We start from the raw sequence: 55333 nt of genomic DNA, 5'->3' as shown, positions 1-55333 counted from the left end.
CGCGGGCAGCTTCTGCTCGACGCCGTCGTAGCCGATCGATTGTCCCTGCACGAGCTGCGTTCGCACGTCTGCCAGCAGTGGCAACCCCTCGCCGCCGGCCATGCACGGCGGCACCACGAGGTCGATCACCTCACGCGGCGGCGGCCCGTCCCTCTTCCACACCAGCACCTCGGCGCCGGTGTCGGACAGTTTCGCGGCGAGGCTCTCGGACGGGACGCTGACGGTGAGGGTGGCCATGCACCGAGGCTATCGGCGCTCGCCGGAGGTCCGGACGGCAGTCGCGACCGCGGCGTTCCGGGTCGACGCGCCCCGTGCGCGGTACTGTCCCGGTATCGGCTGGAGGAGGCCCTGATGATTCCCGAGATCAATTCCTGGACCGTGCTGCTCGCGACGCTGTCGAGCATGATCGTCGGCTCGGTCTGGTACGCGCCGAAGGTGTTCGGGACGCGCTGGGCGCAGCTCGCGAAGGTCGACATGGACCGCCCCGCGGCATCCGCTGCGATGCCCATCATCGTGACGGTTCTCGTCAGCTTCGCGACCGCCTGGGTGCTCGCCGGCGCGACGACGATCGCGTGGCATTTCTACGAAGGCTCGTACCTGTGGGCCGCGATCGTGACCGGCGTGCTGCTGTGGGCGGGGTTCACCGCGGCGCGGTTCATCACTCACGATGCGTTCGAGGGTCGCCCGACGTCGCTGACCGTGATGAACATCGCGCACGAGCTCGTGACGATCGTCGTGATGGCCGTCATCATCGGCGTCTGGCCGCCGGCCGGGACGGTCTGAGCTCGCACCGAGAAACCACTCCGGCGCGAGAAACCACCCCTGCGGTGATGTCTCGCGCCGAATGTGGTTTCTCGCGACCGAGGATGCCGCGGGGCTGGCTCAGGCGGCGGATGCCACCACGGCGCTGACCGCGGCGGTGAAGAACTTCAGCCCGTCGACGCCGGAGCGCATCGCCGCGGCGGTGTCGGGCCCGAAGCCGGGCTCGATCGCGTGCTCGGGGTGCGGCATGAGGCCGACGACGTTGCCGCGCTCGTTGGTGAGGCCGGCGATGTCGTCGATCGAGCCGTTCGGGTTCACCCCCGCGTAGCGGAACGCGACGAGGCCCTCGCCGTTGATGCGCGCGAGGGTGTCCGCTGAGGCGATGTAGCCGCCGTCCGCGTTCTTCAGCGGGATGACGATCTCCTGGCCGACCTCGAACTCGCTCGTCCACGCCGTGTCGGCGTTCTCGACGACGAGACGCTGGTCGCGGCGGATGAACTGCTGGTGCGCGTTGCGGATGAGGCCGCCGGGCAGCAGGTGCGCCTCGACGAGCATCTGGAACCCGTTGCAGATGCCGAGGATCGGCATGCCCTTGGCTGCGGCGTCCTTCACCTCGGACATGATCGGCGCGAGCGCTGCGATCGCGCCGGCGCGCAGGTAGTCGCCGTAGCTGAAGCCGCCCGGCAGGACGAGCGCGTCGACACCGTCGAGGTCGTGCGAACCGTGCCAGAGCGCGACCGGCTCGGCTCCCGCCAGGCGGACGGCGCGCTGCGCGTCGCCGTCGTCGAGCGATCCCGGGAAGGTGATGACGCCGACGCGGACCGTCATTCGACGACCTCGATGCCCACGACGTCCTCGATGACCGCGTTCGAGAGGATCTCTTCGGCGATGGTCTTGACCGTCGCGAGCGTCTGCTCGTCGGCGGTGTCGACAGTCAGCTCGAAGCGCTTGCCGATCCGGACGCCGGAGAATTCTTCGTGGCCGAGGCGGGAGAGTGCGCCGGCGACGGCCTTCCCCTGCGGGTCCAGCAGCTCGGCCTTGGGCATGACGTCGACGACGATGGTGGGCATTCGAAAGCTCCGGGATGTCGCGGGCAGGGGTGGGACCAGTCTACGGCCAGGCGGCCCCGCGCCCAGGACAGGGCTGCAGCGTCGGAACGCGGGGGAGGGCACGCGCTTCGAACGGCCGTGACCGAACCGTGACCGATCGTATGGGAGCGCTCCCTTGACAGCCATGGGAGCGCTCCCGTACCGTCTAATTTCAGTTGAGAGCGCTCCCATGGGAGGGAGCACCGCACCCGTCTCTCTCCACACCACAAAGGAGTGTCCTGTGAACTCACGCGCCCTGCGCCGCGTCGGCGTCCTCGCCGCCGTCGCCTCGACGTCCGCTCTCGTCCTCGCCGGCTGCGCCGGCGGCGGCGATACGAATGGTGAGGAGGGTTCGGGCGACGAGCCCGTCACCCTCACCATCACCACATTCGGCACCTTCGGCTACGAGGAGCTGTACGAGGAGTACGAGAGCCTCCACGACAACGTCACCATCGAGGCCACGAACATCGACACCGGCGGCAACGCCCGCACCGACCTGTTCACCAAGATCGGCGCCGGAGGACTCTCCGACATCGTCGCAATCGAAGAGGGCTGGCTCGGCGCGATCATGGAGGAGGGCGTCGTCGAGAACTTCGCCGACCTGCGCGATTACGGCATCGAGGACCGCAAGGCCGACTGGGTCGATTGGAAGTACGAGACCGCCACCGCACCCGACGGCCGTGTCATCGGCTACGGCACCGACATCGGCCCGAGCGGCATCTGCTACAACGCCCCGGCGTTCGAGGCGGCCGGCCTCCCGACCGACCGCGAGAGCGTCGCCGAGCTGCTTGACGGTGACTGGGAGAACTACTTCGAGATCGGCCAGAAGTACACCGACGACACCGGCAAGGGGTGGTATGACCACTCCGGCTTCGTGTGGAACGCCATGGTGAATCAGCTCGACGAGGGCTACTACACCTCCGACGGGACGCTGAACGTCGACGGCAACGCCGAGCTGAAGGAGCGCTTCGAGCTCCTCGGCGCCGCCACGGAGGGCGGCCAGTCCGCCGCGCAGGCGGCGTGGGACTGGAACGGCAACAAGTCGTTCGTCGACGGCACGTTCGCGACCTTCGTCTGCCCGGGATGGATGCTGGGCATTGTCAAGGAGCGCGTCGAGAGCGCGGGCGGGGACGCCTCCACCGGGTGGGACTTCGCGGATGTCTTCCCCGGCGGCGCAGCCAACTGGGGCGGCGCGTGGCTGTCGGTCTCCGAGACCTCGGAGCACAAGGAAGCCGCGGCGAAGCTCGCCGACTGGCTGACGCAGCCCGAGCAGCAGGTCAAGCAGTCGGCGGCTGCGGGCAACTTCCCGTCGACCATCGAGGCGCAGGAGAGCCTCGCGAGCGACGCGACGCCCAACGAGTTCTTCAACGACGCCCCGACCGGCGCGATCCTCGCCGAGCGCGCGAAGGGTGTCGTCGCCCAGTACAAGGGACCGGACGACTCGGTGATCCAGGAGAACGTCTTCGGGCCCGCGCTGAGTGCGCTGGACCGGGGCGAGGTCGACACCGCCGGCGCGTGGGACAAGGCCCTCGCGGAGCTGGCCAAGCAGGTCGAGTCCGACTAGGACCTTCCGCACGGGTCACCGGCATCGCCGGTGACCCGTGCACCATCCCGGCGCACACGAGAGGACACCATGACCACCACCGCTTCGCCGCCACCTCGCGTGCGCCCGGAGGCGCATGCTGATGTCGCGGCTCGACCGCCGCGCCTCACCGCACGCCAGCGCCTGTCGCGATTCGCGTACCGCGGTTCGCCCTACGCCTACATCGCCCCGTTCTTCCTGCTCTTCGGACTCGTCGGTCTTTTCCCACTGCTGTACACGGTCAACGTCTCGTTGTTCGACTGGGATCTGCTGAGTGGTCAGGACGAGTTCGTCGGTGCGGGCAACTTCGTCAGCGTCCTCCAGGACGACTCGTTCTGGAAGTCCATCGGCAACACCCTGAGCATCTTCCTGCTCTCGGCCATCCCGCAGCTCTCCGTCGCGCTCCTGGTGGCCTACCTCCTCGATCGCGGCCTGCGTGCACCGACCTTCTGGCGCATGAGCGTCCTCATCCCCTTCGTGGTCACCCCTGTCGCCACCGCGCTGATCTTCTCCAGTGCTTTCAACGAGGCGGACGGCCTCGTCAACAACGTGCTGAACCTCGTCGGCATCCCCGACCAGGAGTGGAAACACGACACGTTCCTCAGCCACATCGCGATCGCGACGATGGTGAACTTCCGGTGGACGGGATACAACGCGCTCATCCTCCTCGCGGCCATGCAGGCCGTGCCGCGCGACCTGTACGAGTCCGCCGCCATCGACGGTGCCGGGCCCGCGCGCCGGTTCTTCTCGATCACGATCCCCTCGATCCGGCCGACGCTCATCTTCGTCGTCATCACCGCGACGATCGGCGGTCTGCAGATCTTCGCGGAGCCCCGGCTGTTCGACGTGTCGACCGCCGGCGGCACCGGTGGCAGCGACCGGCAGTTTCAGACGACCGTCCTCTACCTCTGGGAGCTGGCGTTCTTCCGCCGCGACCTCGGCGAAGGCTCGGCTGTCGCCATCCTCCTGTTCGTCCTCATCGTCGGGATCGGCCTCATCAACTTCCTCGTCTCGCGCGGCATCGCCGGCGGCGCGGAGCGTGCCGACCGCAAGGCGCGCCGCGCGCTTCGTTCCGACTCCACGAAAGGCACCCGATGACCACCGCGATCCCGGCACCGCTGCCCGTCCAGCAGGTCGACGTCGTCGAGCCCGAGCGTCCGCGCCGCGGCGGCCGCCGCCGTCCTCGCCAGAGCGGGCCGGCCGGCATCGGCAGCCGCCCCGGCTTCCTGACCTACGGCCTTCTGACCGCGTTCGTCATCGGCAGCGTGTACCCGATGTGGTGGTCGTTCGTCGTGGGCAGCGGCACAAACGCCACGCGGGCCGAGACTCTTCCGCTCATCCCGGGCGGCAACTTCCTGGCGAACGCCATGAAGGTCCTCGACGCCATCCCGTTCTGGGTCGCCCTGGGCAATTCGGTCCTCATCTCGTCGATCATCACGGTCTCGGTTGTGTCGTTCTCCACACTCGCGGGCTATGCGTTCGCGAAGCTGCGGTTCAAGGGCCGCGACGGCCTCATGGTCTTCGTCGTCGCGACGATGGCGATCCCCACCCAGCTCGGCATCATCCCGCTGTTCATGCTGATGCGCGAGCTGGGCTGGACCGGCAGCATCGGGGCCGTCATCATCCCGACCCTTGTCACCGCGTTCGGTGTCTTCTTCATGCGGCAATACCTCGTGGACGTGATCCCCGACGAACTCATCGAGGCCGCCCGCGTCGACGGCGCGGGCCAGTTCCGCACCTTCCTGACGGTGGGTGTGCCGGCGGCGCGCCCGGCCATGGCGATCCTCGGTCTGTTCACATTCATGACGGCGTGGACCGACTTCCTGTGGCCGCTGCTGGTACTCAAGCCGCAGAGTCCGACGCTCCAGACGGCGCTCAGCCAGCTGCAGTCGGGTTACTACGTCGACTACTCGATCGTCCTCACGGGCGCGATCCTGGCAACGTTGCCGCTTCTGGTGCTCTTCGTCGTGGCGGGTAAGCAGCTCATCAGCGGCATCATGGCCGGCGCGGTCAAGGGCTGACAGGATCACGACATGACGATCGTCGCCCGGGAGGGCTCTGCCCTGACCGCCTCCCGTCCCTTCCCGACCGGCTTCCTGTTCGGCGCGGCCACGGCGGCCTACCAGATCGAGGGGGCCGCGTTCGAGGACGGCCGCACCGCCTCGATCTGGGACACCTTCAGCCGGGTGCCCGGCGCCGTCATCCGCGGCGACAACGGCGACGTCGCGTGCGACCACTACCACCGGTATCGGGACGACGTCGCGCTGATGCGGGAGCTGGGGCTCGACACCTACCGGTTCTCGACGTCCTGGTCGCGGGTGCGTCCCGACGGCGGGCCCGTCAACCAGCGCGGGATCGACTTCTACAAGCGGCTCGTCGATGAGCTCCGCGACGCCGACATCATTCCCTGGCTCACGCTGTACCACTGGGACCTGCCGCAGGCGCTCGAGGAGCGCGGCGGCTGGACGGCCCGCGAGACGAGCGACCGGTTCGTGGACTACGCGCTGTCCGTGCACGATGCGCTCGGCGACCGTGTGGGCATCTGGACGACGCTGAACGAGCCGTGGTGCTCCTCGTTCCTCAGCTACACCGGCGGCATCCATGCCCCGGGACGGACCAGCATCGCCGACGGGCTGACGGCGTCGCACCACCTGCTCCTCGGCCACGGCCGCGTCGTGTCGGCCCTGCGCGAGCGCGACGCGACGCTGAATCTCGGCCTCACGCTCAACCTCACGGTCGCCGAGCCCGCCGACCCGACCCGACCCGAAGACGTCGACGCTGCACGCCGCATCGACGGTCAGTTCAACCGCTGGTTCCTCGACCCGGTGTTCGGCCGGGGATATCCGCAGGACATCGTGGCCGACGTGCGCGTGGTGGATGCCGCGGCGGTCGCCGCCTTCGAGGAGGCGGTCAGGCCCGGCGATCTCGAGGCGATCGCGCAGCCGCTCGACGCCCTCGGAGTGAACTACTACCACGGCGAGTTCGTCGGTGGCACGGCTCCTGCGCAGCCGCCGCTGCCGGGAGACGCGCCCACCGATCGCCCGGTCGGCTCGCCCTGGCCCGCGGGCCACGACATCCACTGGTACGAGCGCGGCCTGCCGCGCACGTCCATGCACTGGGAAGTGCAGCCGGAGGCGCTCACGACACTGCTCGAGCGGGTGTGGCGGGAGTATGCGGAGGCGGCGAGCACGCCGCTGTACGTGACCGAGAACGGCGCCGCGTACGACGACCGACCCGTCTTCGAGGACGGCGTCACCCGGGTCCACGATGACGAGCGGGTCGCGTTCCTGCGCGGTCACCTCGGCGCGATCGTGGATGCCGCTGACGCGGGCGTCGACGTGCGCGGCTACTTCTACTGGTCACTGCTCGACAACTTCGAATGGGCGTGGGGCTACGACAAGCGTTTCGGCATCGTGCGGGTGGACTACGACACCCAGGAGCGGGCATTGAAGGACAGCGCACTGGAGTATCGTCGGGTCATCGCCGCCCGTGCGATCGACGTCGCACCCTTCCCGAGGTAGCCCAGCCGTGACCGACACCATCCGCACCCCGGTGACCATCGAAGAGGTCGCGGCGGTGGCCGGGGTCTCGCGCTCCACGGTGTCGCGGGTCGTGAACGGCTCCACGGCCGTGAGTCCCGCCGCGCTCGAGTCGGTGCGACGTGCCATCGACGAGCTGAACTATGTCCCGAACCGCGCGGCGCGTTCGCTCGCCAGCCGGGCCACGATGGCGATCGCCCTCGTGGTGCCCGAGGACACCACCCGGTTCTTCGGCGACCCCTTCTTCGCGGCGATCGTCAGCGGCATCCATGCACGAGTCAGCAGGTCGGATTACGTGCTCAACCTGATCATCGCGAGCGACGACCCGCACGACAAAGCCACCGCCTACCTGCGCAGCGGCGCCGTCGACGGTGCGATCATCGTGTCGCACCACACCAGCGACTCCTTCATCGACCGCATCGCGGCGGCCATGCCCGTCGTCTACGGCGGGCGCCCGGTCCGCGAGCGCGAGCGCGACTACTACGTGGACGTCGACAACCGTGCCGGGTCGCGCCTGGCGACCGAGCACCTGCTGGCGCGGGGCCGTCGGAAGATCGCCACGATCGCCGGCCCTCTGACCATGCCCGGCGGCATCGACCGCCTCGAGGGCTTCCGGGCGGCGCTGGATGCCGCGGGCCTGGAACCGGCCGGCGTGGAGGACGGCGACTTCACCTCCGACGGTGCGGTCGCCGCCACGATGCGGCTGATCGAGTCGGGCACGCCGTTCGACGGACTCTTCATCGCGAGCGACCTGATGGCGCGGGGTGCACTCGTGGCGCTCGCGCGCGCCGGCATCCGTGTTCCCGAGGATGTCTCCATCGTCGGATACGACGACTCTCCGGTGGCGACCTCGGTCGTGCCGGCGCTCACGACGGTGCGTCAGCCGTCGCTGCAGCAGGGCGAGCAGATGGCCGACATCCTGCTGCAGCTGCTCGCCGGCGGCACCCCGCCGCGGGTGACGCTGCTCGAGACCACGCTCGTCGAGCGCGAGTCGGTCTGACGTCGAGACCGACCCGCGCTCACGCGCGAGGGTCTCAGCGGGGGTCGCCGCCGAGCTGACCGATCGGGACGATGGGTCCGCCGTCGTCCGCGCCGGTCTTGCGGGCTCGGGCGATCGCGTTTCCGCCGTGGTAGATCGCGAGCGCCGCGACCGTGCCGAGGACGATGCCGCCGAACTGCAGCTGGCCGAGGTCCATCGTGAAGTTCGCGATGGCGACGACGAACGCGACCGCGACCGTGTACTGATTCACCGGGCGCGAGAAGTCGACCTGGTTGTCGACCCAGATCTTGATGCCGATCACGCCGATGAGGCCGTACAGCACCGTCGTCACGCCGCCGATGACGCCGTTCGGGATCGTGAAGAGGATCGCGCCGACGATAGGCGAGAACGAGAGCAGTACGGCGATGATGCCGGCGACCCAGTAGGCGGCGGTCGAGTAGATGCGGGTGGCCGCCATGACGCCGATGTTCTCGCCGTAGGTGGTGGTGCCCGAGCCACCGAACGCGCCGGCGAGGGTCGTCGCGACACCGTCGGCGACGAGGGCGCGACCGGTGCGCGTGTTGATCGTCGGGTCGCCCGTCATCGTCGCGACACCGCGCACGTGGCCGACGTTCTCGGCGATGAGCACGAGCACGACCGGCAGGAACATCGGCACGAGGGCCCACGCCACCGGGTCGCCGAACGACGGCAGGTGGAAGGTCGGCAGCCCGATCCAGGCCTGCTGGTCGATCAGCGTCGCGACGCCGCTGAAGTCGACGCGACCCATCGCGACGGCGGCGAGGTAGCCGACGACGACGCCGAGGAAGATCGAGATCCGGCCCAGGAACCCGCGGAAGAGCACCGCGAAGAGGATGCAGGCGACGAGGGTGATCGTGCCGAGCAGGGCGTCCTGGGTGAAGTTCCTCCACGCGGCGGGCGCGAGGTTCAGGCCGATGAGCGCGACGATCGCACCCGAGACGACCGGCGGCATGAGCTTCTCGAGCCACCGGGTGCCGGTCGCCTGCACGAGGAAGCCGACACCGGCGAGGAGGACACCCGCCACGAAGACGCCGACGAGCGCCTGCCCGATCTGCTCGGGGGTCTCGAGCGGCTTTCCGCCACCCGGCCCGTACGCGAGGATCGGCGCGAGGAACGCGAACGACGAGCCCAGATAGCTGGGAAGGCGGTTGCGCGTCAGCAACAGGAAGAGCAGCGTGCCGACGCCCGAGAAGAAGAGGGTCGTCGTCACCGGGAAGCCGGTGATGATCGGTACGAGGAAGGTCGCGCCGAACATGGCGACGACGTGCTGACCGCCGATGGCGATCGTGCTGCCCCAGCCGAGGCGTTCTTCGGGCTTCACGACGGCGCCGGGTGCGATGCGACGTCCGTCGCCGTGCAAGGTCCAGATACCCATGGTGCTCCTCGGGTTCGGGGGTGGATCGGGTGGTGCGGGTGGATCAGGCGGTGAGGCGGTCGAGCAGCTCGCGGTACTTCGCGGCGGTCCGGGTCACGATGTCGGCGGGGAGTGCGGGCGGCGTGCCCTGCTTGTCCCAGTTCGCAGCGAGCCAGTCGCGGACGATCTGCTTGTCGAAGCTCGCCATGCGGGCAGCCGGGGTCTCGGCGGTGCGCCACGTCTCGGCATCCCAGTACCGGGACGAGTCGCTCGTGAGCACCTCGTCGGCGAGGGTGAGCGTGCCGTCGCCGTCGACGCCGAACTCGAACTTCGTGTCGGCGAGGATCAGGCCCTTCGCCTCGGCGAGGGCCGCGGCGCGGCGGTAGATCTCGAGCGACGTGTCGCGCAGTTCGGCGGCGCGCTCGGCGCCGACGAGCTCGACCGTGCGGTCGAACGAGATGTTCTCGTCGTGCTCGCCGAGCGGCGCCTTGTACGCGGGTGTGAAGATCGGCTCGGGCAGGCGGTCGCCGTTGCCGAGTCCTTCGGGCAGCGGGATGCCGCACACCGTGCCGTCCTGCTGGTACTCGACCCAGCCCGAACCGGTGAGGTATCCGCGGACGACGCACTCGACCGGCAGCATCTCGAGCGCCTGCACGACCATGCCGCGGCCGTCGGTCTCGGCGGGCGGCGTCGCGCCGGCGAGGAGGTGGTTGGGGATCGCGCGGCCGCCGTCGCCACCGGCCAGCTGGTCGAACCACCAGAGGCTCAGCGTCGTGAGCAGGGCGCCCTTGCCGGTGATGGCGGGCTCGAGCACGACGTCGAATGCGCTGACGCGGTCGCTCGCGACCACGAGCATGCGGTCGGTGCCATCCTCGGGGCGATACAGGTCGCGGACCTTGCCCGAGTAAGTGTGGGTCCATCCGGCAAGGGGGGTCGCGGCATCCGTCACCTGCTCATTATCGCGGGTGCTCGGTGATGTCCACGGATGGGCGTATAGTCCATGTGGACTATTTCCGGATCGACGAGAGAGGACGTGCCGTGGCGGATGCCGTCGGGCGGGTGACTCCGCTGGCCCTCGTCCTGCTCGCGCTCCTGCGCGAAGGAGAGATGCACACCTACGAGATGGTGCGACTGCTGCGGCAGCGCAAGGCGGATCGTCTCGTCGCGCTGACCCACGGGACGATCTACCACACGGTCGCCCGGCTCGAGCGGGGCGGACTCATCGCCGAGACCGGCACCGAGCGCGACGGCAACCGTCCGGAGCGCACAACCTACGCGCTGACGGATGCCGGTGCCGCCGCCGTGCCCGAATGGGTCAGGCGCGAGCTCCCCGCGATCGACCGCCCCGACCGCTTCCGGGTCGCGCTCGCCGAGGCGCACAACCTCGACCGCGACGAGGTGCTGCGTCTGCTGGGCGAACGCCGCGTCGCGCTCACCGCCTCGCTCGAGCAGCACCGTGCCGCCCGCGCGAGCGCTGCGGAACGCGGCATCCACCCCCAATTCCTCATCGAGGTGCACCGCCAGAGCGCGCTACTCCACGCTGACATCGCCTGGCTCGACGACGCGGTCGAGTTCGTCGGGAATCCCGACACCGTCTGGGGGGTCGCCGACCTCCCCGTCACCGATCGCTACTTGGTACAGAGAGCAGCCGCCCGAGCATGACCGCATCATCCACCACCGACGCACGCACTGCGACTCCGAACCCCTGGCCGGCACTCTGGGCCCTCGTCCTCGGGTTCTTCATGATCCTCGTCGACACGACGATCGTCTCGGTCGCGAACCCCGCGATCAAGGCGGCGCTCGACCCCGAGACCGCCAACCTCGACAACGTCGTGTGGGTGACGTCCGCCTACCTGCTCGCCTACGCGGTGCCTCTGCTCGTGACCGGCCGCCTCGGCGATCGCTTCGGACCGAAGCACATCTACCTCATCGGTCTTGCGATCTTCACGGCCGCCTCGCTCGCCTGCGGACTCTCGGGCTCGCTCGAGGCGCTCATCATCGCGCGCGCTGCGCAGGGGCTCGGCGCCGCGCTCATGACGCCGCAGACGATGGCGGTCATCACCCGCACCTTCCCTGCCGAGCGCCGGGGCGCCGCGATGGGCCTCTGGGGTGCGACCGCCGGTGTCGCGACCCTCGTCGGCCCGCTCGCGGGCGGCCTGCTCGTCGACGGCTTCGGCTGGGAGTGGATTTTCTTCGTCAACATCCCCGTCGGCGTGATCGCGTTCGTCCTCGCTTGGCGCCTCGTGCCGCAGCTCGAGACGCACCCGCACCGGTTCGACATCCTTGGCGTCGTGCTCAGCGCCGTCGGCCTCTTCCTCATCGTCTTCGGCCTGCAGGAGGGCGAGCACTACGACTGGGCCGCGTGGGTGTGGGGCATGATCGCGGCCGGCATCGCGGTGATGGTCGTGTTCATCTGGACGCAGTCGCGCACGAGCAGTGAACCGCTGGTGCCGCTCGAACTGTTCCGCGACCGCAACTTCGCGATCTCGAACATCGCGATCGCCGCGGTCGGCTTCACCGTCACGAGCATGGCGCTGCCGCTCGCGTTCTTCACGCAGCTCGCGCGCGGGCTCACCCCAACCGAGTCGGCGCTGCTCCTCATCCCGATGGCCGTGTTGTCGGGCGGACTCGCGCCGCTCGCCGGCCGCATCCTCGACCGCGTCGACCCTCGGCTGCTGCTGGTCCCCGGCCTCACGCTCATGGCCGCCGGCCTCCTCGGCTACGTGTTGCTCATGAACACCGGGGCGCCGATCCTGCTCCTGCTGATCCCGGCCGCCATCATCGGCGTCGCGAACGCCGGCATGTGGGGACCGCTCGCCACGACCGCGACCCGCAACCTCCCGCCGCGGCAGGCCGGTGCCGGTTCGGGCATCTACAACACGACCCGCACGATCGGGTCGGTCATCGGCTCCGCAGCGATCGCCGCATTCATGCAGTCGCGCCTCGAGGCGAACCTCCCCGGAGCAGCGGATGCCTCGGGCGCGAAGTTCGGCAGCGGAGCGATGCCGCCCGTCGTCGCCGAGGGGTTCTCGGCCGCGATGGGACAGGCCATGCTCCTGCCGGCCGTCGTGATCGCGGCATCCGTCATCGTCGTCGCGTTCCTCCGCCGCCCCGCGCACCTCGTCCGGGGCTGAGGCGGGCGGGCCTCCGGGGTCGGCTGAGTCCGCGAGACAGCAGCCACAGCCCGAGACGTTGGTCTACGACCGATGTCTCGGGCCGCCACTGCTGTCTCGCGGTCGAGGGCGGACGCCGCCTACGCTGAGCGGATGCACCATCGCCTCGCAGCCATCGCCCTCCTCGGAGCAGCGTCGCTGCTGACCGGGTGCATCGCCACGGACGGATTCGCCCCATCGGAACCGACGGACGTGGCATCCGCTTCGCCGACTGAGGAGTCGCCCGCGCCGGAAGAGGCGACACCCTCGCCTGAGGAACTCCTCGACCTCGACCTTGGGCCGTACGCGGTGCCCGAGGTCGACGATGACGAGGTTGCTCGAGTAGCCCTGCGTCCGGACGGGTCAGAGACGGTCGCGCACCTCCAGGTGTTCCACCCGGTCGAACCGGATGTGGACTATGTCATCGAGTTCGACTGTCGGCCCGCGGCGTCGGGCGCACGACTCGGGATTACGTGGCAGACCGTCGACGGCGAAGGTCAGATCGACCCGTACACCGAGGGGACGCAGCTCGACGCCTGCCAGGGCCCGAGCACGATCGTCGGATTCGTCTATGCGAACCGCGAGCAGATGCAACTGACCTTCACGACGTACGACGGCGTTGCCGACGCCTGGGCTCGCTTCGTGCCGGTGCGCTGAGCGGCGCGAGAAACCACTCCGGCGCGAGAAACCATTCGTGCGCTGTTTTCTCGCGCGCGGGATGGTTTCTCGCGAGCGGATGCCGCAGACCGCGGCAGTCTCCCGAGCGGATGCCGCAGCCCGCGGCGCGGCCGGCGGGGCCTACTCGGCGACGCGGGCGGCGATGTCGGTGCGGAAGTGCGAGCCCTCGAGCGTGATGCGGCCGAGCGCGTCGTAGGCACGGGCGCGGGCGCCGGCGAAGTCGGCGCCCGTCGCGACCACGTTGAGCACGCGGCCGCCGGTCGCGACGAGACCGGCCTCCTCGGCACGGGTCGCGGCGTGGGCGAGGTGGACGCCGTCGACGGATGCCGCGGCATCCGTCCCCTCGATCACTCGACCGGTCTTCGGGTCTTCGGGGTAGCCCTCGCTCGCGAGCACGACGGTCACGGCGACGTCGTCGCCGAACTCGGGCTCGGGCTCCGACTCGAGCGTGCCGGCCGCGGCCGAGAGCAGTAGGCGCGAGAGCGGGCTGCGGAGGCGCGCGAGGACGACCTGCGTCTCGGGGTCGCCGAAGCGGGCGTTGAACTCGATGACCTTCACGCCCTCGTCGGTGAGGATGAGGCCCGCGTAGAGCAGCCCGATGAACGGGGTGCCCTCGGCGTCGAGCTGGCGGATGACCGGCTGTGCGACGTCACGAGTGACCTCGGCGACGAACTCGGCTTCGCTGCCGAAGCGCTCGGCGAGCCAGGGGAGCGGGGAGTAGGCGCCCATGCCGCCGGTGTTCGGGCCGGCGTCGCCGTCATACGCGCGCTTGAAATCCTGCGCGGGGGTGAGGGCGCGCACCGTGTCGCCGTCCGAGACGAAGAACAGCGACACCTCGGGGCCCGAGAGGAACTCCTCCACGAGCATGCCACCCGCGGGCAGATAGGTCTCGGCGTGGGCGAGGGCCGCGGCACGGTCCTCGGTGACGATGACGCCCTTGCCTGCGGCGAGGCCGTCGGCCTTCACGACGTAGGGCGCGCCGTACTCGTCGATCGCCGCCGCGACCTCGTCGAGGGTGCGGGCGCGCGCGGCGCGGCCGGTGGGCACGCCCGCGGCATCCATGATCCGCTTCGCGAAGGCCTTCGATCCTTCGAGCTGCGCCGCCGCCTTGCCGGGGCCGAACACGGGGATGCCGCGTCCGCGCAGCGCGTCGGCGACGCCGGCGACGAGCGGCGCCTCGGGGCCGATGATGACGAGGTCGATCGCGTTCTCGAACGCGAACGAGGTGACGACCGCGGGGTCGTTCGGGTCGATCGGGATGAGCGCCGCGTCCGCGCCGATGCCCGCGTTGCCGGGGGCGGCGAGGATCTCGTGTCCGGCGTCTTCGGCACGGAGGGCGAGGATGATGGCGTGCTCGCGGGCACCGGAACCGAGGACGAGGATCTTCACCCGGCCAGCCTATCGGCGCGGTCGTGTCCCACTCGGGCATTACCGTGGGCGCATGCCCCGCATCTCCACCGGCGACGGCCGCGACGCCCTCGCGGCGGTCGCCGCCGGCAGCACGACCCGCGCCGACCTCGGCACCGGCGTGCGCTACTTGCTGCAGCTGCTCGTCGAGAAGGCGCCTGGCAACTCGGTCGAGGTCCGCGTGCCGCCGTACGGTGCCGTCCAGGTCGTCGAGGGCCCGCGCCACACACGCGGCACGCCGCCGAACGTCATCGAGATGGATGCCGCGACCTGGATCGCCCTCGCGACCGGCGAGCTCGCCTGGGACGACGCGGTCGCCGCGGGCACCGTGCGCGCCTCGGGCACCCGCGCCGACCTCATCGGACTCCTGCCGCTGCGCCCGTAACGCGCCGCCCGCTGTGCGCACTGTCCCACGGTGGGACAATGGAGCCATGGCCGAGCACACCGAGTCGCATGTCGAGTCCGCGGAGCTGCGTCGCAGCCCCCGCTTCAGCGTGTTCTTCGTGCTCGGCGGCGGGCTCGGGCTGCTCGTCGCGCTGATCCTCACGTTCGCGTTCGACGGTTCGGCCCAGGCATCCGCTGCCGGCGTCACCTACTCGACGACGCAGGTCTTCGGCTTTCTGCTGCTCGTGTGCGTGCCGGTCGGCGTCGCGCTCGGCGCTCTCGTCGCACTGGTGTTCGACCGTGCCTCGCGCCGTCACGTCCGCACCGTGCGGATCGAGCACGAGACCGTCCGCGAAGACGAGGACTGACCCTCAGGCGATTTCGGCGATGATCGGCTGGATCGCGGGGTCGAAGGCGGCGACGTCACCGCGCAGGCCGTCGGTGACGGCGACGGTGAGCGAACCGATCCACCACACGCCCCGCTGCGTGAGCGGCAGCACCTGCACGTTCAGCTCGAACGAGTGGGCGCGGCGTCCGACGCGGCGTTCGTGCTCGGCGATCGCGCTGGCGTAGGCGCGGTAGCTGCTCGCCGAGCCGCTCCGCGTCTGCAGCGTGTAGCGGTCGTTCGCGCTCCGCGCGTAGGCGACCGCGTCGGCCGCGTGCGGCGCCATCGCGTTGCGCAACTCGTCGAACCCCTCGACCGGCAGCACCGCGAAGGTCTCGAAGCCGTCGACGAGGTCGAGCGGCACCGGGGATGGGTGCGCCTGCGGTTCGACCGTCATCGCCCAATACGCGAGCCACTGCCGTTCGAGCAGCCGCTGTGCGTCGTCGTCGGGCGCGCTGCGCGACGGGGCCGATCGCAAATGGGGCAGTTCGTCAGGGGCGCGGATGCCGAGCTGTTGGCGCACGAACAGGGCGACGAGCACCGCCGCCCCGGCATCCTCTCTCACGACCCACTCGGGCCGTTCAGCCCCGCTCATGGCGCCATCCTAGGGGCGCGGGTGCCAAGCGCCCCGGCTTCACGTGGCAGGTCTTGCCGCTTCGTGCGCCCCGAGGCGACAAGAGGTGCCACCTGAACGCACGTGAGCGGATGCCGCGCCCGCCCTGCCGTGACGGATCTGACCCGCCCGGCCGGGCGGTAGGCTGAACCCGTGGCCTCGTCTCCACCGAATCCCTACACTGCAGCCGGCGTCGACACCGCGGCGGGCGATCTCGCCGTCGAGTTGATGAAGTCGGCGGTCCGTCGTACCCACGGCCCTGAGGTGCTGGGCGGTGTCGGCGGGTTCGCCGGCCTGTTCGACGCGTCGGCGCTGCTGGGCTACTCGAAGCCGCTGCTCGCGACGAGCACCGACGGCGTCGGCACGAAGGTCGCCATCGCGCAGGCCATCGACAAGCACGACACCATCGGGCAAGACCTCGTCGGCATGGTCGTGGACGACATCGTCGTGGTGGGCGCGAAGCCGCTCTTCATGACCGACTACATCGCTTGCGGCAAAATCTTCCCCGAGCGCATCGCCGACATCGTCCGCGGCATCGCCGACGGCTGCGCCGCGACGGGCACCGCCCTCGTCGGTGGCGAGACCGCCGAGCACCCGGGCCTGCTGGGCGTGAACGACTACGACGTCGCGGGCGCCGCGACCGGTGCCGTCGAGGCATCGAAAGTGCTCGGTGCCGACCGCGTCCGCTCCGGCGATGTCGTGCTCGCGCTCGCCTCGAGCGGCCTGCACTCCAACGGCTACTCGCTCGTGCGCCACATCATCGCGAACGCGGGCATCGGCTACGGCGACAACGCCGCCGACTTCGGCCGCACCTGGGGCGAAGAACTCCTCGAGCCGACTCGCCTCTACACGTCGCCGCTGCTCCGCGTGATCGACGAGTTCGACAGCGGCATCCACTCCCTCAGCCACGTCACCGGTGGCGGCATCGCCGCGAACCTCGCCCGTGTGCTCCCGCAGGGCACGTGGGTCGACGTCGACCGCTCCACCTGGAGCCCGGCGCCGGTCTTCCGCGTCCTCGCCGACCTCGGCGGACTCGACCTGACAGACACCGAAGGCACCTGGAACCTCGGTATCGGCTTCCTCGCGGTCGTCGCGGCAGACGTCGCCGACGCCGCGGCATCCGCCCTCACGGCAGCGGGCATCGCGACCTGGCAGGTCGGGACGGTGTCGGATGCCGCACTCCCCAGCGGTCATTACGAGCAGGGCGCGAAGGGGGTCGACGGCGGCGCAGTGCGGCTCGTCGGGTCCTACGCAGGAACGGACTGAGCAACACCAATGTGCGGAATCGTCGGCGTCGTCGGACAGGGACTCGCCAACCAGGAGGTCTACGACGCACTGCTGCTGCTGCAGCACCGCGGCCAGGATTCCACCGGCATCGCAACCGCTGAAGAGAACGGCGTCTTCCACATCGCGAAGCACCGCGGCATGGTGCGCGAGGCGTTCCGCACGCGTGACATGCGCTCGCTGCTCGGCACGATCGGCCTCGGCCACGTGCGCTACGCGACCAAGGGCACCGCGTCGAACGAAGAAGAGGCGCAGCCCTTCTACGTCAACGCCCCGTACGGCATCGTGCTGGTGCACAACGGCAACCTCACCAACACGCGCGAGCTCACCGAGGAGCTCTTCCGCACCGACCGTCGACACCTGAACACGAGCTCCGACACCGAGCTGCTGGTGAACGTCCTCGCGAACGAGCTGCAGGCCGTCATCTCGGGCCTCGAGCTCGACCATGAGCAGATCTTCGAGGCTGTCAGCCGCGTGCACGAGCGAGTCGAGGGCTCCTACGCCGCGATCGCGCTGATCGCCGGGTACGGCCTGCTCGCGTTCCGCGACCCGTTCGGCATCCGCCCGCTGATCCTCGGCACGCGGCGCGCCGAGAACGGCCGCTACGAGTGGACAGTGGCATCCGAGTCGCTCGTGCTCGAGAACGGCGGCTTCGAGGTCGTCCGCGACGTCGAGCCGGGTGAGGCCGTGTTCATCGACCTCGAGGGCAACCTGTTCACGAAGCAGTGCTCGCCGAGCCCGAAGCTCGCACCCTGCTCGTTCGAGTACGTCTACCTCGCCCGTCCCGACTCGGTGATGAACGGCATCTCGGTCTACGAGGCGCGCCTGCGTATGGGGGAGCGCCTCGCGGACACGATCGCGAAGTACACGCCCGCGGGGTCGATCGACGTCGTCATGCCGATTCCCGACTCGTCGCGGCCCGCCGCGATGCAGGTGGCGCGCAAGCTGGGGCTCGAATACCGCGAGGGCTTCTACAAGAACCGCTACATCGGCCGGACGTTCATCATGCCCGGGCAGGCGGTGCGCAAGAAGAGCGTGCGTCAGAAGCTCAACGCGATGTCGAGCGAGTTCAAGGGCAAGAACGTGCTGCTCATCGACGACTCGATCGTGCGCGGCACGACCTCGAAGGAGATCATTCAGATGGCCCGGGATGCCGGTGCGAAGTCGGTCACGTTCGCGTCGGCCGCCCCGCCGGTGCGCTTCCCCCACGTGTACGGCATCAACATGCCGTCGCGGCACGAGCTCGTGGCGCACGGCCGCACGATCCCCGAGATCGCCGAGGAGCTCGGCGCCGACTACATGGTCTACCAGGAGATCGACGACCTGAAGGCGGCGATCCTCGAGGGTTCCCCCGACGTCGAGGACCTCGACATGAGCTGCTTCGACGGCCGCTACATCACGGGCACCGTCTCCGAGGAGTACCTCGCCTGGGTCGAGGGCTCGCAGGAGTCTTAAGCCCGGGTGCTGCCCGCGAGCCTCGCTTCCCCGGCGAGTGCGCTGCCTGTGGCTGAGCGTGCCGGTTGTTGCCTCGCAACATGCGGCGCACTCGGCACGAAGCGGCGCACTCGGTGCCACCTGAACAGAGCGGATGCCGCGCTGCGGGGCACCCGCGCCCGAGCCGCCCGCTTCCGCGCCGACCGCCCTCTACGCCGGTCTAGGCTGGATCGGTGACACACCCGCCTGCCCGCCCGCTGTGGCGGGGCCGGGCACTGGCGCTCATCGGCATCGTCCTGCTGGCCTTTTCGCTCCGCTCGGCCGTCGCCTCACTGTCGCCGCTGTACGACCACATCGCGCGCGACTTCGCGCTGCCGTCGACGGTCATCGGCCTGATCGGCACCGTGCCGCCGCTCTGCTACGCCGTGTTCGGCCTTGTCGCCCCGGGGTTCGAGCGCCGGTTCGGCCTCGAGCGCTCGACGATCACCGCGCTCGCGATCATCACCCTCGGGCTCGTCGCCCGCGCAGCTGCGCCGAATGCCGGCGCGCTCCTCGCGGCATCCGCCCTCGTGTTCGCCGGCATCGGCGTGGGCAACGTCCTGCTGCCTGCGCTCGTGAAGAAGTACCTCCCCGACCGCATCGGCCTGATGACCACCATCTACTCGACGATGATGGCCATCTCGACTTTCGTGCCGCCGCTCGTCGCCGTGCCGTTCGCCGATGCGACCGACTGGCATCTGTCAGTCGGGGTCTGGGCAGTGTTCGCGCTCTCGGCGATGGTGCCCTGGATCGTGCAGGCGATCCGCGAGCGAGCGAATCCGGTCGACGTCGACCTCGAAGAGGCGAGCCCTCGCATGCTCGGCCGCATGTGGCGGCTCTGGACGCCGTGGGCGCTCATCGTCTCGTTCGTCGCGACGAGTTCGACCGCCTACATCTCGTTCGCGTGGCTGCCGACGATCCTCGTCGAGGTGGCGGGGGTCACGCCGCACGACGCGGGTCTGCTGCTCTCGCTGTTCGCGTTCATGGGCCTGCCGACGTCACTGGTCGTGCCGGTGCTGGTGGCGCGCTTCCGGATGATCATCCCGTTGTGGACGCTCGCCGCTGCCTTGGGTCTGGCGGGCGCGCTCGGATTGCTCTTCGCCCCGACGCTCGCCCCGTGGCTGTGGGTCGCCTGCCTCGGCCTCGTGCCGCTGCTGTTCCCCGCCGTGCTCACGCTCGTGGGCGCGCGCACCCGGACGCACGACGCGACGGTCGCGCTGAGCTCGTTCGTGCAGAGCGTCGGCTACGGCATCACGACGTTCACACCGGTCGGCGTGGGGTTGATCCACGACGCATCCGGCGACTGGACGGCCGCCCTCGTGTTCATCGGGATCATTTCGGCGCTGGCGTTCCCGGCCGGATTCATCATCGCGCGGCCCGGCACCGTCGAAGACGAGTGGGAACGGCGCTACGGGCGCTGGTGACGCACCGATCGAGCGGATGCCGCGCATCCGCGATCGTGCGTCGAGGAAAAGGCGTCAGGCCTTGTTGTACGTGGGCGACGTGGATTCCGACGAATCGTCGTCGTCCTCGTCTTCGTCGTCCTCGTACTGGTCAGCCCACTTGTCCTCGTACTGCTCCTCGTGAGGCGCGCCGAGTTCGCGCTCGAGCGCGTTGATGTTCAGCCCGTACGTTTCGTACTTGAGTTCACGGGCGATCTTGGTGTTCTTCGCCTTTTGACGGCCACGCCCCATGCGCAACCCCCTCATTTCACGAGTCGCGAGCTGGTCCGAGTGCTCGCTGCAGTCACAGTCCGGCAGAAAGCCGGGAAGAGTAGCATCCAGGATATCACGGAGCCCTCCTGCCACCCTCGTGCGGCAGGTCGGCCGGGACCCGACGAAAGGCAGCACCCGACATGACCGACGCCTCGCCGCAGATCGGCCGCCGACCGTACCGTCCCGTCATCGTCGGCGTCATTCCCGGGCAATCGCCGCGCGTGGTGCAGGAGGCCGCGTCGTACGCGCGGCTGCACGACGCGCCGCTGCTGGTCACCCACGTCGACATCACCCGGTTCGTCTCGTACGAGGACCCCGACGGCTACGTCCACACCGCGCCGATCAACCTTGACGCCGTCCCGAGCGAGGCGCTCGCGGCGCAGATGCGCGACGAGGTGACGCGTTCGCTGGCGGGCGTGGACGTGCCGTGGACGCTCGAGCTGCTGGTCGGCGACCCCGCGATGGCCCTGAAGGATGTCGCCGAGAAGACCGACGCGCGCCTGATTGTCGTCGGCACCCGTAAACGCGGCATCGGCGAGTCGATCCGCGAGTTTTTCACCGGATCGGTCGGAGCTCGTCTCGCGCACCGACAGCCGCGCCCGATCCTCGTCGTCCCGCTGGGTGAACCCGCGCGAGACGACGAGGACCTCTGGCCCGGCGCCTGACCGGCGAGCGGATCAGCCGCGCGTGGCGCGACGGACGGCCTTCGCCGCGTCGTCGAGTGCGGTGGCGAGGTCGTCGATGACGGATGCCGCGACGTCGCCGCCCTTCGCGAGATGGGTGCGGAGGTCGGTCCGGATGTCGGCGCGGAACTCCGCGATGAGCGCCTCGGCCCGTCGCACCTGCTCGCGCGCCTCGCTCCGGGCGTCACCCGGGTGCGAAGCAGGCGAAGCGGGCGGTGCGGATGACGCCGATGCGGATGCCGCGGCGAGGTCGGCCTGCAGACTGCGCATCGCCTCGCGGACGCCGGCGCGGACGCCCTCCGCGATCAGCCGCACGCTGTCGCTGAGGCCCGCTTCGATGCCCTCGAGGTCGCCAGCGCGGGCGGCCACTTCGGCTCGACCGGCATCGGTGATCTCGTAGATCGTCTTGCGGCCGTCGACGGTCTTGGTGACGAGCCCCTCTTCTTCGAGCTTCGACAGTCGCGGGTACACGGTGCCGGCGCTCGGCGTGTAGGTGCCGCCGGTGCGGTCGGAGAGCGCCTGCATCAGGTCGTAGCCATGGCGCGGACCTTCGTCGAGCAGGCTCAGCAGGTAGAGGCGCAGATCGCCGTGGGAGAAGACGGGGGGCATGTCACCACTCCTCGGGGGTCGGGGCGTCGCCGGTGACGGCGTCGACCGGGCTCTCATCGACGGTGGTGCGTCGGAGCACGGTCACGTCGCCCGACACGGTGTTGGCGCGGACGTCGGCGAATGAGCCGCTGAGCTCGCCGACCGAGCCGGCGTAGTTCGAGCCGATCGGCCCGGACGAGCGGTCGACGCCGTCGACGCGCAGCTTGCCGCTCACCGTGCGCAGCGCGTACTTCGTCGCGACGGACTCGTCGAGGCGGATGGTGACGCCGCCGCCGACGGTGTTGAAGCCGATGCTCTGCGCCGGCCCGGTGGTGTCGATGAGCGCCGCGCCGCTGACGGTGTCGATGGATGCCGAGCGGATGGTGCCCGTCGCGGTGACGTCGCCCGACACGGAGTTCGCGCCGAGCGTGCCGGTGAGCGAGCGCACCTGCACGTCGCCCGAGACGGTGTTCACGGTGAGGTCGCCGGTGAGGCCGTCGACGATGAGGTCGCCCGAGACGGTGTTGAGCTTCGCGCCGGCGGCGAGGCCCGACACCAGCGCGCTCGCGCTCACGATGCCGAGGTTGAGGGCGATCTCGCGCGGTACCGCCACGCTGATCTCGGCCTGCGGGCCGCCAGAGCCGAAGTTGCGGAACACGTCGAGGAAGTTGTCCCAGCGCAGCTGCGCGTGGTCGATCTCGACGGCGCCGCCGTCGGCCTCGATGCGGAGTTCCTTGCCCGTGACCGAGTGCACCTCGATGCGGACGCCGGGCTCGTCGTGGGCGATGACGTCGACCTGTCCGCCGACGAGTCCGACCTTGAGCTTGCGGATGTCGTCGAGGTCGATGACCCGGGTCTCGCCCGGCTGGATGAGCCACTTCTCGAGTGTCATGTCGTCTCCTGGGGGATGCGGGGCGATTCGAGATATATCGCGTTGGAAGGACGATAACACGATATATCTCGAGTTGGAAGGGTTCAGCGCTTGACCTTGACGTCGCGTCAACTTCTACGCTGATCCGCATGCACACCGAATGGTCGATCCAGCAGCTCGCGAAGCTCGCCGGCACCACGAGTCGAACGCTGCGTCACTACGACGCGGTCGGACTCCTGCCGGCCGCGGGGCGCGGCGCGAACGGTTACCGCTCATACGACGCGGCATCCCTCGTCCGACTCCAGCGGATTCTGCTCTTGCGCGAGTTGGGGTTGGGGCTGCCGCAGATCGGCGACGTGCTCGCCCGAGGACAGCGGGAGCAGGACGCACTCGCTGCCCACCTGACGTGGCTCCGAGAGGAGCAGGGCCGCATCGGCCGACAGATCGCGGCGGTGGCATCGACCATCGACGCACTCGAGAAAGGAGAGACACCCGTGGCTGAGCAGATGTTCGACGGATTCGACCACACCGTCCACGAAGAAGAGGTCACCCGCCGCTGGGGCGCCGACGCGTACGCGAGTGGCGACCGCTGGTGGCGTGGCATGAGCGACGAGGAGCGGGCCGCTTGGCAGGCGACGACCGCGCAGCTCGCCACCGACTGGACGGATGCCGCCGCCCGCGGCATCCCGCCCGAGTCGGACGAAGCGCAGGCGCTGGCCGATCGCCATCTTGCCTGGCTGAGCGGCGTGCCGGGCACGCCCGCGGACACTGAGGCATACGTCCTCGGCCTCGCGGACATGTACGTCGCGGACCCTCGCTTCGCCGCGAATTACGGCGGTGAGCAGGGTGCCGCGTTCGTGCGGGCAGCGTTGCGGCGCCACCTCGGCGCGGACTGAACCACATGGCGAAGCCCCCTCGACCGGAAACCGGGAGGGGGCTTCGTCGCGCTTCTTGGGGGAGAAGCACGGCCGGCGGGGGTGCCGGAGCTCAGGTGTTCTTGCGCAGTACTCGCATCAAGAAGGCGATGAGCGCGATGACACCGACGATGATCGCGACCCAGAGCAGGAACTCCAGACCGGTTCCGAGGCCGCTGACGATCGCGAGCACGATGGCGATCACGATGATGATGATGAGTGCGAGGTTCATTGGAGGCTCCTTGTCGTCTCCGCATCCGCCAGGTGCGGCGGGTGTGGCACGGGTGTGTGCCGAGTCATTGGTACCAGGGGCATCCGGGGGTCTCGCATCCCCTTGACAGCGGCCCGACACGGTGCCATAGCGTTACCGGACGCGGGCCGATCCATGCCCGTATGCACCAGAAAGCAGGACCGACACCGTGCCACGACTCAAGCGCGTCAGCCCCGGCACGGACCTCGGCTACCGCCGTCTCGGTGCGGGGACGGGCTTTCGATACGTGGATGCCGACGGCGTCCCGCTCCCGCAACGCGAGGCTGAACGCGTGCGTGCCCTCGTCATCCCGCCGGCGTGGCAGGAGGTGTGGATCTGCACACTCGCCAACGGCCACATCCAGGCGACGGGTGTCGACGATGCCGGGCGCGTGCAGTACATGTACCACCCGCAGTGGACGGCCGGTCGTGATCGCGGCAAGTACGCGCGAGCCCTCGCGCTCGCCGAGGCGCTCCCCCGTGCCCGCGGGCGGGTGACGACTTCGCTCCGACGTGAGGACATCGACCGGGAGCGCGTGCTCGCGGTCGCCTTCCGCCTGCTCGACCAGGCCGCACCGCGCGTCGGAGCGGAGCGCTACCTCGTCACGCACGGCAGCCGTGGGCTCACGACGCTGTCGCGGCGCAACGCGACGGTCGAGGGGAGCACTGTCACGCTGCGGTTCCCCGGCAAGAGCGGCCAGCGGCAGACGATGGAGATCGACGACGAAGACCTCGCCGCCGCGATCACGCTCCTCGCCGCCGGGCGACCAAGCTCGCCGCTCCTCGCCTACCTGCGGGGCAGGCGCCGGGTCGCACTGACCGCCAAAGACGTCAACGAGTACGTCCGTGCGATGACCGGAGGGTCGTTCACCGCCAAAGACTTCCGCACGCTGCGAGGCACGATCCTCGCCGCCGAGGCGCTCGCCCGCATCGGCGTCGTCGACACGAAACGCGACCGCAAGCGCGCCGAGGTGCTCGCGGTGAAGGCCACCTCCGAAGCGCTCGGCAACACCCCGGCCGTCGCCCGCAGCTCGTACATCGACCCGAGGGTGTTCGACCGGTACCGGCGCGGCATCGTGCTCGACACCGGCATCTCGCCCGAGTCCGCGATCCGGCAGCTGATCCTCACCTGACCGGATCCGGTCCTCGCCGCGATCCGTGCCGCGGTACCGAAGGTTCCGGGCAATAGCGTAACGATGTGGCATCCGCTCGTCCGGTCTGGTGGCTGGCGCTGCTGATCGTGATGATCGGCGGGGCCGGCGGCGTCGCCGTGCGCGCCGCAATCGTGCTGCCCATCGGAGACGGCGCGCATCCACTGGTGGTGCCCGCCGTGACGATGGCGATCAACATCGTCGGATCATTCCTGCTCGGACTCCTGGCGGGCGCACTGGGGGAGCGGCGCCGAGGACTGCGGCTCCTCGTCGGGACCGGCTTCCTCGGCGGCTTCACGACCTACAGCGCGTTCGCCGTCCACGCCCTCGAGACGTTCACCAACGCCCCGGTCGTGGGGATGCTGCTCATCGGCGTCAGTCTGCTCGGCGGCTTCTTCGCGGCCGGCGTCGGGCTCATGCTCGGCACCCGTGACGAGGTCGACGCATGATCGCCCTCGTCATCGTCGCAGGCGGCGTCGGCGCCGGGCTCCGCTTTCTCGTCGACACCGCGATCGGCGCGCGCCGGCCCGGGGCGTTCCCGTTCGGCATCCTTATCGTGAACATCGTCGGATCGTTCGGCCTCGGTCTCGTCGTCGGTTTCGACCTGCTGGTGGATGCCACGTGGGTCACGATCCTCGGCGTCGGTCTGCTCGGCGGGTTCACGACCTTCAGCACCGTCGCGGTCGACAGTGCCCGCTTCGCGCGGCGCGGCCGGCGCGACCTCGCCTGGGGGAACCTCCTCGGCACGTTCGCCGCCTGCGCCGTGGCGGCGGCAGCGGGACTCATGCTCGGCGGGGTGTTCGCCGGTTGACGCGGCATCCACGCAGCGATCCACCCTTCAGCCAAACGAAAGCGGACGCATGGGAAACTGAAGGGGTCCCCCGGGGAGGGGACGTCTCCGCCTCGAAGAGAAGGCCCCTCGTGTCGAATCTCGCCGTCCTGAGTCTCAAGAACCGGGCGCTCATCGCGCTGATCACGATCGTGGCCGCGATCTTCGGCGGCCTCGCGCTGACGAACCTCAAGCAGGAGCTCATCCCGCCGATCGAGCTGCCGCAGCTGTCGATCCTCACGACGTACCCGGGCGCCTCGCCAGACGTCGTGAACAACGACGTCTCGACGCCGATCGAACAGGCGATCCAGGCCGTTCCCGACCTCGAATCGACGAGCGCGACGAGCACGACGAACGCGTCGATCATTCAGGCATCGTTCGCCTACGGGACGAACCTCGCGACGGCCGAGCAGAAGATCCTCCAGGCGATCAACCGCATCGACGACTCGCTGCCCGACGGCATCGACACGAGCGTGCTCGCCTTCTCCACCGACGACCTGCCGGTCATCGCTGTCGCGCTGACCGGTTACGACGACGCCGACGCCGTGCAGGCGCGCCTCGAGAACAGCGTCGTGCCCGACATCGAAGACCTCGACGGCGTGGCCGCCGCGCAGATCATCGGCGGTCAGACGGCGCGCGTCACGATCGTCCCCGACCAGGCGGCGCTCGCCGAGGCCGGGTACACGCAGGCCGCCATCACCGACGCCCTCGACCAGAACGGCGTGCTGTTCCCCGGCGGCACCGTCGACGAGGGCGACGAGACCCTCACCGTGCAGACCGGCACGAAGCTGGCATCCATCGACGAGATCACAGCGCTGCCGCTCGTCCCCTCGTCGGCCGAGCAACTCGCCGGCGGCGAGGTCACCGTCGGCGACGTCGCCGAGGTCACCCTCGACCAAGACCCCGTCTCGTCGATCTCGCGCGTCGACGGCGAACCCGCCCTCACCGTCTCGATCACCAAGCTGCCCGCAGCGAACACCGTCGATGTCTCGCACGCCGTCATCGACGCGCTGCCCCAGCTGCAGGAGGCCATCGGCGGCGACGCCGAGTTCACGATCGTCTTCGATCAGGCGCCCTACATCGAGCAGTCGATCGAGGCGCTCGCGCAGGAGGGTCTCCTCGGCCTCGCGTTCGCGGTGATCGTGATCCTCGTGTTCCTGCTGTCGGTGCGCTCGACGCTCGTCACCGCGATCTCGATCCCGACGAGCGTGCTCATCACATTCGTCGGCATCCAGGCCTTCGGGTACTCGCTCAACATCCTCACGCTCGGCGCGCTCACGATCGCGATCGGCCGCGTCGTCGACGACTCGATCGTCGTCATCGAGAACATCAAGCGGCATTACGTCGGCACCGCTGACAAGCTCGCGTCGATCCTGCTCGCCGTCCGCGAGGTCGCGGCGGCGATCACCGCCTCGACGCTCACGACCGTCGCCGTGTTCCTGCCGATCGCGTTCGTCGGTGACCTCACCGGCGAGCTGTTCCGACCCTTCGCGCTCACCGTCACGATCGCGATGCTCGCGTCGCTGTTCGTCTCGCTGACCATCGTCCCGGTCCTCGCGTACTGGTTCCTCCGGCCCGGAAAGCCGGTGCTCGACGAGCACGGCCGCGCCATCGACCCCGAAGACCCTGCTGCGCCGCCGTCCCGGATGCAGCGGGCGTACATCCCGGTGCTGCGGTGGACGCTCCGCCACTCGGGCGTCACGATCATCCTCGCTGTGCTCGTGCTCGGCGGCACCCTCGCCGCCGTGCCCCTGATGAAGACGAACTTCCTCGGCGACTCGGGGCAGAACACGCTCACCGTCACGCAGAACGTCGGCGACACCGCGAGTCTCGACGCGCAGGACGAAGCCGCCGCGCGCGTGGAGGAGGCGCTGCTCGCCGTCGACGGGATCGAGACGGTGCAGACCTCGATCGGGTCGAGCGGGTCCGAGCTGCGTGACGCGTTCGCCGGTGGCGGCTCGGGCATCACGTACTCGATCACCACCGACGCCTCCGCCGACCAGGAGCAGATCCGCACCGATGTGCAAGAGGCCGTCGCCGATCTCGACGGTGTCGGCGAGATCGCGATCGCCGCCGCCCAGGGCGGATTCGGGTCGAGCGACATCGAGGTGGACGTCACCGCCCCCGACGCGGGTGTGCTGCAGGATGCCACCGACGAGGTCGTCGCCGAACTCGAGGGGCGCGACGGCATCGACCAGGTCACGTCGAACCTGTCGGCGTCGCTGCCCTACGTCGCCGTGGCCGTGGATCGCTCCGAAGCGGCGGCCCGCGGTCTCTCCGAAGTTGCGGTCGGCGGGCTCGTGTCGAACACGATGCAGCCGCGCCAAGTCGGCACCGTCGAGATCGACGACGCCTCGCTCACGGTGTACCTGCAGGCTGCTGAGATCCCGCAGACCATCGACGAGCTGCGGTCGCTCGAAATCGCCTCGGCGACGGGCCTCGTCCGTCTCGACGAGCTCGCGACCATCGAGGAGTCCCAGGGGCCGTCGTCGATCACCACCGAGCGCGGGCAGCGCACCGCGGCGGTCACGGTCACCCCGGCGTCGGACGATCTCACCGCGGCATCCGCCACCGTCACCGAGGCGCTCGCCGCGCTCGACCTGCCCGACGGCGCGAACGCCGAGGTCGGCGGTGTCGTCACGCAGCAGCAGGACGCGTTCCTCCAGCTCGGACTCGCGATCCTCGCCGCGATCCTCATCGTCTACATCGTGATGGTCGCGACCTTCAAGTCGCTGCGGCAGCCGCTGCTGCTGCTCGTCTCGGTGCCGTTCGCGGCGACCGGTGCGATCCTGCTGCAGATCGTGTCGGGCGTGCCGCTCGGTGTGGCATCGCTCATCGGCGTGCTCATGCTCGTCGGCATCGTCGTGACCAACGCGATCGTGCTCATCGACCTCGTCAACCAGTACCGCGAGAAGCGGCTCACGACGCCCGAGGCGGTCATCGCCGGTGGTGCGCGACGACTGCGGCCGATCCTCATGACGGCGCTCGCGACGATCTTCGCGCTGACGCCGATGGCGCTCGGTATCACCGGCCACGGCGGGTTCATCTCGCAGCCGCTCGCGATCGTCGTCATCGGCGGTCTGGTGTCGTCGACCGTGCTCACGCTGCTGGTACTGCCGGCGCTCTACAACCTCGTCGAGGGCGCCAAGGAGCGTCGTCGCGTCAAGCGCGGCGAGCCGGCGCTGCCGGAGATGGCTGCGGCTGCTGCAGCTCCGCAATCGCGGCGGGAGCTCCGCGCGCTCGCTGCCGCGACTGCTGTCACCGGGCCTGCCACCGTCGACATGACGGTCCTCATCGAGGAGTCGCCGGACGTCGAGATCCCCGCTGTCGACGACGCAGTGGTGGATGCCGCTGTGGTGGATGCCGCTGAGGTCGATAGTGTGCCGGCGGATGCCGCGGCCGAGCCGGTCGCGCTCGATCCGGTCATCGAGGAGTCGCCGGACGTCGAGATCCCCGCAGTTGAGGCGCCGGAGTCGGAGCCCGAGGTCGAGGTCGCGGAGGGTGACGAACCTGAGGCCGTCGAAGCGTCCGTGGATGGCGATGAGCTCGAGGAGCGCGCTGCGCCCGAAGAGGGCGACGAGCCCGAGCAGCGCTGACGGTCAGCGGTGGAGCCAGGGGCGCAGTATCCGCGTGACCCAGGGCAGCACGAAGAACACCATGATCGGCGTGAAGATCGCCGTGCTGATCGCGATGCGCGCGACGAGGTGGATCTCGGCGAACCCCGGGATCATGCCGAGCAGCCAGGTGCCGAGCGCATTGGTCGGGAAGAAGCCGAGCCAGATGGCGACCGCCTGCTTCCAACGGGGAGGCGCAGATGGCGGCGTGGGCACGGGGCCGGTCGCGACCCGCGGCTCGAAGAGTGCGCCGCCCTGAGCGTCGAACCACCCCTCGATGCCGGTGCGGCGCTCGACGCGCTCCTCGCGGGCGAACGCCTGACCCGACTGCAGCCACCAGTCGCGCGCCGACGACTGTTCCCACGATTCGAGCGTCGCGATGTCGCGGAAGCGGTAGAGCATGTACCAGAGGTCGCTCTCCTCGCCGGCGCGCACCCAGCCGGAGCCGAGGAAGCCCGGGAAGGTCGTCGCGAGGTCGGTGCCCGCCTGCATCCAGCTCGTGGCCTCTGCGGTGCGGGCCGGATCGATGCGTCGCTCGATCGCGACGGTGATGGGATCGGCCATGCAGACCATTGTGCGCCGCCGGTGTGTCACGGCGGTCACGGTCAGATGAGCGTCAGCGCTCGAACCGCACGCCCCACTCGAGGTCCCAGCGCTCGCCCGGGGCGAGCCGGCGCAGACCCTGCCCGGTGTTGAACGCGTTCGCGGGAGCGGTCATCGGCTCGATCGCGACGGCGACGTCGTGCCCCGGGTAGCGGTCGGTGATGAACAGCTGCAGATAGTCGAACCCGTCGCCGAGCCAGACCGTCAGGCGTCGACCGTCCGGCGCGACCAGCGCTGCGGTCGCGTGGCCCGCGGCATCCCTCGGCAATCCGGCGAACGCGCCGTCGAGCGACAGGCCGCCCACTCGGCGGAGTTCGTGCAGGTCGCGCTGGGCGTCGACGGGTTCCTCGGCGATCGGGATGTTCTGGTCGTCGAGGCGGAACCACGTCTCGGCGGCAGCTTGCAGCGAGAGGTCGGCGGTGTCGACGTCGCCGATCTGGAAGTACGGGTGCGTGCCGAGCGCGACCGGCGCGTGTCCCGCCCCGACGTTGACGATCGTGTGCGTGACATGGATGCCGTCGGCGGTCAGCCGATAGGTCACGCGGGTGTCGAGGTGGTACGGGTAGCCGGTCTGCGGCACGACGTCGGCCGCCAGTGTCACGGCATCCGTTCCCTGCTCGACGAGCCGATACGGGGTGAACCGCAGCAGCCCGTGCGACGCGTTGCCGAACTTCGGCTCGGTGATCGCGAGCTGGCGTTCCTCGCCGTCGTCGCTCCACTTGCCGTCGCGGATGCGGTTCGGCCACGGAACGAGGACGATCCCGGATGCTGCGGGCGTCACGGCGTCGTCGGGGTAGCGGGGCACCAGGTCGACTCCGCCGACGGTCAGCGCGCGCAGCGCCGCGCCGACCTGCGAGACCTCCGCGGTGACGTTGCCTTCGGCGAGGCGGTAGCGGGCTCCGGTGGGATCGGCGGTCATTAGGCCAGCGTATCCGCGCCAGGCGTGCTCCCAGGTGTGGCCGGTACACTGATCGTGTCGGCGGAGGACACTGCGCGTGAGCGCAAGCACCTGTGAGTCCTCGGGGCCGATCTCGAAACCCGATCCGCGGTTTCAGAACCAGTAACTGGAATGGCCCCCGGCCGACGGAAGTCCGGGTATGTCTGCGCGTGCGCGCAGCGCTGTTCTCGTGCGAGAACTCAAAAGGACACACGCATGCCCAAGAACAAGAAGCCGGCCGGCGGCCGCGCCCAGAACTTCGAGCCGCGCTACGGCAAGAAGACGTCGTACCAGGACGCCAAGCGCCGCCCCGGCCAGTCGTCCGCCGGCACCGCCGGCAGCAAGAGCCCGAACCACCGCGGCTACCGCGCGCCCGAAGAAGGCGCCCCGCAGAAGGGTCGCTGGACCGCGTCGGACCGCGCCGGCCGTGATGAAGCCCGTGGCATCCGCTCGCAGGCCCGCGGCGACCGCCGCTTCGACCGCGACGAGCGCCCCCGCCGCGACGCCGGCGACGACCGGCCGCGCCGTTCGTACGGTGACGACCGCCCGCAGCGCTCGTTCGGCGACCGCGACAGCCGTCCGCGTCGCGACTTCGGCGACCGCCCGGCCCGCTCCTTCGACGATCGCCCGCGCCGTGATGACCGTCCTGCGCGGAGCTTCGACGACCGCTCGCGCCGCAACAACTCCGGAGATTTCGACCGTGACCGCCGTCAGGGCGCCGATTCCGGTCGTGAGCGCTCGGATTTCCGTCCGAATGGTCGCGGCGACCGCACCTTCGGCGACCGTCCGCGTCGCGATGACCGCGGCGGCTTCGACCGCCCGCAGCGCGACGACCGCCCCCGCTTCGACCGTGACGACCGCCCCCGCTTCGACCGCGACGACCGCCGTCCGGTTCGCAACTCCTCAGATTCGGACCGTCGGACCTTGCGCGGCGCCGATTCGGGCCGTTCCGGCCAGGATGTGCGGAGTTATGACCGCCCGCGTCGCGACTTCGACGACCGTCCCCGCCGCGACGACCGTGGCGGCTTCGACCGTCCCCGCCGCGACGACCGGCCGCGCCGGAACGACGGCCCGAGCCGCTCGAACTGGAACGCCGAGACGAACGCGCAGGAGCAGCGCGTCGACGTGGTCCACGAGCGTCTGCAGGCCGAGGCCGTCGACGCCGCGACCGTCGAGCAGGCATCGTTCGCCGACCTCGGGCTCGGCCAGAACCTCGTCCGCACCCTCGCGGACATGGGCGCCGCGTCGCCGTTCCCGATCCAGGCCGCGACCGTCGGCCCGATCCTCGAAGGACGCGACGTCCTCGCCCGTGGCCGCACCGGCTCCGGCAAGACGATCGCCTTCGGCGCACCGCTCGTCGAGTCGATCCTGCGCGCGCAGGCCGGCAAGCGTCGTGAGTTCGGCCGTTCGCCGAAGGCGCTGATCCTCGCGCCGACCCGCGAGCTGGCGCTGCAGATCGACCGCACGGTGCAGACCCTCGCGCGCAGCGTCGGCCTCTTCACCACGCAGATCTACGGCGGTGTGCCGCAGGCCCGCCAGGTCGGCGCGCTCAAGAAGGGCGTCGACATCATCGTCGGCACCCCGGGCCGCATCGAAGACCTGCAGGCGCAGGGCAAGCTCGACCTGTCCGAGATCCAGATCGTCGTCCTCGACGAGGCCGACCACATGAGTGAGCTCGGCTTCCTCGAGCCGATGCAGCGCCTGCTCCGCCTCGTGCAGGACGGTGCGCAGAAGCTGCTCTTCTCGGCCACGCTCGACCGCGAGGTCGCCGCGCTCGTCGACGAGTTCCTCGTCGACCCGGCCGTCTACGAGGTCGCCAGCGAGACGCAGGAGTCGAGCACCATCGACCACCGCGTGCTCGTGATCGACCACCGCGACAAGGCCGAGATCCTGGCATCCCTTGTCGACCGCGACGGCAAGACGCTCGTCTTCGCCCGGACGCGCGCGTACACCGAGATGCTCGCCGAGCAGTTCGAGGATGCCGGTATCGCGGCTGTCGCCCTCCACGGTGACCTCAACCAGGCCAAGCGCACGCGCAACCTGCAGCGCCTGACTGACGGCAAGGTGCGGGTGCTCGTCGCGACCGACGTCGCGGCCCGCGGCATCCACGTCGACGACATCGACCTGGTCGTCCAGGCAGACGCGCCCGACGAGTACAAGACGTACACGCACCGCGCCGGTCGCACTGGCCGCGCCGGTCGCTCGGGCACGGTGGTGACGCTCATCACCCGTCAGCGCCGCCGCAAGATGACCGAGATGCTCGACCGCGCCGAGATCGACGCGCCCTTCGAAGAGGCGCGCATCGGCGACGACGTCATCGAGGAGATCGCCGGCCGTCAGGCGTCGAACGTCGACCGCTGATCCCCGCCGCCGTGCGCCGAGTGCGCCCGGTGTTGTCGAGAGCGCCCCTTCTGCACCCTGCGGGAGGGGCGCTTTCGGCACGAAGGGGGCCACTCGGGATGATGCGGCGAGCGGATGCCGCGCCCGGGAGCCCGGCTAGCCTGAGCGCATGCCCGTCTCCCTCCGCCCGCTAGTCGACGCCGATGTGGCATCCGTCGTCGCGCTCTGGGAGACGTGCGGGTTGACCCGTCCGTGGAACGACCCGCTGCGCGACCTCGAGCGCGCCCGCGCGACGTGGCCCGACCTGCTGCTGGTCGCGGTGGACGGCGCCGAGCTGGTCGGCACCGTGATGGCCGGTTATGACGGGCATCGCGGCTGGCTGTACTACCTGGCATCCGCTCCGGATCGGCGCGGCGAGGGCATCGGCCGCGCGCTCGTCGAAGCGGCGGAGCACCGTCTCATCGCGCTCGGTTGCCCGAAGGTCATGCTCATGGTCCGCGAGAGCAACACCGGCGCCCGCGCGTTCTACGACACGCTCGACTACGCGTGGGAGACATCGGCGCTCGCCGGCAAGCGGCTCATCGCCGACGACTGAGCGGACCGCAGCGCGTACGCTCGACGCATGGTTCGCGCGACTGGACGTTTCACCGCCCTCGCCCTGGGTGCGGCCGCACTGCTCGCCCTCGCGGGGTGCGCCGCGTCGACTCCGGATGCCGCGCCGACGGCCGGCGCTCCCAGCACGTCGCCGAGCACGGCGGCGCTCCCGGAGGCACCGACGATCGCGCTTCCCTCGACCTGCGACGGCATGCTGACGGTCGACACGATCGGCGGCATCCTCGACGAGTCGTGGGTGGATGACGGCGCACCGGGCAGCCCGGCGGACGAACTGCCGGGACCGACGGCGCGAGCCGCAGCGGCCGAAGCCGCCGAGACGCTGGCATGCGCGTGGCATCCTGAGACGACCTCCGACGACGTCGTCGCCGGGTACGCGATGCGGATCGAGCAGGCGGTCCGTGCCGACCTCGTCACGGCATTCGGCGCCTCGGACGCGTACGAACCGATCCTGCTCGAGGGTGCCGACATCGCCTTCTCGGCATCGGAGCAGATGGGTACGGCGCAGGAGACGACGGTCTACGCGTTCGTCGGCGATACCTGGCTCGCCTTCGCGGCACCGCTTCGCGCCGACCAGCTGGTGCCGATTGCGGCTGCCGCCGTGGCCAACGTCACCGCCTGAGCGTCAGAACAGCATCGCCGCGGCCTGCTCGCGCGTCGCCGCCTTCATCACCGACCCCGTCGTCTGCACCGGTCCCAGGCTCGACCCCCGAGTCGGCCCTTCCTCTTCGGCGCGACCGGCCACCCGGTGCTTCCGCAGCAGTGGCCGCACCCGCGCGCTGAGCAGCTTGCGGTATCCGATGGGCGCGTACGACGAGACGCCCGGGTAGAGCCCGCGATAGCGGGGGAGCAGGTCGGGCCGCTCGCGCTCGAGCCACCCGAAGAACCACTCCTTCGCCCCCGGTCGCAGGTGCAGTGCACCGAACACGACGCGCACCGCGCCGGATGCCGCGATGCGACCGATCGCGTCATCGAGCACCGCCTGCGAGTCGGTCAAGTGCGGCACGATCGGCATGAGGAAGCCGGTCACCCGGAACCCGGCGTCGGTCGCCGCGCGCACGGTGTCGAGTCTCGCCTGGAACGTCGGCGCACCCGGTTCGAGCAGCTGTCGCAACGGTTCGTCGAGCACGGCGATAGAGAACGCCAGGTGCACGGGCACCGCGGTCGCGGCATCCGCCAGCAAGGGCAGGTCGCGCCGGAGCAGCGTCCCCTTCGTGAGGACGGAGAACGGTGTCCCGTGCGAGGCGAGCGCGTCGATGATCCCGGGCATGAGCCGGTACCTGCCCTCGGAGCGCTGGTACGGGTCGGTGTTCGTGCCGAGTGCGACCGGTTCGCGACCCCACGAGGACTTCGCCAGCTCTCGCGAGAGCACCTCGGCGACGTTCACCTTGACGACGATCTGCGAATCGAAGTCCCGGCCCGCGTCGAGGTCGAGGTACGTGTGCGTGTTGCGGGCAAAGCAGTACACGCAAGCATGCGAGCAGCCCCGGTAGGGGTTCACGGTCCACGAGAACGGCATCGCCGACGAGCTCGGCACGTGGTTCAGCGCAGACTTCGCGGCGACCTCGTGGAAGGTCATCCCGGCGAACTCCGGCGTCGTGACCGACCGCACCAGCCCGCCGAGCGACTCGAGGCCGGGGAGCGCGTCGGCGTCAGCCGCCGCGATCGACTGCCCGTTCCATCTCATTGCGTCATTCGAACAGATGAGCGAATCCGTGTCAACCGACATGCGAGCATATGTTCGCATGTCGGGCACCGACCCGCCCCGCCCGCAGGATGGAACTATGCCGAAGACACCGCCGAGCCGTCGTGCAATCCTGCGCGCGCGCCGCCGGCGTCGGGCGCTCGTGATCCTCGTGCTCACCTCGGCGATGATCGCCACGATCGTGATCTTCGTCCCGCGCGCGCTGTCGGGGCCCGCGGCATCCGAGCGGTCCGAAGAACGCTCCGCGTCCAGCGCGAGCGCGACGCCCGAAGCTGCCGGCGGCAGCCCGACGCCGGCGGCGAGCGAGCCCGCAGCGCCCGCAGCCTGCGACACCCCCGAGGTCATCGCCGCGCTCGAGAGCGGTTCCGACGCCGACATCGTCGCGGCGTTCGGGGGTGGCGAACCATTCCGTGCTGCGGTGGCGGCGGATGCCGCGCCCTGCATCGACCTGCACGATGCGAGCCGCCTGTGGGTCGTGGTCAACAAGCGCACGCCCCTCGATCCCCTCGAGTACTGGCCGGTGCCGCAGGCGCGACCGCAGTCCACGCGGATCATCGCCGGCGGCTGGCTGCTCGACCAGACCGCATCCGCGCTCGACGAACTGTCGGCCGCCGTCTCGGATGCCGGTGCCGGGACGATCGCGGTGAGCAGCGGGTTCCGGCCCTACGACTTCCAGGTCGACACCTATGCGCGGCACGTCGCGAACCGCGGTCAGGAGGGTGCCGACCTGCGCAGCGCCCGGCCCGGCCACAGCGAGCACCAGACCGGGCTCGCCGTCGACGTCGTCGCCTGCGACGGCTCCGGCTGCGGCGACCACGACGGCTTCGGCGGCACGCCACAGTCGGACTGGATCGCCGCGAACGCCTGGCGATACGGCTTCATCGTCCGGTACGAAGACGGGCACACCGACACGACCGGCTACTCGCCGGAGCCCTGGCACCTGCGGTTCGTTGGTCACGACCTCGCGGCCGCATACGCCGAAGGCGGGTACACGACGCTCGAGGAGTTCTTCGGCCTGCCCGCCGCGCCCGACTACGGGTGAAGCCAGCCCGGCACTCAGTCGCATCGGTCGTGGCATCCGATCCCACCTGCGGCGTAGCATGGGCGGTGGCGACGCGGCCACGAGCGCAGCGTCGCGTGAACATGAAAGGGGTGCGCGATGGACCGCGCCATATACGACGAGGACCACGAGGCGTTCCGGGGCGTCGTCACCGACTTCATCAAGCGCTACGTCACGAACGAGCAGCGCGAGCGATGGGATGCCGCGGGCGAGATCGACCGCGACACGATGCTCGCCGCAGGTGAGGCGGGCGTCATCGGGCTGACCGTGCCCGAGGAGTTCGGCGGCGCCGGCATGCTGCAGGACTACCGGTTTCGCACGGTCGTGCACGAGGAGATCATCCGCGCCGGCGCGGGATCGCTCGCCGGCGCGTTCGGCATCCAGGACGACCTCGCCGTGCCCTACTTCGTGCACATGGGCACCGACGAGCAGAAGGCGAACTGGCTGCCGCGCATGGCGACCGGCGAGGTCATCGGTGCGATCGCGATGACCGAGCCCGGTGCGGGCTCCGACCTCCGCGGCATCTCGACCACGGCCAAGAAGGTCGACGGCGGCTACATCGTCAACGGCGCGAAGACGTTCATCTCGTCAGGTGCCGTCGCCGACGTTGTCATCACCTTCGTGAAGACAGGGGAGGGCAACCGCCCCGACGCGTTCTCGCTGCTGCTGCTCGAGAAGGGGATGGCCGGGTTCGACCAGGGCAAGAAGCTCCACAAGATGGGCTTTCAGGGGCACGACACCGCGGAGCTCAGCTTCACGGACGTCTTCGTGCCCGACGCGAACCTGCTCGGTGGCGAGGAGGGCCATGGCTTCGTGCAGCTCATGCTGAATCTGCCGCTCGAGCGGCTCTCGATCGGCGTCGCGGCTGCTGCCGCCGCGCAGGCCGGAGTCGAGTGGACGATCGCGTACACGAAGGACCGCGAGGCCTTCGGGCAGCGGATCGCCGACTTCCAGCACACGCGCTTCGCGCTCGCCGACCTGGTCACGACCGTCGACGTCATGTGGGCCTACGTCGACCGCGCGATCGCGCTCTACAACGACGGAGAGCTCACCGCCGAAGAGGCGGCGAAGGTCAAGTTCTGGACCACGGAGCGCGAGGGCGAGGTGCTCGACACCTGCGTCCAGCTGCACGGCGGCTACGGGTACATCACCGAGTACCCGATCGCGCGCGCGTTCCTCGACGCCCGCGTGCACCGCATCTACGGCGGCACGAACGAGATCATGCGCGACCTCGTGTCGCGCCAGATCGTCGGGAAGCACTGACAGATGAGTGGATGCCGCAGCCTGCGGCATCCACTCTCTCGTCAGCCCTGTTGCGGCAGCGGCTGCTCGCGCATGCCCCAGGGGGAGCCGTAGCCGGCGGGCTGGGGCGCGGCGAGGAGCTCGAGGAACGGCTTCGCGTCGAAGGCCTCGGGGCCGAGCACGCCGGTGCCCGACCACGCCCCGGTCGCGAGTAGCTCGAGCGCGATGACGGGGTTGATCGCCGTCTGCCAGACGACAGCCTGGGAGTTGTCCTCGCGCATCGTCTGCTCGTTGTCAGCAACGTGGTACAGGTATGTCGACCGAGGCTGCCCGTCCTTGCCGGTGCCGGTCACCCACACGCCGGCACAGGTCTTGCCGCTCATCTTGTCGCCGAGCGTCGCGGGATCCGGGAGCGCAGCCGCGACGACATCGCGCGGTGCGACCTCGACGCCCTTCACGTTCAGCTTCGCGGTGCTGTCGAGGCCGAGCTTGTGCAGCACCTTCAGCACCTCGATGAACTCGTCGCCGAGGCCGTACTTGAAGGTGACCCGCTTCGCCTTCGTCCACCGCGGCATGAGGAGCACCTCCTCGTGCTCGACATTGACGCACTCCACCGGACCGATGCCCTCGGGGAAGTCGAAGACCTCGGGCTCGCTGAAGGGCTCGGTCACGTACCAGCCCTTCCCCTCCTCGTAGATCACGGGCGGGTTCAGGCACTCCTCGATCGTCGTCCAGATCGAGAACGACGGCGCGAAGTCGGACCCCTCGACCACGAGGTTCGCGCCGTCGCGGACGCCGAGCTCGTCGATCTCGCTGAACAGCTCGTCCTCCGCGTACCGCGCGAAGACGTCCGAGAGCCCCGGCTCCACCCCGATGCCGACGAGCGCCAGACGACCGGCATCCGTCCACTCCTCCTCCTTGGCGAACTGCTCGTCACCGAGCTTCACCCCGACCTCCGAGTACGGGTGTTCCGGATGCCGCTGCGACAGGCTCATCGCCATGTCGAGGTAGGTCGCGCCGGCGGCGAACGCGCCGTCGAAGATCGGCATGACGAAGCGGGGATCGACTGCGTTCAGCACGTGCGTCGCCCCGTGCTCGCGGATGAGGGCGGCGACCGACCCGGCGTCGGACGCGTCGACCTGCGCGGCGCTGAAGCGCTCGTCGCGCAGCTCGTCCACGAGCGCCTGCGGCCGTGCCGGGTCGTAATCGGCGATGACGACGGCGTCGAAGAAGTCGCGGCGGCGGAGGATGCGAGCGGCGGCGCTGCCGACACCGCCCGCCCCGATGATGAGGATGCGCATGGGGTGTGGTCCTTCCGGCGGTCAGATGCCGCCGTCGATGGAACGGGGAACGGAGCTGGAGTCGTCGGGCACGAGCACGGGGGTCTCGCGGTTGAGGCTTTCGCCGCGGAAGAACCGCTTCGCTCGGGGGAAGGTGAACCAGATCACCATCAGCACGACGCCGATGCCGAGCGCCCCGATCCCGACGACGAACGTCGACCCGACGCCGAGCAGCGTGCCGGAGTAGCCGTAGTCGGGGTCGAGCATGTCGATCGCGGACTGGACGAAGGCGTAAGTGAGCATGAGCGCGCCGAGCAGAGGGAGGAGCCCCTTGTAGACGAAGTCGCGGCCCGAGCGGAACAGATCGTGGCGGAAGTACCAGACGCACGCATACCCCGTGATGGCGTAGTAGAACGCGATCGCGAGGCCCAGCGAGAGGATCGTGTCCTGCAGGATCGCGTCGCTCAGCGACGTCATCACGACGTAGTAGACGGTCGCGACGACCCCCATCACGAGCGTCGAGAACGACGGTGTCTTGTAGCGCGGGTGCACGTCCTTGAACTTCGCGGGCAGCGCCCGGTAGACGCCCATGGCGAGGGTGCCGCGGGCGGTGGGGAGGATCGTCGTCTGCGTCGACGAGACCGCCGAGATCAGCACAGCCACGACCAGCAGCCAGCCCCACGGGCCGAGCAGGCCGTCGCGGATGCCGAGGAAGAAGTCGTCCGCGTTCGCCTCGTTACCGAGGCCCGTGCCGTCCTCGCCGACGCCGGCGTACATCATGGCTGCGATGGTGACGGTGACGTAGGTGACCAGCAGCAGCACGCAGGTCAGCAGCGCCGCGAGGCCCGGGATGCGCTTCGGGTCCTTCGTCTCCTCATTGAGGGCGAGGCAGGTGTCCCACCCCCAATAGATGAACAGCGCCAGCAGGATCGCCTCGACGAACCCGCCCCACTCGCCGAAGGCGAACGGGTTCAGCCACTCCCAGTCGAACGGCGTCGGGTTCGGGGCGGTGCCCGCGAAGAACTGCGTCAGTGCGGCGATCACGAACACGATGAGGGCCAGGTACTGGATGGCGAGGAGCACGTTCTGGATGCGCTCGCCGATCTCGACGCCGCGCCACGAGACCCAGGTCATCGCGGCGATGAAAGCGACCGCGACCAGGATGATCCGCCAGTCGTTCGGCTCGTCGAACTCCTGGCCGAGCAGCGCCCAGAAATAGACGGAGGCGATCTGGGCGAGGTTGGCGAGCACGATCATCCCCGCCACGGCGACTCCCCAGCCGCCCATCCACCCCACCCACGGCCCGAACGCCTTCGTCGCCCAGGTGAACGTCGTGCCGCAGTCCGGGACGGCGTTGTTGAGCTCCCGGTAGGCGAAGGCGATGAGCAGCATCGGGATGAACGCGATCACGAACGCGATCGGCGCCTGCCCTCCCACCGCGAGCACGACGTACCCCAGCGTCGCGACGAGCGAGTAGACCGGCGCGGTCGATGCGAGGCCGATGACGGTCGAGCCCCACAGGCCCAGGGTCCCGGTCGCGAGCCCCTTCCCGTCCGGCCGTTCCAGATGGATGGGTGTCGTGGTCACGCGGCCTCCTCGGGAAAGGTGGCCTCACCATAGCAGTGGGCCCGCGCGCGGCGGGAGGGGTGCGCGCTGCTTCGGGTGGCAGGTGTGGTCGCTTCGTGGGGTGGGTTGCGGCGTGTTCTGCCACCTGAAGGGAAGTGGATGCCGGTGCAGCGGCATCCCGCCACGCTGGGCGCGGTGCGTCAGGCGGCGGGGACGCGGTGGCGTGCCAGGCGGGCGACGCCGGCGGCGCGCAGCCGGTCGGCGACGACGATGCCGAGCCAGGTGGCACCGACGCAGCTCGCCGTGCAGAGAGCGATGAAGGCGATCACGAGGGGCGGCGTCATCGACCACAGGTCGAACGACTGCGCTGCGAGCAGCGGGTAGGCGATGCCGATCGTGACGGCGCCCGTATAGTGCAGCCACGTCGACCAGCGGCGATACAGCGCCACGAGGAACGGGAGCTCCGGGAACAGCGACCAGAACAGCGTCGTGGCGACCGCCGAGATCGTGTAGAACGGCGACAGCGCGAGCCCCGACAACAGCCCCACGAGCAGGCCGGCGAACGGACGGTTCAGCAGCCGCAGTGCGATGACCGCGGGCAGCACCCAGACGCCGGCGATGGCGACCGAGGCGAACGGGACGGCGGCGAACAGGGCGAGCGAGATCGCCCAGGCGCCGCCGAGCAGCAGGGCTCCCGCCACGCCGATCGCAGCGCACGTCAGCAGATAGGCGGTGGTGACCTTGCCCATGTCAGTGCCCCGCATCCGTGGTCGCGCGGGCGCCGGTGGCGGTGCGATCGAGGCGCCAGTAGCCGATGAAGCTGATCGCCGACTTGTCGACGCCGTTCGCGACGAGGTGGCGCCGCGCCGACGTCGGCAGAGACTGCTCGCCGACGATGAAGTGGTGCGCATCGGATGCCACCTCAAGCCGCTCGAGCGCGGCGAGGGCGGCGCTGCCGGGCGCGGCATCCGCTTCGCGAACGAGCCAGCGGACCTCGACCCCGGCGGGCGCGTCGAACGGGAGCACGTCGTCGGCGCTCGGGGCCTCGATGAGCGCGACGCCGGTGGCGGTCGGGGGCAGTGACGCGCAGATGCCGGCGACGGCGGGCGCGCCGGTCTCATCGGCGATGAGGACGACCTCGCCCACCCCGCGGTCGGGGTTGAACCCGAGCCCCTCGTCGATGATGACGACGCTCTCGCCCGGCTGCGCCGACTTCGCCCAGTTCGAGGCGGGGCCCGCGTGCTCGCCGTGGCCGTGGAGGACGAAGTCGACGTCGAGTTCGGCTCCGTGACCCTCGGATGCCGGGCGGTAGGCGCGGACCGTGTAGCTGCGCATCGCGGGGCGCATGCCGTCGGGGATCCGCAGGAACTTCAGATAGCCGAACAGCCTGTTCGCCTTCGCGGGAATGCGGTCCAGGCCCGCCTCGCCCGCGATGGGCAGGAAGATGCGGAACCACTGGTCGTACCCGAGGGGCGTGAACCGTTCGATGTCGTCCCCGCCGAGGGTCACGCGCATCCAGTGCGGCGCGAGTCGCTCGGTTCGCAGGACGGTCAGGTGCAGGAGTTCCTGCACCTCGGGCTTCACGAGTGCGCTGGCACGGGCCATCGGCATCCTTCTGTCGCAGGTCGGAGGATCAGGGAGTCCAGGGGAAGAGGGCGACGAGGATCCCCGCGGATGCCACCCAGCACACGGCGACGAACACGGTGTCGCGCCGGCGCCACGGCACGACCGTGCGCTCCGTGCGGGTCGGATGAGCGCCGAACGCACGGGAATCCATCGCGAGCGCGACGCGCTCGGCGTGGCGGATCGCACCGGCCAGGAGCGGCACGACGTACCCCCACCAGCGGGCGATCGCGGCGAACGGGCCGCGGCCGCCGTGCGCGCCGCGCACGCGGTGTGCCTGGCGGATCACCTCGAGCTCGTACGCGAACCGCGGCACGAACCGGAACGCCGCGAGCGCGGTGTACCCGATGCGGTACGGCACGCGCAGCTGCTGCACGCTCGCGCGCACGAGCTCCGCTCCCGTCGTGGTGAGCCCCGCGATGAGACCGAGCGCGAGGATCGCCGCGACGCGCACGCCGGTCGCCAGGCCGATCTCCAATGCGCCGAGGTGCAGGGTCCACCCGCCGATGGTGAGGAGGGTCGCCGTGCCGTCGACCCTCATCGGATCGACCCACAGCGAGAGACCCAGCCCGACGACCAGCGCGCCGGCCGGCAGAGCGAGACCGAGCAGCAGTCCGACCTTGCGGGTTAGCGGCGCCCCGACGAGCAGCAGCAGGTACGCCAGCCCGACGAACACGAGGGGCGTGGCGATGTCGCGGGTGAACACGAGCACGAGCATCGCGGGCACGGGGCCGGCGAGCTTCGCGAGCGGGCTCAGCCCGACGAGGAGCCGCCGCGACGGCGCGGCCGCGGCATACGGATCGACGACCGCGGTCATGCGTCCGCCCCCGCCAGTTCCGACAGGGCGGTCACCGTCGCGAACCGCGGATGCCGCGTCACCCCGGACAGTGCTGCGCGCAGCGGCGGCAGGCGGAGGCCCTGTGCGCGCAGCAGCGCCTCATCGGCGAAGACGTCGGCGGTGGCGGCATCCGCCACGATCCGACCGTCACCGACGACGATCGTGCGGCGGGCGTACTCGGCGACCAGCTGCATGTCGTGCGTGACGACGAGGACGGTCGTCCCGGCGGCGTTCAGCTCCCGCAGCAGACGGAGCAGTTCGTCGGCGCGGGCGCGGTCCTGCCCGAACGTCGGCTCGTCGAGCGCGAGGATCGGCGCGCCGCCGATGAGCGCCGTCCCGACGGAGAGGCGCCGCTTCTGCCCGCCCGAGAGCAGGAAGGGGTGCACGTCGGCTTTGCCGGCGAGGCCGAAGCGCTCGAGCATCGCCATGGTGCGCGCCCACACCTCGTCGGTGGGCAGGCCGCGGCCGCGGAGACCGTGCGCGAGCTCGTCGAACACCGTGTGCGAGATGAACTGGTGCTCGGGGTTCTGGAACACGAAGCCGATGCGGCGCGACAGGTCGCGCAGCGCCGTGCGAGCGGGATCGGCACCGCCCACGGAGACGGTGCCGCGCGGCGGCGGGATCACCCCCGCGATCGCCTGGACGAGGCTCGTCTTTCCGGCGCCGTTCGCGCCGACGACAGCGACGAACTCCCCGGCACCGACCTGCAGTGCCACGTCGTGCAGCACCGGCCGGCGGCCCCGCTGCAGGGTGAGACCCCGCACGTCGATGACGGGCGCGGCGGTGGTCTCGTGCGGGAACTGTGCCGAACGCAGGGAGAAAGCCGCGTTCTCGGCGCCGTCGACGCCGGATGCGCCCGTTCCACCTGCACGCGGCACGCTGTCGCGCGGCGCCCACCCCGCCGGTGCCGCTGCAGCCTCCAGGGCCTCGCGCAGTTCGAGGGGGGTGAGCGGCATCCGTTCGAACGACCAGCCGGCCCGCTGCAGCGACAGCGCCGCCATCGTCGAGACTGGCAGCCACACGCCGAGGTCGTGCAACTCCTCGGCGCGGTCTCGCAGGACGGCGTCGACACCGCCGACGGCGACCGTTCGGCCGTCGGCGTCGAGCACCACGACTCGGTCGGTGAGCTGCACCGCCGCGTCGAGGTTGTGCTCGACGAGCAGGATCGAGCGGCCGTCGGCCACGACGGTGCGGAGGGCGTCGTACACGTCGTCGATGCCGGCGGGGTCGAGGTTGGCGGTCGGTTCGTCGAGGACGAGCAGGTCGGACCCCATCGCAAGCGCCGACGCGATCGCGAGCCGCTGCTTCCCGCCGCCCGACAGGCGGTCGGGGTTCTCGTCGCGCCGCTCCCACAAACCGACCTGCCGCAGCGCCCGCTCGGTGCGCGCGAGCACTTCGTCGACGGGCAGCAGCAGGTTCTCGGGGCCGAAGGCGACGTCGTCGCGGAGCGTGCCGGTGATGAGCTGCGCGTCGGGGTCCTGGAACACCATCCCGACGTGGCGCGCGAGCGTCGCGACCGGCGTCGTCGCGGCGTCGAGCCCGTCGACTTCGATCAGCCCTGACACGACGGCGGGCACGGCGTGGGAAATGAGTCCGTTCAGCGTGAGCGCGAGGGTCGACTTGCCCGATCCGCTCGGCCCGAGCACGAGGACGACCTCTCCTGGTGCGACCTCGAAGGTCACGGATGCCGGGGTCGCGGCGTCTTCGCCTTCGTGTGTGACCGCGAGGTCGCGCACGCGCAGCAGCGGCGGGGGCGTCGGGCGGTCGCGCGGCGCCTCGGCCGCGGCGTTGCCGAAAGCGGCAGTGGTCACGGAGGGTCCAAACCGAGGGGAGCTGTCCCTCCAGGTTAGCCTGCCCTAACTTGAGGGCCAACCGTGGGTCAGACCCGACGGGCGACGCCAGCGCGGCGCAGCTGCTCGCCGACGGCGAGCCCTGCCGCCGTCCAGGCGACGGGGCCGAGCACCGAGATGGCGAGATAGGTGATCTGCGCCCACGGGGGCAGCGTCGCCAGGTCGGCGACGAAGAAGACGACGACGGCGACCACGACGCCCACGATCGCGCCGGAGAGCAGGAACCGCCACGCGCCCCACGCGCGGTACCGGGTCAGCGCGGCGATGCCCTCCTGGATCGCGCCGAACAGGAGGGCGGTCCCGATGAAGCGACCGATCCAGGCCGGGTTGGCGGCGGTGGCGACGAGAGCGGCGAGCAGGTGGGTCGTGAGCGCGACCAGCGGCAGCCGGAAGACCTGCTGCGCGATGATCCCGGGCAGGACGTGCGAGCCGAGGACGAGCCCGTAGGCGAACGGCGCGGCGACGAGGACGACGGGCGTCAGCAGGCCGGCGATCCCGCCGAGGATTCCCGTCGCGACACCGATCGCGGCGCAGACGAGGAGCACACGCGTCGAGAGGGTCCGGGCCACGTTTCCAGCGTATCGGCGCGCGGAACGCCGGGATCGGGGCGGGCCGTGCAAAAGGGTCGGCATCCGTCATAGGAAACGCATGGATGCCGCAGAGGATCCGGATCATGCCGTCGGTCACGCTGAGGATCAGCCACCGAACCACGACGCAGGAGACGACGACATGAGCCGCATCCCCGAACCCACACAGACCCCCGACGGCCCGGCCTACGAAGGCCGGCTGCTCGCCCGACCCGACGACGAGGTCGTCGACCAGGGCGCCGGCTTCGACCTGCGCACGCTCGTGAGTCGCCGCGGGGTCCTCGGCCTCGTCGGCGTCGGCGCCGGAACCATGGTCCTCGCCGCGTGCGCACCGACCTCGAGCGCGACGCCGACGGCGACCGCGACGACCACGCCGTCGACGACCCCGAGCGCCACCGCCACACCCACACCGACGGCCTCAGCCGTGACGCTCCCCTCCGCCGAGATCCCGGACGAGACCGCCGGGCCCTACCCGGGCGACGGCTCGAACGGTCCCGACGTGCTCGAAGAGAGCGGCATCGTCCGCGCCGACATCCGCACCGACATCGGTGGGACCACCGCCGTCGACGGCGTCGCGCTCACCTTCACACTGACCGTGACCGACATGGCGAACGGCGACGTACCGTTCGAGAACGTCGCCGTCTACGCATGGCACTGCGACGCGGCCGGCCGGTACTCGATGTACTCCTCCGGCGTCGAGGACAACACCTGGCTCCGCGGCGTGCAGGTGGCCGACGCGAACGGGCAGGTCACCTTCACCTCGATCATCCCCGGCTGCTACACGGGCCGCTGGCCGCACATCCACTTCGAGGTCTACCCCGACGTCGACTCGATCACCGACTCGGCGAACGCCATCGCCACCTCGCAGTTGGCGCTCCCCGAGGACATCCTCGGCGGCGTCTACGCCCTCTCGGCGTACGACGGGTCGTCGCAGAACCTCTCGCAGATCACCCTCGACAGCGACAACGTCTTCGGTGAAGACGGCGGCGAGTTGCAGATGGCCACCGTGTCGGGCGACCTCGACACCGGGTACGTCGCATCGCTCGTCGTGCGCGTCGACACCACCACCGAACCCTCCGGCGGGTCCGCGCCCGGCGGCCGCCCCTGATCCCGAAAGAACCCCATCATGTTGCAGAACCTCACCGGCTGGCACGCACTGCTCGTGCTCGCCATCGTCCTCCTCGTCTTCGGCGCCGCGAAGCTCCCCGCGCTCGCGCGGAGCCTCGGCCAGTCCGTCCGCATCCTCAAGCAAGAGAGCGCCGACGCCACCGACGAGCCCGCGCCGACGACGACCGCCGTGCCGGTCGCGGCATCCGTCCCGCCCGCCGCGCAGGTCGCCGCACCCGCCCCGACCCCCGCATCACCGTGACGACCGCGATCGCCGCGCCGTCCGAGACCGACCGGATGCCGCGCATGCCGTGGGCCGCGCACCTGCGCGAGGCCCGCACACGCGGCATCCGTGCCGGTCTGGCGCTGGCGGTCGCCGCCGTCCTCGGCTTCGTGTTCGCCGACCCGATCCTCGACGTCCTCCGCGCGCCGATCGAAGCGGTGGCGCAGACCCGCGACGCGAGCCTCAACTACGACAGCGTGACCGGCGCGTTCGACCTGCGCATGAAGATCGCGCTGTTCGCGGGCGTCGCGCTGTCGAGCCCGGTGTGGATCTACGAGCTGCTCGCGTTCCTCACACCGGGTCTCACCCGCCGCGAGCGGCGGTACACGCTCGGCTTCTTCGCGGCTGCGCTGCCGCTGTTCATCGCCGGGTGTGCGACCGGGTTCTTCCTGTTCCCGCACATGGTGGAGCTGCTGACCGGCTTCGCCGCCGCCGAGGACAGCACGATCCTGCAGGCGGCCACCTACTTGGACTTCGTGATGAAGATCGTCCTCGCCACCGGCGTGGCCTTCGTGCTGCCGGTCGTGCTCGTCATGCTGAATCTGCTCGGGATGCTGCCGGCCGCGACCCTCATCCGCGGCTGGCGCTACATCGTCGTCGCGATCGTCGTGTTCAGTGCGCTCGTCACGCCCGCCGCCGACGCGCTGTCGATGTTCCTCGTCGCGATCCCGATGAGCGCGCTGTTCGGTGCGGCCATCGCGATCGCGTGGATCCACGACCGGCGGACGGCGGTCGCCTGATGTTCGGCCTGAGCTTCGAGAAGCTGGTGCTCGTCGCCCTCCTTGCGGCGATGATCATCGGGCCGAGCCGCCTCCCCGCCCTCGCGCAGCGGCTCGCCGATCTCATCCGAGGCCTCCGGGGCCTCGTGGATGCCGCGCGCGTCCGCGCCGAGACCGAGGTCGGGCTCACCGCCGACGACTGGCGCTCGCTCGATCCGCGGCAGTATGACCCGCGGCGGATCGTCCGCGAGGCGCTCGTGCCCGAGCCCGTTGTGCCCGCCGGCGTCGCGCCGATGGCAGCCCGCGCGCGGTCGGCGCAGGTCACCGGCAGCTCGGGACATCCGCGAAGGCTGTTCGCCGCGGCATCCGTCCCGTCGGTCTCCGCGCCCCCGGACGCCGATCGCGGCGCCGAATCCGCGCCTACGGACGCCGATCGCGTCGACGTCGGGTGAGGCGCACGGTCGGCATCGGCGGGGCGGGGATCCGCTCGTCTCCGTGACCGACGACGTGCCCGAACCGCTCGGCGCCGGCCTCCCACGCCTCGCGGGCCGCGACGATCTCGTCGTGCTCGCGCCCGACGAAGTTCCACCACATCACGATGTCGGCCTCGAACGGTTCGCCGCCGAGGACGAACACCGTGGCATCCGTCGGCGACTCGAGTTCGACGGCATCGCGACCGATGCCGAGGTACAGCAGTGCGTTCTCGGCGACGACGGTCGCGCTGACGTGTGCCTCACCGTCGACACCCACGACCGCGTACTCCCACGTCGGTTCGAGCGGGACAGTCACGCCGACACCCGCAGGCAGGAACACCTCCGCGCCGACGATCGGCGTGTACATGCGGGCGGGCGAGCGGATGCCGGCGAGCTCGCCGACCACGACGACCGCGGCAGCCCCGCCGCCGAGGTCGACCACCGGCAGGTCGACATGCCGCTCGAAGTCGGGTTCGCCGTGGCGCCGCGACTCGGGAAGCGCCACCCAGAGCTGCAGGGCATCGGTTGCGACCGGGCCGTCACCGACGGAGTACTCCGAGTGCGAGATGCCCGCGCCGCTCGTCATGATGTTGAGCTGTCCGCGCTTGATGACGACGTCGGAGCCGAGCGCGTCGCGGTGGCGCGTCTCGCCGACGAACGGCCACGTCACCGTCTGCAGGCCGATGTGCGGGTGGGGCTCGACGCGCATCGTGGTCACCTGCGGACCGAACCGGTCGAGGAAGCACCAGGCGCCGACCATCGGCAGCTCGCGCTGCGGCAGCGCGCGGTGCACGGTCATGCCGCGAACACCGCCCAGGGGCACCTCGCGCGCTTCGAGCAGGAGCGAGCGCGGGCCGTCGCAGGCGGGCGGGGTCTCGATCTGCTCGGTCGGGTCGAGGTCGAGGCGGGTCATGCGCTCAGGCCTCGTCGGCGTCGACGGCGTCAGCTGCCGCGTCGTCAGCGGTCGGCCGCCACGAGACGTCGAGGCCCGGCACGTCGGTGCCGCGCAGGTACTTCACGACGAAAGGGCACACCGGCACGACCGTCTGCTCGCGCGCCGCGAGGTCGGCGAGCGCATCGCGCACGAGGATGCCGCCGAGCCCCCGGCCGCCGAACGCCGGGTCGACCTCGGTGTGAGGGAGGACGGTCCGGCCGGCCTCGTCGGTGCGGATCAGCGTGAACCCGGCGACGGTGTCGTCGACGAAGATCTCGTACCGGCCGCGCGCCTCGTTCCGGGCGACGTGGATGCTCGGTTCGGTCACGGTGGTCCCCTCTCGCGGCGTGGTTCCAAACCTAAGCGCCGCGCGCGCCCTCGCGCCACCGGCGGATGCCGCTTGTCGCAGCGCCGGCACCGTTCGGCGCACGAGTGGCGTGGGCCGCCGACGTGGGCGGCATCCGTCTTCTTACTCTGGGGCGCACGCAAAGACGCGCCCCGAAGGAGTCACCATGTCTGCACCGTCGCGCCGTGGCAAAGGGACCACGCTCGAGTCGGATCCCTCGCTTCCGCCCACAGCACTCACCGAGGAACAGCACACCAAGGACCGCCGCTGGACCCCGCTGAAGATCGCGATCTGGGCCGGCATCGGCCTGCTCGGCGGCCTCGGCTGGACGATGCTCGCCATCGTCCGCGGCGAGACCGTCAACGCGATCTGGTTCGTGTTCGCGGCCGTCGCGACCTACCTCATCGCCTACCGCTTCTACTCGAAGGTCATCGAGAAGCACCTGCTTCGGCCCGATGACCGGCGCGCGACCCCTGCCGAGGTCAAGTCGGACGGCAAGGACTACGTCCCCACCGACCGCCGAGTGCTGTACGGCCACCACTTCGCCGCCATCGCCGGCGCCGGCCCGCTCGTTGGTCCCGTGCTCGCCGCGCAGATGGGCTTCCTCCCCGGCACGATCTGGATCATCGTCGGCGTCGTGCTCGCCGGCGCCGTCCAGGACTACACGGTCCTCTTCTTCTCGATGCGCCGCGGCGGCCGGACGATCGGCCAGATGGCGCGCCAGGAGCTCGGCAAAATCGGCGGCACCGCTGCGATCATCGCGTCGCTGCTGATCATGCTGATCATCGTCGCGATCCTCGCGCTCGTCGTCGTCAACGCGCTCGGTGAGAGCCCGTGGGGCATCTTCTCGGTCTCGATGACCATCCCGATCGCGCTCTTCATGGGTCTGTACCTCCGCTACCTGCGTCCGGGCAAGGTGACCGAGGTCTCGATCATCGGCTTCGTGCTCCTCATCGGCGCGATCGTCGCCGGCGGCTGGGTCGCCGAGACCGCGTGGGGCCAGGAGTACCTGCACCTCGACCGCACCGTCATCGCGTGGGGCATCATCATCTACGGCTTCATCGCGGCGATCCTCCCGGTTTGGCTGCTGCTCGCCCCGCGCGATTACCTGTCGACCTTCATGAAGATCGGCGTCATCGTCATGCTCGCCGGTGCGATCGTGCTCGTGCGTCCCGAGATCACGGTGCCCGCCGTCACGGACTTCGCGCTGAACGGCACCGGGCCGGTGTTCGCGGGTCCGCTCTTCCCATTCCTGTTCGTCACGATCGCGTGCGGTGCCCTCTCGGGATTCCATGCGCTGATCTCGTCGGGCACGACGCCGAAGCTCGTCGAGAAGGAGCGCCAGACGCGCTTCATCGGCTACGGCGGCATGATCATGGAGTCGTTCGTCGCGATCATGGCGCTCGTCGCCGCGATCTCGATCGACCAGGGCATCTACTACGCGATGAACGCGTCGGCTGCCGCCACGCAGGGCACCGTCGAGGGGGCAGTCGCCTTCGTGAACTCGCTCGGCATCACGGGTGTCAACCTGACCCCCGACATGCTGACGCAGACTGCCGAACTCGTCGGTGAGGAGTCGATCGTCTCGCGCACCGGTGGTGCCCCGACGCTCGCGCTCGGTCTCGCCCACATCATGCAGCAGGCCCTCGGCGGCCCCGCGATGATGGCGTTCTGGTACCACTTCGCGATCATGTTCGAGGCGCTGTTCATCCTCACCGCAGTGGATGCCGGCACCCGTGTCGCCCGCTTCATGCTGCAGGACTCGATCGGCGCCTGGGTGCCGAAGTTCCGCGACGTCTCGTGGCGTCCGGGCGTCTGGATCACCACGGCGATCATGGTCGCCGGCTGGGGAGCGATCCTCATCCTCGGTGTGACCGACCCGCTCGGCGGCATCAACACGTTCTTCCCGCTCTTCGGCATCGCCAACCAGCTGCTCGCAGCGATCGCGCTCGCCGTGGTCATGGCGATCATCGCCAAGCGCGGGCCGAGCTTCGTGAAGTGGATCTGGATCGTCGCGGCGCCGCTCGCGTTCGCCGCGGTCGTCACCATCACGGCATCCGCGTACAAGATCTTCTCGCCGAACCCGGCGATCGGATACTGGTCGAACCACTTCCGCTACCGCGACGCGCTCGCCGCCGGCGACACCACGCTCGGGACCCCCGAGGTCATGGGCGCGGTCATCCGCAACACGTTCGTGCAGGGCACCCTGTCAATCGTGTTCGTGACGCTCGCGATCATCGTGATCGCCGCGTCGGTGATCCTCACGATCCGTTCGATCCGCGCGGGTGGCGGCGAGAACCACGAGGACGAAGCGGTGCCGTCGCGCCGCTTCGCCCCGGCCGGCTTCCTCGCCACGCCGTCCGAGCGCGCGCTCGAGAAGGAGTGGGAGCCCATCCTGGCCGACGACCGCGCCGCGAATCGGCACTGACGGAAGCGACTGAACCATGACCGCCGTGCACAACGTCTCCGATCCGCAGCGGATCCTGCCCGAACAGGCCGGGTCCGGGGCCTCGCGCCTCGGGATGGCGACGTTGTGCACGCGGGCGTGGGGGCTCTTGGTCCGTGCGGGGCGCGGCATCCGCTGGTACATGACGGCGCTCATGGGCGACAGTGCCTACGGCACGTACGTCGCGCACCACCGGCGCACGCACCCGGGCGAGGAGCCCATGACGGAGCGGCAGTTCTGGCGCCAGAAGATGGATGACCAGGATCGCAATCCGGGCGCCCGCTGCTGCTGACCCGGGTGTCAGGCTGAGCGCTCGCCCTAGGCTCGTCGCATGACCGATGCCGTCGTCCTCGCCGCCCTGCTCGGCGTGGTCGGCGGCGTCGTGCTGTCGGCGCTGCTGCTGCTCGCGCGGCGCTTCGCGCGCGGCGCGTCGGGGCTCGGCAGCGAGGCCGAGGAGGCGACGTACCGCGCGCTGCACCAGGCGAGCCTTGCGGCGCCGCATCTGCGCGGTGGCCTCGCCGGTGGCGACGTCGCGCGCAGCGCGAAGCACCTGCGGGCCGTGCTCGGCAGCACCGCGGTGGTGCTGGTCGTCGGCGATGACGTGGTCGCCCGCGACGGGCAGACGGACGGATTGGATGCCGCAGCCCGCCGCATCGCCGCGCAGGTGCGCGAGACCGGCAGGCGGCGGATGTTCCCGCGGGCCGAGGGTGGCGATGAGCTCGAGGCGGTGGGCGCCCCGATCCGCGTGGACGACGAGATCGCGGCGGTGCTGGTGGCCTTCGCGGCGCCGGTGCGCGCGGCGCTCGTGCGGGCGACGGGAGAGCTCGCCGACTGGTGCGCCGCGCAGGCCGCGTTCGGCGAGCTCGACGCGTCGCGGGCGGCGCTCGCCGAGGCCGAGCTGCGGTCGCTGCGGGCGCAGATCTCGCCGCACTTCATCTACAACGCGCTGACCGCGATCGCGTCGTTCATCTCGACCGACCCGCCCCGCGCGCGTGAGCTGGTGCTCGAGTTCGCCGACTTCACCCGGTACTCGTTCCGCCGCCAGGGGGAGTTCACGACGCTCGCCGAAGAGCTCCGCAGCATCCACTCGTACCTCGAACTCGAACGCGCGCGCTTCGGCGAGCGCCTCACGGTGACGCTCCGCATCTCGCCCGAGACCCTCGCGACCGTCATCCCGTTCCTGTCGGTGCAGCCGCTCGTCGAGAACGCGGTGCGGCACGGCCTCGAGCCGGGCGAGGGCGGCGGCGTCATCATGATCGCGTCGACGGATGCCGCGACCCACACCGAGATCACGGTTGAAGACGACGGCGCTGGCATGGACCCGACCGAGCTCCACGCGCTCCTCACGCGCGCGCCCGACGGCGCGCACGTCGGGCTACAGAACGTCGACACCCGGCTGCGCCAGCTGTACGGACCCGACGGTGGGCTGGTCGTCGAGACGAACATGGGCGCCGGTACGTTGGTGCGGATGCGGATCCCGAAGTCCCAACCGCACCACGACACTGGGCCGCCCCGTGACTCTGGGCCGCACCGTGACTCTGGGCCGCACCGTGACTCTGGGCCGCACCGTGACGAAGGGGAGTCTCGATGATCGACGTGCTCGTCGCCGACGACGAACGCCCCGCGCTCGACGAGCTCGCCCACCTGCTGCGCGCCGACGACCGCGTCGGCGAGGTGCTGACGGCGTCGTCGGGAGCCGAGGCGCTCCGGCTGCTGACCGAGCGGTCGGTGGATGCCGCGTTCCTCGACATCCACATGCCCGGGCTCTCGGGACTCGAACTCGCGAACGCGCTGCGGGCGCTGGCGTCCCCGCCGGCGGTCGTCTTCGTGACTGCCGACGACGCGCACGCCGTCGATGCGTTCGAGCTCCGCGCGTTGGACTACCTGCTGAAGCCCGTGCGGGTGGAGCGGCTGCGCCGGGCGGTCGACCGCGTGGTGGAGCTCGAGCGGCCTGCCGACGCCGACGAGGTGCTGCCCGTGACGGTCGGTTCGTCGGTGCGGTTCGTGCACCGCAGCGATGTGCGCTGGGTGCGCGCCGAGGGCGACTACACGCGCCTGCACACCGCGGCCGACGCGGCCGGGAGCCTCGTCCGCATCCCCATCTCGGAACTCGGGGAGCGGTGGGCGGATGCCGGATTCGTCAGGATCCATCGGTCGTTCCTCGTGCAGGCGGCATCCGTCACCGAAGTGCGACTCGGGGGAGCCGACCCTGCCGTCTGGGTGGGCGAGACATCGCTGCCCGTCAGTCGACGACTGCTGCCGACGGTGCGTGAGGCCCTGACCAGGCGGGGGCCGGGGTGAGCGAGGAGGAGACGCCGCGCGACCGCGATCAGGCCGAGCCGGCACCGCGCGGACCGCGACCAGAGCGCGTGCGCGTCACCGCCGGGCCGGGGCGCTCTGGTGCGCCGACGCGCGGCATCGCGTTGCCGGGCACGCCCGTCGATGACGACGACGCGGTCTACGCCCGCGGGCTCCAGCGCGCGCAGCTGCGGCTCGCACTCGGCACGATCCTCGGCTTCGTCACCGTCACGGTCACCCTCATCGCGGTCATGACACTCGTGCCCGAGCTCGACGAGATCGCGGTGCTCGGGGTGCCGCTCTCGTGGCTCCTCCACGCCTTCGGGTTCTACCCCGTGATCGCCGCGTTCGCGGTGCTGTACGTCCGCGGTGCGACCCGCAACGAGCGCCGCTACCGGGCGCTGCGGGAGACCGAGTGAACGCCGTCCTCGACCTCGTCGCCGTCGCGCTCGTCATCGCGGCGACCGCGCTCATCGGGGGCTACGGGCTGCGCGTCTCGCGGACGACGAGCGACTTCTTCGTGGCATCCCGCACCGTCAGACCCGTGTGGAACGCGTCGGCGATCAGCGGTGAGTACCTCTCGGCGGGCACCTTCCTCGGGCTCTCGGGGCTCGTGCTGCTCAGCGGGTCGGAGGGCTTCTGGTTCCCGATCGGCTACGCCGCCGGATACCTGCTCGTGCTGCTGTTCATCGCGGCGCCGCTGCGGCGGAGCGGCGCGTACACGATTCCCGACTTCATGGAGGCGCGGCTCGAGTCCCGCAGCGCCCGACGGGTGACGAGCGCCGCGTGTCTGCTCATCGGCTGGCTGTACATCGTGCCGCAGCTGCACGGCGCGGGCATCACGCTGCAGGTCGTCGCCGGCATCCCGCCATGGGTCGGTGCCGTGCTGATCGCGGTCGTCGTCGCGGCGGCGGCCGCAGCCGGCGGCATGCGCGCGATCACGTACGTGCAGGCGTTCCAGTTCTGGCTGAAGCTCACCGCGCTGCTCGTCCCGGCGGTGCTGATCGCGTTCGCTGTCAACGGCGGGGCGCACGACATCGACCCGATCGTCGTCTTCCCCGCGGATGCCGGTCCGTCGGCGATCGACGCGTATGCCTCGGGGTCGCTGCTCCTCGCGCTCCTCCTCGGCACGATGGGCCTGCCGCACGTGC

At 70.3% G+C, this 55333-nt stretch carries 58 protein-coding genes (2 of these 58 cut by a window edge); 35 read left to right on the top strand and 23 right to left on the bottom strand.

Features of this window, described 5'->3' with window-relative positions; genetic code table 11:
• Positions 1 to 237, bottom strand: partial view of a 2-hydroxyacid dehydrogenase gene (locus tag QNI14_RS05785; protein ID WP_283715477.1) — the beginning only. 678 nt of this gene lie to the left of the window's left edge; the window shows 237 of its 915 coding nt (coding positions 1-237); its start codon is at positions 235 to 237; its stop codon lies beyond the left edge, outside the window.
• Between the two features lie 114 nt (positions 238 to 351).
• On the opposite strand from QNI14_RS05785, the gene QNI14_RS05780 reads away from it, so the two are divergent.
• Positions 352 to 783 (top strand): DUF1761 domain-containing protein, encoded by a 432-nt coding sequence (locus QNI14_RS05780; RefSeq protein WP_283715476.1) that lies wholly within the window; start codon positions 352 to 354, stop codon positions 781 to 783.
• Positions 784 to 882: 99 nt separating this feature from the next.
• On the opposite strand, the gene purQ is transcribed toward QNI14_RS05780, so the two are convergent.
• Together purQ and purS are read right to left on the bottom strand one after the other, a co-directional pair.
• Positions 883 to 1590 carry a phosphoribosylformylglycinamidine synthase subunit PurQ gene (gene purQ / locus QNI14_RS05775; protein WP_283715475.1) on the bottom strand — a complete coding sequence of 236 codons (708 nt, stop codon included), beginning with the start codon at positions 1588 to 1590 and terminating at the stop codon, positions 883 to 885.
• On the bottom strand, positions 1587 to 1832 hold the full coding sequence (gene purS, locus QNI14_RS05770) for a phosphoribosylformylglycinamidine synthase subunit PurS (protein ID WP_283715473.1): 246 nt from the start codon (positions 1830 to 1832) through the stop codon (positions 1587 to 1589). Before purS ends, purQ begins: the two co-directional genes overlap by 4 nt.
• A gap of 259 nt (positions 1833 to 2091) precedes the next feature.
• Here purS and QNI14_RS05765 point away from each other — a divergent pair, with 259 nt between their 5' ends.
• From QNI14_RS05765 to QNI14_RS05745, 5 genes are all read left to right on the top strand, one after another.
• Positions 2092 to 3414 (top strand): ABC transporter substrate-binding protein, encoded by a 1323-nt coding sequence (locus QNI14_RS05765; protein WP_283715472.1) that lies wholly within the window; start codon positions 2092 to 2094, stop codon positions 3412 to 3414.
• Between the two features lie 69 nt (positions 3415 to 3483).
• Positions 3484 to 4530 carry a carbohydrate ABC transporter permease gene (locus QNI14_RS05760; RefSeq protein WP_283715470.1) on the top strand — a complete coding sequence of 349 codons (1047 nt, stop codon included), beginning with the start codon at positions 3484 to 3486 and terminating at the stop codon, positions 4528 to 4530.
• Complete coding sequence (locus tag QNI14_RS05755) at positions 4527 to 5453, top strand: carbohydrate ABC transporter permease (protein ID WP_283715468.1); 927 nt, start codon at positions 4527 to 4529, stop codon at positions 5451 to 5453. Before QNI14_RS05760 ends, QNI14_RS05755 begins: the two co-directional genes overlap by 4 nt.
• Before the next feature lie 12 nt (positions 5454 to 5465).
• Complete coding sequence (locus QNI14_RS05750) at positions 5466 to 6953, top strand: GH1 family beta-glucosidase (RefSeq protein ID WP_283715466.1); 1488 nt, start codon at positions 5466 to 5468, stop codon at positions 6951 to 6953.
• A 7-nt stretch (positions 6954 to 6960) separates the two neighbouring features.
• Positions 6961 to 7971, top strand: coding sequence for a LacI family DNA-binding transcriptional regulator (locus tag QNI14_RS05745; protein ID WP_283715465.1), 1011 nt, complete (start codon positions 6961 to 6963; stop codon positions 7969 to 7971).
• A 34-nt stretch (positions 7972 to 8005) separates the two neighbouring features.
• On the opposite strand, the gene QNI14_RS05740 is transcribed toward QNI14_RS05745, so the two are convergent.
• On the bottom strand, positions 8006 to 9364 hold the full coding sequence (locus QNI14_RS05740) for a uracil-xanthine permease family protein (protein ID WP_283715464.1): 1359 nt from the start codon (positions 9362 to 9364) through the stop codon (positions 8006 to 8008).
• A gap of 43 nt (positions 9365 to 9407) precedes the next feature.
• Positions 9408 to 10292, bottom strand: a complete 885-nt coding sequence (locus tag QNI14_RS05735; RefSeq protein ID WP_283715463.1) for a phosphoribosylaminoimidazolesuccinocarboxamide synthase — start codon at positions 10290 to 10292, stop codon at positions 9408 to 9410.
• Positions 10293 to 10381: 89 nt separating this feature from the next.
• On the opposite strand from QNI14_RS05735, the gene QNI14_RS05730 reads away from it, so the two are divergent.
• The 3 genes from QNI14_RS05730 (at position 10382) to QNI14_RS05720 (ending at position 13152) form a co-directional block, all read left to right on the top strand.
• Positions 10382 to 11005, top strand: coding sequence for a PadR family transcriptional regulator (locus QNI14_RS05730; RefSeq protein ID WP_283715462.1), 624 nt, complete (start codon positions 10382 to 10384; stop codon positions 11003 to 11005).
• The gene (locus QNI14_RS05725; protein ID WP_283715460.1) at positions 11002 to 12477 is read left to right on the top strand and encodes a DHA2 family efflux MFS transporter permease subunit; all 1476 of its coding nucleotides are present in this window, start codon (positions 11002 to 11004) and stop codon (positions 12475 to 12477) included. Before QNI14_RS05730 ends, QNI14_RS05725 begins: the two co-directional genes overlap by 4 nt.
• Positions 12478 to 12609: 132 nt before the next feature.
• Positions 12610 to 13152, top strand: a complete 543-nt coding sequence (locus QNI14_RS05720; protein ID WP_283715459.1) for a hypothetical protein — start codon at positions 12610 to 12612, stop codon at positions 13150 to 13152.
• A gap of 141 nt (positions 13153 to 13293) precedes the next feature.
• On the opposite strand, the gene purD is transcribed toward QNI14_RS05720, so the two are convergent.
• Positions 13294 to 14562, bottom strand: coding sequence for a phosphoribosylamine--glycine ligase (purD, locus tag QNI14_RS05715; RefSeq protein ID WP_283715457.1), 1269 nt, complete (start codon positions 14560 to 14562; stop codon positions 13294 to 13296).
• A gap of 52 nt (positions 14563 to 14614) precedes the next feature.
• Here purD and QNI14_RS05710 point away from each other — a divergent pair, with 52 nt between their 5' ends.
• Together QNI14_RS05710 and QNI14_RS05705 are read left to right on the top strand one after the other, a co-directional pair.
• Positions 14615 to 14965, top strand: a complete 351-nt coding sequence (locus QNI14_RS05710) for a sterol carrier family protein (RefSeq protein ID WP_283715456.1) — start codon at positions 14615 to 14617, stop codon at positions 14963 to 14965.
• Between the two features lie 46 nt (positions 14966 to 15011).
• Positions 15012 to 15332 (top strand): potassium transporter Trk, encoded by a 321-nt coding sequence (locus tag QNI14_RS05705; RefSeq protein ID WP_283715455.1) that lies wholly within the window; start codon positions 15012 to 15014, stop codon positions 15330 to 15332.
• A 3-nt stretch (positions 15333 to 15335) separates the two neighbouring features.
• Here the strand turns inward: QNI14_RS05705 and QNI14_RS05700 are convergent, their stop codons facing one another.
• Complete coding sequence (locus QNI14_RS05700; RefSeq protein WP_283715454.1) at positions 15336 to 15944, bottom strand: zinc-binding alcohol dehydrogenase; 609 nt, start codon at positions 15942 to 15944, stop codon at positions 15336 to 15338.
• Positions 15945 to 16115: 171 nt separating this feature from the next.
• On the opposite strand from QNI14_RS05700, the gene purM reads away from it, so the two are divergent.
• The 3 genes from purM to QNI14_RS05685 all read left to right on the top strand — a co-directional run bounded on the left by purM (position 16116) and on the right by QNI14_RS05685 (position 20143).
• A complete protein-coding gene (gene purM / locus QNI14_RS05695) occupies positions 16116 to 17228 on the top strand; it encodes a phosphoribosylformylglycinamidine cyclo-ligase (protein WP_283715452.1) in 1113 nt (370 codons plus the stop codon).
• 9 nt (positions 17229 to 17237) lie between these two features.
• Entirely contained in the window at positions 17238 to 18701 is a 1464-nt protein-coding gene (gene purF, locus QNI14_RS05690; protein ID WP_283715450.1) for an amidophosphoribosyltransferase, read from the top strand.
• Positions 18702 to 18913: 212 nt separating this feature from the next.
• On the top strand, positions 18914 to 20143 hold the full coding sequence (locus QNI14_RS05685) for an MFS transporter (protein WP_283715449.1): 1230 nt from the start codon (positions 18914 to 18916) through the stop codon (positions 20141 to 20143).
• Between the two features lie 54 nt (positions 20144 to 20197).
• Here QNI14_RS05685 and QNI14_RS05680 read toward each other — a convergent pair whose 3' ends face one another.
• The gene (locus QNI14_RS05680) at positions 20198 to 20413 is read right to left on the bottom strand and encodes a DUF3073 family protein (protein WP_283715448.1); all 216 of its coding nucleotides are present in this window, start codon (positions 20411 to 20413) and stop codon (positions 20198 to 20200) included.
• Between the two features lie 161 nt (positions 20414 to 20574).
• On the opposite strand from QNI14_RS05680, the gene QNI14_RS05675 reads away from it, so the two are divergent.
• The gene (locus tag QNI14_RS05675) at positions 20575 to 21099 is read left to right on the top strand and encodes a universal stress protein (RefSeq protein ID WP_283715447.1); all 525 of its coding nucleotides are present in this window, start codon (positions 20575 to 20577) and stop codon (positions 21097 to 21099) included.
• Between the two features lie 12 nt (positions 21100 to 21111).
• Here the strand turns inward: QNI14_RS05675 and QNI14_RS05670 are convergent, their stop codons facing one another.
• Complete coding sequence (locus QNI14_RS05670; protein WP_283715446.1) at positions 21112 to 21726, bottom strand: PadR family transcriptional regulator; 615 nt, start codon at positions 21724 to 21726, stop codon at positions 21112 to 21114.
• A 1-nt stretch (position 21727) separates the two neighbouring features.
• The gene (locus tag QNI14_RS05665) at positions 21728 to 22597 is read right to left on the bottom strand and encodes a DUF4097 family beta strand repeat-containing protein (RefSeq protein WP_283715445.1); all 870 of its coding nucleotides are present in this window, start codon (positions 22595 to 22597) and stop codon (positions 21728 to 21730) included.
• 128 nt (positions 22598 to 22725) lie between these two features.
• Here QNI14_RS05665 and QNI14_RS05660 point away from each other — a divergent pair, with 128 nt between their 5' ends.
• Complete coding sequence (locus QNI14_RS05660) at positions 22726 to 23472, top strand: MerR family transcriptional regulator (RefSeq protein ID WP_283715444.1); 747 nt, start codon at positions 22726 to 22728, stop codon at positions 23470 to 23472.
• 91 nt (positions 23473 to 23563) lie between these two features.
• Here the strand turns inward: QNI14_RS05660 and QNI14_RS05655 are convergent, their stop codons facing one another.
• Positions 23564 to 23722 carry a hypothetical protein gene (locus tag QNI14_RS05655; RefSeq protein WP_283715442.1) on the bottom strand — a complete coding sequence of 53 codons (159 nt, stop codon included), beginning with the start codon at positions 23720 to 23722 and terminating at the stop codon, positions 23564 to 23566.
• A gap of 187 nt (positions 23723 to 23909) precedes the next feature.
• On the opposite strand from QNI14_RS05655, the gene QNI14_RS05650 reads away from it, so the two are divergent.
• The 4 genes from QNI14_RS05650 to QNI14_RS05635 all read left to right on the top strand — a co-directional run bounded on the left by QNI14_RS05650 (position 23910) and on the right by QNI14_RS05635 (position 29315).
• Positions 23910 to 24872: a DNA topoisomerase IB gene (locus tag QNI14_RS05650; protein WP_283715441.1), complete on the top strand. Its 963-nt coding sequence runs from the start codon at positions 23910 to 23912 to the stop codon at positions 24870 to 24872.
• A gap of 65 nt (positions 24873 to 24937) precedes the next feature.
• The gene (locus QNI14_RS05645; protein WP_283715440.1) at positions 24938 to 25339 is read left to right on the top strand and encodes a fluoride efflux transporter FluC; all 402 of its coding nucleotides are present in this window, start codon (positions 24938 to 24940) and stop codon (positions 25337 to 25339) included.
• Positions 25336 to 25701, top strand: a complete 366-nt coding sequence (locus tag QNI14_RS05640; RefSeq protein ID WP_283715439.1) for a fluoride efflux transporter FluC — start codon at positions 25336 to 25338, stop codon at positions 25699 to 25701. Before QNI14_RS05645 ends, QNI14_RS05640 begins: the two co-directional genes overlap by 4 nt.
• 110 nt (positions 25702 to 25811) lie before the next feature.
• Entirely contained in the window at positions 25812 to 29315 is a 3504-nt protein-coding gene (locus QNI14_RS05635) for an efflux RND transporter permease subunit (RefSeq protein ID WP_283715437.1), read from the top strand.
• A 3-nt stretch (positions 29316 to 29318) separates the two neighbouring features.
• On the opposite strand, the gene QNI14_RS05630 is transcribed toward QNI14_RS05635, so the two are convergent.
• Together QNI14_RS05630 and QNI14_RS05625 are read right to left on the bottom strand one after the other, a co-directional pair.
• Entirely contained in the window at positions 29319 to 29897 is a 579-nt protein-coding gene (locus QNI14_RS05630; protein ID WP_283715436.1) for an antibiotic biosynthesis monooxygenase, read from the bottom strand.
• A 52-nt stretch (positions 29898 to 29949) separates the two neighbouring features.
• Positions 29950 to 30855 (bottom strand): aldose 1-epimerase family protein, encoded by a 906-nt coding sequence (locus tag QNI14_RS05625; RefSeq protein WP_283715435.1) that lies wholly within the window; start codon positions 30853 to 30855, stop codon positions 29950 to 29952.
• Positions 30856 to 31089: 234 nt separating this feature from the next.
• Between QNI14_RS05625 and QNI14_RS05620 the strand changes: the two genes are divergently transcribed.
• From QNI14_RS05620 to QNI14_RS05610, 3 genes are all read left to right on the top strand, one after another.
• Positions 31090 to 33234, top strand: a complete 2145-nt coding sequence (locus QNI14_RS05620; protein ID WP_283715432.1) for a DEAD/DEAH box helicase — start codon at positions 31090 to 31092, stop codon at positions 33232 to 33234.
• A 148-nt stretch (positions 33235 to 33382) separates the two neighbouring features.
• Positions 33383 to 33808, top strand: coding sequence for a GNAT family acetyltransferase (locus QNI14_RS05615; RefSeq protein WP_283715431.1), 426 nt, complete (start codon positions 33383 to 33385; stop codon positions 33806 to 33808).
• A gap of 27 nt (positions 33809 to 33835) precedes the next feature.
• Positions 33836 to 34447, top strand: coding sequence for a hypothetical protein (locus QNI14_RS05610; RefSeq protein WP_283715430.1), 612 nt, complete (start codon positions 33836 to 33838; stop codon positions 34445 to 34447).
• Positions 34448 to 34450: 3 nt separating this feature from the next.
• On the opposite strand, the gene QNI14_RS05605 is transcribed toward QNI14_RS05610, so the two are convergent.
• Entirely contained in the window at positions 34451 to 35512 is a 1062-nt protein-coding gene (locus QNI14_RS05605) for an Rv2578c family radical SAM protein (RefSeq protein ID WP_283715429.1), read from the bottom strand.
• 97 nt (positions 35513 to 35609) lie between these two features.
• On the opposite strand from QNI14_RS05605, the gene QNI14_RS05600 reads away from it, so the two are divergent.
• On the top strand, positions 35610 to 36572 hold the full coding sequence (locus tag QNI14_RS05600) for a M15 family metallopeptidase (RefSeq protein WP_283715428.1): 963 nt from the start codon (positions 35610 to 35612) through the stop codon (positions 36570 to 36572).
• A 117-nt stretch (positions 36573 to 36689) separates the two neighbouring features.
• Positions 36690 to 37853: an acyl-CoA dehydrogenase family protein gene (locus QNI14_RS05595; RefSeq protein WP_283715426.1), complete on the top strand. Its 1164-nt coding sequence runs from the start codon at positions 36690 to 36692 to the stop codon at positions 37851 to 37853.
• Between the two features lie 41 nt (positions 37854 to 37894).
• Here QNI14_RS05595 and QNI14_RS05590 read toward each other — a convergent pair whose 3' ends face one another.
• From QNI14_RS05590 to QNI14_RS05560, 7 genes are all read right to left on the bottom strand, one after another.
• Positions 37895 to 39133, bottom strand: coding sequence for a saccharopine dehydrogenase family protein (locus QNI14_RS05590; protein ID WP_283715425.1), 1239 nt, complete (start codon positions 39131 to 39133; stop codon positions 37895 to 37897).
• A gap of 21 nt (positions 39134 to 39154) precedes the next feature.
• Positions 39155 to 40699 carry an APC family permease gene (locus QNI14_RS05585; RefSeq protein WP_283715424.1) on the bottom strand — a complete coding sequence of 515 codons (1545 nt, stop codon included), beginning with the start codon at positions 40697 to 40699 and terminating at the stop codon, positions 39155 to 39157.
• 179 nt (positions 40700 to 40878) lie between these two features.
• The gene (locus tag QNI14_RS05580; RefSeq protein WP_283715423.1) at positions 40879 to 41442 is read right to left on the bottom strand and encodes an ECF transporter S component; all 564 of its coding nucleotides are present in this window, start codon (positions 41440 to 41442) and stop codon (positions 40879 to 40881) included.
• A complete protein-coding gene (locus QNI14_RS05575) occupies positions 41429 to 42283 on the bottom strand; it encodes a siderophore-interacting protein (protein WP_283715421.1) in 855 nt (284 codons plus the stop codon). The genes QNI14_RS05580 and QNI14_RS05575 overlap by 14 nt, the downstream gene beginning before the upstream one ends.
• Positions 42284 to 42311: 28 nt before the next feature.
• Positions 42312 to 43118, bottom strand: coding sequence for an energy-coupling factor transporter transmembrane component T (locus QNI14_RS05570; protein ID WP_283715419.1), 807 nt, complete (start codon positions 43116 to 43118; stop codon positions 42312 to 42314).
• Positions 43115 to 44950 carry an ABC transporter ATP-binding protein gene (locus tag QNI14_RS05565; RefSeq protein WP_283715417.1) on the bottom strand — a complete coding sequence of 612 codons (1836 nt, stop codon included), beginning with the start codon at positions 44948 to 44950 and terminating at the stop codon, positions 43115 to 43117. Before QNI14_RS05565 ends, QNI14_RS05570 begins: the two co-directional genes overlap by 4 nt.
• Before the next feature lie 68 nt (positions 44951 to 45018).
• A complete protein-coding gene (locus QNI14_RS05560) occupies positions 45019 to 45558 on the bottom strand; it encodes an ECF transporter S component (RefSeq protein ID WP_283715416.1) in 540 nt (179 codons plus the stop codon).
• A gap of 160 nt (positions 45559 to 45718) precedes the next feature.
• On the opposite strand from QNI14_RS05560, the gene QNI14_RS05555 reads away from it, so the two are divergent.
• Genes QNI14_RS05555 through QNI14_RS05540 form a run of 4 tightly spaced genes read left to right on the top strand, consistent with a single transcriptional unit; the run spans position 45719 to position 48137 of the window.
• On the top strand, positions 45719 to 46684 hold the full coding sequence (locus tag QNI14_RS05555; protein WP_283715415.1) for an intradiol ring-cleavage dioxygenase: 966 nt from the start codon (positions 45719 to 45721) through the stop codon (positions 46682 to 46684).
• Positions 46685 to 46702: 18 nt separating this feature from the next.
• Entirely contained in the window at positions 46703 to 46945 is a 243-nt protein-coding gene (locus tag QNI14_RS05550; protein ID WP_283715414.1) for a Sec-independent protein translocase subunit TatA/TatB, read from the top strand.
• On the top strand, positions 46942 to 47706 hold the full coding sequence (gene tatC, locus QNI14_RS05545; RefSeq protein ID WP_347177827.1) for a twin-arginine translocase subunit TatC: 765 nt from the start codon (positions 46942 to 46944) through the stop codon (positions 47704 to 47706). The genes QNI14_RS05550 and tatC overlap by 4 nt, the downstream gene beginning before the upstream one ends.
• Positions 47706 to 48137, top strand: coding sequence for a twin-arginine translocase TatA/TatE family subunit (locus tag QNI14_RS05540; protein ID WP_283715412.1), 432 nt, complete (start codon positions 47706 to 47708; stop codon positions 48135 to 48137). The genes tatC and QNI14_RS05540 overlap by 1 nt, the downstream gene beginning before the upstream one ends.
• Here QNI14_RS05540 and QNI14_RS05535 read toward each other — a convergent pair.
• Together QNI14_RS05535 and QNI14_RS05530 are read right to left on the bottom strand one after the other, a co-directional pair.
• A complete protein-coding gene (locus QNI14_RS05535; RefSeq protein ID WP_283715411.1) occupies positions 48106 to 49071 on the bottom strand; it encodes a pirin family protein in 966 nt (321 codons plus the stop codon). The genes QNI14_RS05540 and QNI14_RS05535 overlap by 32 nt on opposite strands.
• Positions 49072 to 49075: 4 nt before the next feature.
• Positions 49076 to 49420 carry a GNAT family N-acetyltransferase gene (locus QNI14_RS05530; protein WP_283715410.1) on the bottom strand — a complete coding sequence of 115 codons (345 nt, stop codon included), beginning with the start codon at positions 49418 to 49420 and terminating at the stop codon, positions 49076 to 49078.
• A 184-nt stretch (positions 49421 to 49604) separates the two neighbouring features.
• Here QNI14_RS05530 and QNI14_RS05525 point away from each other — a divergent pair, with 184 nt between their 5' ends.
• The 6 genes in view from QNI14_RS05525 to QNI14_RS05500 are tightly spaced (at most 39 nt apart) and all read left to right on the top strand, a layout consistent with a single transcriptional unit that may run on beyond the window.
• Positions 49605 to 51866, top strand: a complete 2262-nt coding sequence (locus tag QNI14_RS05525) for a carbon starvation CstA family protein (RefSeq protein ID WP_283715409.1) — start codon at positions 49605 to 49607, stop codon at positions 51864 to 51866.
• A gap of 16 nt (positions 51867 to 51882) precedes the next feature.
• Complete coding sequence (locus QNI14_RS05520) at positions 51883 to 52176, top strand: YbdD/YjiX family protein (RefSeq protein ID WP_430539242.1); 294 nt, start codon at positions 51883 to 51885, stop codon at positions 52174 to 52176.
• Positions 52177 to 52215: 39 nt separating this feature from the next.
• Positions 52216 to 53475: a sensor histidine kinase gene (locus QNI14_RS05515; RefSeq protein WP_283715408.1), complete on the top strand. Its 1260-nt coding sequence runs from the start codon at positions 52216 to 52218 to the stop codon at positions 53473 to 53475.
• The gene (locus QNI14_RS05510; RefSeq protein ID WP_283715407.1) at positions 53472 to 54185 is read left to right on the top strand and encodes a LytR/AlgR family response regulator transcription factor; all 714 of its coding nucleotides are present in this window, start codon (positions 53472 to 53474) and stop codon (positions 54183 to 54185) included. The genes QNI14_RS05515 and QNI14_RS05510 overlap by 4 nt, the downstream gene beginning before the upstream one ends.
• The gene (locus QNI14_RS05505) at positions 54182 to 54601 is read left to right on the top strand and encodes a heavy metal transporter (protein ID WP_283715406.1); all 420 of its coding nucleotides are present in this window, start codon (positions 54182 to 54184) and stop codon (positions 54599 to 54601) included. Before QNI14_RS05510 ends, QNI14_RS05505 begins: the two co-directional genes overlap by 4 nt.
• Positions 54598 to 55333, top strand: the 5' portion of a protein-coding gene (locus tag QNI14_RS05500; RefSeq protein ID WP_283715404.1) for a sodium/solute symporter. It continues 719 nt past the right edge of the window; the window shows 736 of its 1455 coding nt (coding positions 1-736); its start codon is at positions 54598 to 54600; its stop codon lies beyond the right edge, outside the window. Before QNI14_RS05505 ends, QNI14_RS05500 begins: the two co-directional genes overlap by 4 nt.

Origin of the sequence: Microbacterium dauci (genome assembly GCF_030065535.1) — a bacterium.
In the GTDB taxonomy this organism is placed as follows: Bacteria; Actinomycetota; Actinomycetes; order Actinomycetales; family Microbacteriaceae; genus Microbacterium; species Microbacterium dauci.
This window is presented reverse-complemented; position numbering and strand designations above follow the sequence as displayed.

Excerpts from the sequence above, each read along its gene's own strand:
- QNI14_RS05780 (WP_283715476.1), top strand. The coding sequence starts at position 352 with ATGATTCCCGAGATCAATTCCTGGACCGTGCTGCTCGCGACGCTGTCG.
- purQ (WP_283715475.1), bottom strand. The coding sequence starts at position 1,590 with ATGACGGTCCGCGTCGGCGTCATCACCTTCCCGGGATCGCTCGACGAC.
- purS (WP_283715473.1), bottom strand. The coding sequence starts at position 1,832 with ATGCCCACCATCGTCGTCGACGTCATGCCCAAGGCCGAGCTGCTGGAC.
- QNI14_RS05760 (WP_283715470.1), top strand. The coding sequence starts at position 3,484 with ATGACCACCACCGCTTCGCCGCCACCTCGCGTGCGCCCGGAGGCGCAT.
- QNI14_RS05755 (WP_283715468.1), top strand. The coding sequence starts at position 4,527 with ATGACCACCGCGATCCCGGCACCGCTGCCCGTCCAGCAGGTCGACGTC.
- QNI14_RS05750 (WP_283715466.1), top strand. The coding sequence starts at position 5,466 with ATGACGATCGTCGCCCGGGAGGGCTCTGCCCTGACCGCCTCCCGTCCC.
- QNI14_RS05740 (WP_283715464.1), bottom strand. The coding sequence starts at position 9,364 with ATGGGTATCTGGACCTTGCACGGCGACGGACGTCGCATCGCACCCGGC.
- QNI14_RS05725 (WP_283715460.1), top strand. The coding sequence starts at position 11,002 with ATGACCGCATCATCCACCACCGACGCACGCACTGCGACTCCGAACCCC.
- QNI14_RS05720 (WP_283715459.1), top strand. The coding sequence starts at position 12,610 with ATGCACCATCGCCTCGCAGCCATCGCCCTCCTCGGAGCAGCGTCGCTG.
- QNI14_RS05710 (WP_283715456.1), top strand. The coding sequence starts at position 14,615 with ATGCCCCGCATCTCCACCGGCGACGGCCGCGACGCCCTCGCGGCGGTC.
- QNI14_RS05705 (WP_283715455.1), top strand. The coding sequence starts at position 15,012 with ATGGCCGAGCACACCGAGTCGCATGTCGAGTCCGCGGAGCTGCGTCGC.
- QNI14_RS05700 (WP_283715454.1), bottom strand. The coding sequence starts at position 15,944 with ATGAGCGGGGCTGAACGGCCCGAGTGGGTCGTGAGAGAGGATGCCGGG.
- purF (WP_283715450.1), top strand. The coding sequence starts at position 17,238 with ATGTGCGGAATCGTCGGCGTCGTCGGACAGGGACTCGCCAACCAGGAG.
- QNI14_RS05680 (WP_283715448.1), bottom strand. The coding sequence starts at position 20,413 with ATGGGGCGTGGCCGTCAAAAGGCGAAGAACACCAAGATCGCCCGTGAA.
- QNI14_RS05675 (WP_283715447.1), top strand. The coding sequence starts at position 20,575 with ATGACCGACGCCTCGCCGCAGATCGGCCGCCGACCGTACCGTCCCGTC.
- QNI14_RS05670 (WP_283715446.1), bottom strand. The coding sequence starts at position 21,726 with ATGCCCCCCGTCTTCTCCCACGGCGATCTGCGCCTCTACCTGCTGAGC.
- QNI14_RS05665 (WP_283715445.1), bottom strand. The coding sequence starts at position 22,597 with ATGACACTCGAGAAGTGGCTCATCCAGCCGGGCGAGACCCGGGTCATC.
- QNI14_RS05660 (WP_283715444.1), top strand. The coding sequence starts at position 22,726 with ATGCACACCGAATGGTCGATCCAGCAGCTCGCGAAGCTCGCCGGCACC.
- QNI14_RS05655 (WP_283715442.1), bottom strand. The coding sequence starts at position 23,722 with ATGAACCTCGCACTCATCATCATCATCGTGATCGCCATCGTGCTCGCG.
- QNI14_RS05640 (WP_283715439.1), top strand. The coding sequence starts at position 25,336 with ATGATCGCCCTCGTCATCGTCGCAGGCGGCGTCGGCGCCGGGCTCCGC.
- QNI14_RS05630 (WP_283715436.1), bottom strand. The coding sequence starts at position 29,897 with ATGGCCGATCCCATCACCGTCGCGATCGAGCGACGCATCGATCCGGCC.
- QNI14_RS05625 (WP_283715435.1), bottom strand. The coding sequence starts at position 30,855 with ATGACCGCCGATCCCACCGGAGCCCGCTACCGCCTCGCCGAAGGCAAC.
- QNI14_RS05620 (WP_283715432.1), top strand. The coding sequence starts at position 31,090 with ATGCCCAAGAACAAGAAGCCGGCCGGCGGCCGCGCCCAGAACTTCGAG.
- QNI14_RS05615 (WP_283715431.1), top strand. The coding sequence starts at position 33,383 with ATGCCCGTCTCCCTCCGCCCGCTAGTCGACGCCGATGTGGCATCCGTC.
- QNI14_RS05610 (WP_283715430.1), top strand. The coding sequence starts at position 33,836 with ATGGTTCGCGCGACTGGACGTTTCACCGCCCTCGCCCTGGGTGCGGCC.
- QNI14_RS05605 (WP_283715429.1), bottom strand. The coding sequence starts at position 35,512 with ATGAGATGGAACGGGCAGTCGATCGCGGCGGCTGACGCCGACGCGCTC.
- QNI14_RS05600 (WP_283715428.1), top strand. The coding sequence starts at position 35,610 with ATGCCGAAGACACCGCCGAGCCGTCGTGCAATCCTGCGCGCGCGCCGC.
- QNI14_RS05595 (WP_283715426.1), top strand. The coding sequence starts at position 36,690 with ATGGACCGCGCCATATACGACGAGGACCACGAGGCGTTCCGGGGCGTC.
- QNI14_RS05590 (WP_283715425.1), bottom strand. The coding sequence starts at position 39,133 with ATGCGCATCCTCATCATCGGGGCGGGCGGTGTCGGCAGCGCCGCCGCT.
- QNI14_RS05580 (WP_283715423.1), bottom strand. The coding sequence starts at position 41,442 with ATGCGGGGCACTGACATGGGCAAGGTCACCACCGCCTATCTGCTGACG.
- QNI14_RS05575 (WP_283715421.1), bottom strand. The coding sequence starts at position 42,283 with ATGGCCCGTGCCAGCGCACTCGTGAAGCCCGAGGTGCAGGAACTCCTG.
- QNI14_RS05570 (WP_283715419.1), bottom strand. The coding sequence starts at position 43,118 with ATGACCGCGGTCGTCGATCCGTATGCCGCGGCCGCGCCGTCGCGGCGG.
- QNI14_RS05555 (WP_283715415.1), top strand. The coding sequence starts at position 45,719 with ATGAGCCGCATCCCCGAACCCACACAGACCCCCGACGGCCCGGCCTAC.
- QNI14_RS05550 (WP_283715414.1), top strand. The coding sequence starts at position 46,703 with ATGTTGCAGAACCTCACCGGCTGGCACGCACTGCTCGTGCTCGCCATC.
- QNI14_RS05540 (WP_283715412.1), top strand. The coding sequence starts at position 47,706 with ATGTTCGGCCTGAGCTTCGAGAAGCTGGTGCTCGTCGCCCTCCTTGCG.
- QNI14_RS05535 (WP_283715411.1), bottom strand. The coding sequence starts at position 49,071 with ATGACCCGCCTCGACCTCGACCCGACCGAGCAGATCGAGACCCCGCCC.
- QNI14_RS05525 (WP_283715409.1), top strand. The coding sequence starts at position 49,605 with ATGTCTGCACCGTCGCGCCGTGGCAAAGGGACCACGCTCGAGTCGGAT.
- QNI14_RS05520 (WP_430539242.1), top strand. The coding sequence starts at position 51,883 with ATGACCGCCGTGCACAACGTCTCCGATCCGCAGCGGATCCTGCCCGAA.
- QNI14_RS05515 (WP_283715408.1), top strand. The coding sequence starts at position 52,216 with ATGACCGATGCCGTCGTCCTCGCCGCCCTGCTCGGCGTGGTCGGCGGC.
- QNI14_RS05510 (WP_283715407.1), top strand. The coding sequence starts at position 53,472 with ATGATCGACGTGCTCGTCGCCGACGACGAACGCCCCGCGCTCGACGAG.